Here is a 57671-nt window from a genome sequence, read left to right as displayed (position 1 = left end):
CCGAAGGAAACTCATGAAATTCACCGAACTGAACTTCCCCGAATCGGTCCTCAAGGGGATCGAAAAGGCCGGGTTCGTCGATCTGACCCCCGTCCAGGAGGAATCGATTCCTCTGGCACTCCTGGGGAAGGACGTCGCCGCCCAGGCCCAGACGGGAACGGGCAAGACGGCCGCCTTCCTCCTCTCACTCTTCACCCGGATGCTGGCCAATCCCCGCGAGACCAGCAACAACCCCCGGGCCCTGGTGATGGCGCCGACCCGGGAACTGGTGGTGCAGATTGTCGAGGACGCCAAGATTCTCGGTGCCTTTTGCCCCTTCAAGGTTCAGGCCATTTTCGGCGGCATGGATTATGACAAGCAGCGTCAGGCCCTCAGGTCCGGAGTGGACGTCATCGTCGCCACCCCCGGCCGTCTCATCGATTATGCCCGGCAGAAGGTCTTCTCCTTTGACAGCGTCGAGGCGCTGGTCATCGACGAGGCCGACCGCATGTTCGACATGGGGTTCATCAAGGATCTGCGCTTCATTCTGCGCAAACTTCCGCCGGTGGAGAAGCGCCAGACCATGCTCTTCTCCGCCACCCTCTCCCACCGGGTCATGGAGCTCGCCTACGAGTTCATGAACCTGGCCGAGAAGGTGAGTATCGAACCCCAGCAGGTGACGGCCGAGCGGGTGGAGCAGATCCTCTACCATGCCGGACGCCGGGAAAAGTTCCCCCTGCTGCTCGGGCTCCTCAAGAAAGATCCGGGAGCGGAGCGGGTCCTGGTCTTCGTCAACACCAAGCGGGAAGCCGAGCACCTCGCCGAGCGCCTCCAGGCCAACGATTTCAAGGCGGCGGTGATCTCCGGCGACATCCCCCAGAACAAGCGGATGCGGATCCTCACCGATTTCAAGGAAGGGCACCTGACCTTCCTGGTGGCCACCGACGTCGCCTCCCGGGGGATCCACATCGACGGGGTCACCCATGTCATCAATTACGACCTCCCGCAGGATGCCGAGGATTACGTCCATCGCATCGGCCGCACCGCCCGGGCCGGAGCCCTGGGGAAAGCGATCAGTTTCGCGGACGAGGACCTGGTCTTCCATCTCCCCGACATCGAGGAATACATCGGCCAGAAAATTCCCAGCGCCTTTCCCGAAGACGACGATTTCTGCTGGGACTACAAGCGCAGCCCGCCACGGAAGAGGGCGCCGATCCCCGAGAAGTTCGGTGCCGGCGCCAGGAAGCCTGCTGCGCGGCGCGGTCCCCCCCGGCGCAAGCCCTAGGCGCCTGTCGGACCCTTGGGGCCGAAGGGAAAACCAGGATGTTCGAGGGCCGATTCGAGGTCGCTTGAGATCCGTAAGCCGTTTCAATCGCTCGAAAAGGCGTTCGAACAGGGTGCAAAAAGACGCCCTTGCCGGGGCGCAAAGGAGAGATCTAGGATGCTGGGTGCCGCTCTCGTCGGTCTCAAGGGGTGCCGGAGGTGTGGTCGCCTGGCCGGATATATGGACAGTCTGCCGCCGCGGCGAGGCTCTACCCGTCAGGACTACTGGAACGGGCCGGTTCCGGGTTTCGGCGATGACCGGGCGCGGGTCTGCCTGGTCGGCCTGGCTCCCGGCGCCCACGGCGCCAACCGCACCGGCCGTCCCTTCACCGGGGACGGAGCGGGGGATTTCATGTATCCCCTGCTGCACCGCACCGGATTTGCAAGTCAGGGAGAGGTCACCGGCCTCGACGACGGCCTTCAGCTGCACGATCTTTACCTCAGCAACGCCGTCAAGTGCGTTCCGCCGGAAAACCGCCCCCTCCCCGGAGAATTCGCCAATTGCCGGCCTTTTCTCGAGGAGGAGCTCGCCTCCCTTCCCCGGTTGCAGGTGGTCCTTCTCCTCGGACAGGGGGCCTACACCAGCTATCTGCGACTCCTCCGGGATCGGGGGGTCATCGAGCGCCTCAGCGACTACCCTTTTTCCCACGGTGCGGTCCATCGATTCGCTGTCGGCCCGATTGTGGTCGCCAGTTATCACACCAGCCGCTACAATGTGCAAACCGGCCGCATCAATCCGGAGATGTTTCTCGAGCTCCTCCGGAAGGTCAGGGATTTGGCGGCGGGAGAAAACTGTTGAAAAGGGCTGCGCCTTCGATTAAACTGGCTGAATTTGAGTGAAATAGAGGTAGACCATGGGACGCATTGAGGCGACCTTCGAACGTTTAAAAATTCAGGGGGATGCGGCTCTGATCCCCTTCATCACCGCGGGAGATCCGTCTCTTGCCCTGACCGAGAAGCTCATTCATACCCTGGTCGAGTCCGGCGCCGACATCATCGAGCTCGGGTTCCCCTTCTCCGACCCGATGGCCGACGGACCGACCATTCAGGCCTCCTCGGAAAGGGCCCTGGAGGCGGGAACGACCCTCCCGGCCATCCTTGAGATGCTCTCCCGGGTGCGTCAGCACACCAACGTCCCGGTGGTGCTCATGGGCTACTACAACCCTGTTCTCCACTACGGGCCGCAGCGCTTTGCCCGGGACGCCGCGGCGGCCGGCGTCGACGGAGTGCTGCTGGTCGATCTTCCTCCCGAGGAGGCCGGCGAAATCAGCGGCTTTTTGCAGGAAGCAGGGCTGCGACTGATCACTCTTCTAGCACCGACCACCCCGCCCGAACGGATGGCCCGACTGGCTGAGGCCGGCGAGGGTTATCTGTACTATGTTTCGATGACCGGGGTCACCGGTACGCAGCAGGTCGATGCCGCAGCCATCGAGAAGGCTGTCGGAGCGGTGCGGGAGAAGAGTTCGGTCCCCGTGGCCGTCGGCTTCGGGATTTCCTCTCCCGCCGACGCCGAAGCGGTGGCGCGTTTTTCCGACGCCGTCGTCGTCGGCAGCGCCCTGGTCAGGGTGATCGCAGCCTACGGCGCCTCCCCCGACCTCCTGTCCCAGGTCGGGACCTTTGTCCGGTCCCTCAAGGACGGGATGCGGGCAGGACGGTCGCTTTGTTAGACGGAGCGGCACGGAAATAGCATTTATTTTCCCCGGATGTGACGCGGGCGTACAGGGGATGAGATGGATATTCGCGTTCTGGGAAGCGACGGGTCGACAATCCCCGGCCATCACACCAACAGCCTCCTGGTCAATGGATCGCTCCTTGTTGACGCCGGCACCGTGACTTCGATCCTGACTCTCGAGGAGCAGGCCGGAGTTACCGATGTGGTGATAACCCACGCCCATCTCGATCACGTCGTCGATCTGGCTTTTCTCGTCGACAACGGGTTTGCCCGGCGCCGCACCTCGTTGAGGGTCTGGGCCCCGCCGCAGGTGCTGGACACCTTGCATGCCCATCTCTTCAACGACCGGATCTGGCCAGATTTTACCCGCATCCACTCCGCCGGCGTGCCGGCACTGGATCTGCGGCCGCTGGCTCCGGGGAAGGAGGTGGAGATTTGCGGAATAAGGGTCCGTTCGGCGCAAACCAACCACCCGGTCCATACCGTGGGTTACGCCCTGACGGATCGGTGCGGTACCGTTCTCGTCTGCGGAGACACCGCCACCACCGAGGACATCTGGACCCTGGGGCGCACCTCGGCGCAGCTCAGGATGGTCTTTGTCGAAACCTCTTTTCCCGATCGGTGCGCCGAACTGGCGGTGGCCAGCGGCCATATGACGCCGGCCATGCTGAAAACAGAACTGACCAAGCTGGGTCGGGACGATGTCCCGATTAAAGTATTCCACATGAAGCTGCAGTTTCTCGATGAAATTCTGGAGGAACTGAACAACCTGGAGGTGTCGCACCTCCAGATCCTGCAAGGGGGGGAATTCTTTTCCTTCTGACCCAAGTCACCCCTGAAAATGACGAGGTAGAGACATGGCCTGGTTCACCAAATCGAAGGCGCCGATCGCGGCTCCGGATGAAACAAAAAAGATTCAGATTCCCGAGGGGGTCTGGAGCAAGTGCAAAAACTGCAATGAAATCATCTATACCAAGGAGATCGAGCGCAATCTCAACGTTTGTCCCAAATGCGATTACCATTTTCGCATCAGCGCCCGGGAGAGGATCGATCTGGTCCTCGACTCCGGCTCCTTTGTCGAGATGGACGCCGCCATGGAGTCCGTCGACTTCCTCGATTTCAAGGATTCCAAAAAGTACAAGGACCGCATCAAGGCGGCCGTGAAGAAGAGCGGCGGCGGCGATGCCGTGGTCTGTGGCGAAGGAACCATCGAGGCTCTGCCGGTGGTGGTTTCTGTCTTCGACTTCAGTTTTATGGGCGGAAGCATGGGGTCCGTCGTCGGAGAGAAGATCACCCGGGCCATCGAAAAAGGGTTGGAAAAACGGAGCCCGGTCATTATCTTTTCCTCCTCCGGAGGGGCCCGCATGCAGGAGAGTATCCTTTCTCTGATGCAGATGGCCAAAACCTGCGCGGCTCTGGCCAAGCTCAAGGCGGCCGGGATTCCCTTCATCTCGGTTCTCACCGATCCGACCACCGGCGGCGTGACCGCCAGTTTCGCCATGCTCGGCGACATCAACATGGCCGAACCCCGCGCCCTGATCGGGTTCGCAGGGCCCCGCGTCATCGAGCAGACCATCCGCCAGAAGCTTCCCGACGGCTTTCAGCGCTCCGAGTATCTGCTCGAGCACGGCATGGTCGACATGATCGTGCGACGTCAGGAAATGAAGGCGCGGCTCTCCCAGATCCTGCGGATTTTCACCAAGGCCTGACCCGTGGACTACCAGCAAAGTCTGGATTACCTCTATGGTCTCCAGCGGTTCGGGATCAAACTCGGGCTGGAGAATATCCGGGCGTTGCTGGATCGGCTCGGCCATCCCGAAGCCGGGTACGCCATTGTCCACGTGGGGGGGAGCAACGGCAAGGGATCGGTTTCGGCCTGCCTGGCGGAGATTCTCCGTCAGGGTGGTCACCGGGTCGGACTTTACACCTCGCCCCACCTTCATTCCTTCACCGAACGTATCCGGGTTGACGGTGTCCCGATCAGCGAGCCGGAAATCGCCCGCCTCACCGAGGACCTTTGCGCCCGGAGCGAAGGGATCCCCGCCACCTTCTTTGAATTCGCCACCGCCCTTGCCCTGCAATATTTTTTCGAACAGAAGGTCGATTTCGTCGTTCTCGAAGTCGGCATGGGGGGGCGCCTGGACGCCACCAATGCCGTGACTCCCGTCCTGGCGATCCTTACACCGATCTGTCTCGATCATGGGGAACATCTCGGCCCTGATCTGGCGGCCATCGCCTCCGAGAAGGGCGGGATCATCAAACCGGAGGTTCCCGTGGTCATCGGGCCACAGGATCCCGGCGCTCTCCAGGTTCTCCTCAGCCAGGCCGAGGAGCGTCGAGCCCCCGTTCTCCTCTATGATCGGGATTATCGGGTGGAGTCGTCCCCCGGGGGATTTTCCTTTCGCGCCGCCGGACTGCAGCTTCAGGACGTGGTTCCCGGCCTTCCCGGCGTCCATCAGCACGACAACCTCGCCACGGCCCTTGCCGCTGCCCAGGAGCTGCGGCGGCAGGGGGTCTTCCTGGACGAAGCCGCCCTGCGCAACGGGGTCCGGCAGGTGCGCTGGCCCGGTCGCCTCGAGTGGTGGCAGGGGGAGCGAAGAGTTCTTCTCGATGGGGCCCATAACGCCGGGGGCGCACGGGTTCTGGCCGACTACCTCGACACGGTCCCGACCGATGCCGTGCGCTGGGTGGTGGGTGTCAAGGGGGACAAGCGCTTCGAGGATATCCTTGCCCCCCTTCTCCCGCGGGTCACGGCTCTCTACTGCACCAGTCCGCCGGTGGACGAAGCGGTCCCCCCCGCCGAGCTGGCCGCTTGCGGCGTCGCGGCCGGGCTTCCTGTGCGTATCTTTGACCAAGCCGGGCGTGCCCTGGCGGCCGCCCTGGCCGATTGCCGCCAGGGCGAAATTGTCCTGGTGGCCGGCTCCCTATTTCTGGTGGCGGCAGCCCGGGAGTATCTGATGGGACAGGAGGGAGCCCGGTGGTGAAACGGCGGAGAATAAGCGCCTGGAAGATCGTCGTCGTCGGACTTTTTCTTCCCTGGGGGGGGACGGCCCTGGCCCTCGATGGCGGAGCGGGGCTTGCCGCTGGTGAGCCGGTGAGCCTCGAAGCCGATCAACTCAGCTTCGATCAGGGGAGCGGGACCTACCAGGCCGTCGGCAAGGTCCGGTTGCAAAAGGGCTCCCTGACCCTCCATGCCGACCGTGTGCAGTGGAACGAGGTGGCCGGCGAGGCGCTGGCCAGTGGTGAGGTGGAGGTCACCGAACCGGCGGGGTATCTGACCGGAGAAACCCTCTGGCTCAATGTCAATACCGATGCCGGACGGCTGACGGACGGGCGCGCCTTTATGCGTGAAAAGAACGTCCACCTGGTCGGCAGGGAAATCGAGCGTTTCGACGCCGAGACCTACCGGGTATCGGAGGGGACGTTCACGACCTGCGACGGAGCGACCCCCTCATGGAAATTCGGAGCAAAACGCCTCGATGTCACCCTTGGCGGCTATGCCCGGGCCAGGCACGTTCTCTTCTACGTCTACGACCTCCCCGTTTTCTATCTCCCCTATCTGATCTACCCCGTCTCCGCCGAGCGGGAATCGGGTTTTCTCATGCCGCGCTTCGGTTATTCGGATCGTCGGGGAACCGAACTCTCTCTCGGCTACTATCAGGTTCTCGGGCGCAACATGGATGCCACCTTCTACCTCGATTACCTATCCGACCTCGGGGTCGGCAAGGGGGCCGAGTATCGCTACATCTTCGGTCAGGGAAACGACGGTGTCCTGCACGGCTATCACATCAGCGGGATCAAGGATGCCGGCGATCGCTATGCCCTTGACTGGCAACATCTGGGGGCTCTGGGCGACCGTCTGCGCCTGATCGGCGACGTGGAGTACGTGAGCAGTTCCGACTATTTCGCCGATTTCGGCGAGGAGGCAGGGGAGTACAACCGCGACATGGTGGAATCGGTCGTCGCCCTGAATCGCAATTGGGACCGGGCCAACCTGGGGGGGCAGTTCAAGTACACCCGGAATCTGGTGGGGAGTAACGGTGCTACCCTGCAGCAGCTTCCCGAAGTCCGCTTCGACCTGTTGCGGCGCCGCCTGGCCGAGACCCCCTTCTTTACCGACCTGGAGTCCTCCACCACCAACTTCTGGCGCCATGAAGGGCTCAAAGGCCAACGCCTCAATCTGCGCCCCTCCCTGGGGGCGGTCTTTGAGGCCGGCGGATTTCTCGAGATCGCCCCCGAGTTTGGCTACCGCCAGAGGCTCTACCAGACGTCCAGCGACGGCCCGGGGTACGAGGCGCAGGGACTGGCCGATTTCTCCACCCGCATTTCCACGCGGCTGACACGAATTTTTGCTCCGGGAGGAAAACAACTCCGGAGCATCCGCCACCTTGTCGAGCCGGAAATCTTCTACACCTTCATTCCCAACGTCGACCAGAGCCACCTTCCCCAGTTTGATCGGTTGGATGCCATTGCGCCGCGCAATGTCCTCGGTTACGCGCTGACCAATCGGCTCACGGCCCGCCTCGAAACCGAGGAAGGGGGGACGTCCTTCCATGATTTTCTCTATCTGCGCCTCTCCCAGGAGTACGACATTCGACAGACGCGCCTCGATGCGCCGGAAGAGGACAGTCCCTTTTCGACCTTGCGCACTGAGTTGATCCTCCGCCCGACCCGCTGGAGTTCTTTCGACCTGGATTTGCGGTTGGATCCCGAAGGGGGGGCGTTGACGGCCGTCGGCGCGGCCGGGGAAGTCCGGGACGGGGCGGGAAACGCTCTTGGCATCGATTACCGGTACCGGCGAGGGGAACTGGAATATCTGGCCGCCACCGCCGACATGGCCTGGTTCAATCCCCTCTATTTCAAGTACCAGCACCGCTACGATTTCGCCGGCAGCAAGTCTCTGGAATCCGTCGCCGAAGTGGAGTTCAGGTCCCAGTGCTGGAGCATCTATCTGACCTACAGGGACCGTATTGAGGATCGCTCCTATCTTTTGAGTTTTGCCCTTTCCGGGTTGGGGAAGGTCGATCTGTTCGGAGGGGGGATCGGGGAGCCGGGGGAATGATTCCGGCAAAAAAGAAAAAAGAGTTGCGATTTTTATTTGTGAATGATAATTAGTGACAGCCAATCTTTGGTGGATTGGCGAATCATTGATGCCGGCGAGTCGGAAATCCTTCCGACCGTCCGGCGGTCGTGTCCCCGAGGGACACCGTTCACAGGAGGAGTCGCAATGAAACGTCTTGTCGGTATGGTGTTGGCGGTAGTATGCTTAAGCCTAACTTTTGCGCCCATGGCCCGGGCCGCCGTTGCCCAGGCACCGGTGGTCAGGAAGGTCGAAGCCGCAGTCAATCTCAACACGGCTTCGGTGAAGGAACTCCAGTCTCTCCCCGGGATCGGCAAGGTCACGGCGGAACGAATTGTCGCCTTCCGCACCGAGCAGGGGACCTTCACCTCGCCGGAGGATCTTCTCAAGGTCAAGGGGGTCGGCAAAAAGACCCTGGAGAAGATCCGCGGTCAGATCGCCGTGAAATAAAAATGCAGGGACGTTCCTCGGCTACGGCTTCAAGGGGAGGATGATCAACTCATGACCCGCTCCGAAAACGGGGGGAATCCCCCCCCTCCCCGAACCATTCAGCTCTGGCCGCTCCTTCTGGTGCTGCTGATGCTGGGATTTGCCCTGTTCGGCGAAAAGGGTGTGCTGCGTGTCATCCAGTCCGGCCGGCAGAAGGCGGTCCTGAAGGAGGAAGTGCGGCGGCTCGAGGAGGTCAATTCCGCTCTGCGGCAGGAGATCGAGGCGCTGCGCAGCGACCGGCGTTATATCGAGAATATCGCCCGGCGCGAGTTGGGGATGGTCAAACAGGACGAGCTGATTTATCAGTTCCCCCCCCGGAAACAGACGGCGGCGGAGCGTCCCGCCACCGAGGTCCCCGATCAAAACTTGCCCAGGTAAGCCGGCAGTTCAGGACGTCTGAGAGAAGAGCAGCCCCGCCGATCGGCGGGGCTGCTCTTTTTTGCTGGCGCCGGTCCTTGACAGCGGCCAACGCCAGGGATAACATACGACGTTTCATCATGCTCCCTGTCCCGCGGAAGGCTGACCAGGCTCGGGATCTTCCGGGAGTGTCCCCTGTTACCCGAACCTTTCCGCCGATAGGCCGCCGAGCAGGAAAACCCGAAAACGCCGCCGGACCGGCAGGGTCCCGCCGAGAAAGACTCAATGATCATGAAAGAACGGTTGAAACAGCATCTCCGCACCGCTCTCGAGACCTGTTACCGCGAGGACACTCTCCACTCGGGACTTTACCCCGAGATTTTTCTCGAGGTTCCCGGGCACGCCGAGCACGGCGACTTTGCAACCAACGTCGCCCTGACCCTGGCCCGCGACGAGAAGAAGGCTCCGCGCAAGATCGCCGAGGCCCTGGCCGCCGCCCTCGGCAAGGGGGACGGCCTGTGGAGCCGGATCGAAGTCGCCGGCCCGGGTTTCATTAATTTTTACCTCAACAGGCGCTGCTGGTATGGCGTTCTCGACGAGGTGGTCCGCCATGGCGCAGACTATGGCCGCAGCCGGATCGGCGAGGGGAAACGAGTTCAGCTGGAGTTCGTCAGCGCCAACCCCACCGGTCCCCTCCATATCGGGCACGGCCGCGGCGCCGCCACCGGTGATGCCGTCGCATCGGTCCTGCAGGCCGCAGGGTACGAGGTGCAGCGGGAGTATTACATCAACGACGCCGGCAACCAGATGAACACCCTGGGTCGCTCCCTTTTTCTCCGCTACCGGGAACTCCTCGGCGAGGTCATCGCCTTTCCTGCCGACTGCTACCAGGGGGATTACCTTCGCGATCTGGCAAAGGAGGTTGTGGACGCCGAGGGCGCCCGTTATCTGGATCTCCCCGAGGCGGAAGCGGTCGGCTATTTTGCCAGATACGGCGGCGACAAGATCCTGGCCGGCATCGACGCCGATCTGAAGTCCTTCGGTGTGCATTTTGACGACTGGTACAGCGAGCAGAGTCTCTACGATCGGGGCGCCGTAGACAGGGGGATCGCCGTTCTCAAGGAACGCGGCCTGACCTACGAGGAGGACGGCGCCCTCTGGTTCCGTACCACCGACTTCGGGGACGACAAGGACCGGGTGCTGAAGCGTTCCAACGGCGTGACCACCTATTTCGCCTCCGATGTCGCCTACCACAAGGAAAAATTCGAGCGGGGCTTCGACATGGTGGTCGATGTCTGGGGCGCCGATCATCACGGTTATGTGCCGCGCATGAAGGCGGTTCTGGCCGGTCTGGGTCAGGATCCCGAGTCCCTGCAGGTCATTCTGGTGCAGTTGGTCAACCTCCTGCGCGGGGGCTCCCAGGTCGCCATGAGTACCCGGTCGGGGGAGTTCGTCACTCTGCGCGAAGTGGTCGACGAGGTCGGGCGGGACGCCTGTCGGTTTTTCTTCCTGATGCGCCGTTCCGACAGCCAGCTCGATTTCGATCTTGAGCTGGCCAAGCAGCAAAACGCCGAAAATCCCGTATATTACGTTCAATACGCCCATGCCCGGGTCTGCAGCATCAATCGGAACGCCGCCGAGCAGAAGGTGGCCGTTCCGGGCCTTGGCGAGGTCGATTTCGACCGGCTGGTTCTCGATGAGGAGCTGGATCTGGCGCGATTGCTCTCCCGCTACCCCGAAACCATCGAAGGGGCTGCCGGGAATTTCGAACCGCATCGCGTCACCTTCTACCTCCAGGAACTTGCCGCCCAGTTCCACAGCTACTACAATAGACAACGGGTACTCATCGACGATATGGAGACCAGCCGGGCCCGGCTCTATCTGGTGAACTGTGTCCGCATCGTTCTGGAAAACGCGTTGCGGGTCCTCGGCATTTCGGCTCCGGAGCAGATGTAACAGGGGGAAGGATCATGGTCCGTCAGGTCGTTACGCGCAGCCAGCGGCGTATGGAGAAAAAGCAGGCGCTCATCGTTCTGGTTCTGGTTCTTGCCGTCGCCCTGGCCAGTTTTTCCCTCGGGGTCATGGTCGGTCGCGGCGGATCTCAGCCGGTGGTCACGGTGGAGCCGGTTGCGACCCCGCGGATCGCCGTCCCTGCCGAGCCCCTTATCCCGGCGGCGACCGAGGTGGCCGATCCTCTCCCCTCGCCCCCCGAAGGCGGGGACGGCCTGACCTTTTATGAAGCTCTTCCCCGCGGGGAACAGCCGCCGATGGGGAGCGGCATCAATCTCCCTCCCGAAGAGGCTCCTGTTGCGACCGTGGACACCCCGGCACTTCGGGTCGCGCCGCCGTTACCCGCCCCTCAACCTCTCCCTCAACCCGCCCCGTCCCGCTCGCGCCCGGAGGACGACGGCGAAGGCGCCTATCTGGTCCAGGTCGCCTCCTTTCGCCAGGCCGCCGATGCCGCAAGTCTGGCCGAACGCCTCGCCTTCAAGAAATATCCCGCCTACGCCCAGGAGGTCGACCTCGGAGCCAAAGGGGTCTGGCACCGGGTTTTTGTCGGTCCCTACTCCGGCAACGAGGAAGTGACCAGGATCGTCCAGCGCCTCCAGACCGAGGACAAACTCACAGCCCTGATCAGGAAACGCTGAGAGGATGTCTGCAGCCACCCCCGCTCTCCCGAGGACCGGTGTTGCCGGTCTGATCGATTTCCGAAAAAGATCTTGACATTGTTTTTGTTTGTCTGTAGATTTCGTTTTCCCTGACGCGGGGTGGAGCAGTCTGGTAGCTCGTCGGGCTCATAACCCGAAGGTCGAAGGTTCAAATCCTTCCCCCGCAACCAAAAAACGATGGGCCTCCCGGGAGGGAGGTCGTGTTCATAAGGCTTTGGCGGTGTAGCTCAGCTGGTTAGAGCATGCGGCTCATATCCGCAGTGTCCGGAGTTCGAATCTCTGCACCGCCACCATCCCCAGCGAAACCCTCCCCGGCACCGGGGAGGGTTTCGCTTTTTTGGTTTTAACCCTCCGCGCGGTCTCGAACCCCATGCAGGAAGCCTTCGTCCAGATCCTCGTTGAACACAACCTGGTTTCTCCCGGTGACCGGGTTCTCGTCGCCGTCTCCGGCGGCGCCGACTCCGTCGCCCTCCTTCATCTCCTCCATCGTCTGGCGCCGACCTTTCCCCTGACCCTTTGTGTCGCTCATCTCGATCATGCCCTCCGCCCGGAGAGCGCCGACGATCTGCTTTTTGTGCAGCGCCTCTGTGAGCGGTTCGCCCTTCCCTTTGTCTCCAGTCGGGAGTCCGTGGCGGAAATGGCCGAACAGCGGGGGGTCGGGCTGGAAGAAGCCGGTCGGGACGCCCGTCGTTCTTTTCTTACGCAGACGGCCGCCCGCCACGACTGCCGGTGGATCGCCCTCGGGCATCATCGCGGCGACCAGGCGGAGACCGTGGTTCACCGTCTCCTGCGCGGCAGCGCCCTCAGCGGTCTGGCGGGGATGCGCCTCAAGAACGGGCCGTTTATCCGTCCCCTCCTCTCCTTTTCCCGGCAGCAGCTCCTCGACTACCTGGACCGTCAGGGACTCCCCCATGTCCAGGACAAAAGCAACGACGATTTTGCCTACACCCGCAATCGGATCCGCCATCAGGTTCTCCCCGTCCTGCAGTCCCTCAATCCCGCCGTCGAGGAACATCTGGCGCACCTGGCCCGGCGCATCGAATCAGAAGAGGATTACTGGGCCGGCGAAGAGAGGCGGGTTCTCGAGACGCTGGCGCGCCGCCGAGCCGATGGACTCTGGCTCGACTGCAAGACCCTGGCGGAGGTGCATCCGGCACTGCGCCTTCGCGTCATCCGTCGCGCCCTCGGAGAAGTGCGGGGGAGTCTCGCCGGTCTCGGGCGGCTCCATCTCGAAGCGGTCGCCAGTCTTCTCGGCGGGCTCCGTCCCCAGAGGGAAGTGCATCTCCCCGGCGCCTGGGTCGGCCGTCGCTACCGGCAGCTGTGGCTGCGCCGTTTCCCGCCCGTTATCGGCGAGCCCTATTCCCTGCCGATTCCGGGGCCCGGGAGCTATCCTCTCCCCGGCGGTGCGGAGCTGACGGTCTCCCTGGTCGAGACGGGTGCCGGCGAGGATCGCTGGTCCGTGGAATTCGACGCATCCCTCCTTCGCTTTCCTCTGACCGTTCGCACCTTTGCCAACGGCGACCGCTTTCATCCCGCCGGTGCCGCCGGCGGGAAAAAACTCAAGGATTTCCTTATTGACAGCAAAATTCCCCGGGAGGAGCGCCGCTCGCTCCCCCTGGTGGTCGGAGAGACGATCCTGTGGGTTGCCGGGGTGCGGCGCTGCCACGGTCTGCGCCCTGATTCGGGCGGGGCGGCGGTGGTGCGGATGGTGCTGAAGATGGCCGATTGTCCGACAATTGGCTTGTGAATTCACAGGGGCTATGGTAACTTTCCGTTGGCTCAGGCTGCGGTTTCCTCGTGCTCGACGGCGGGAAGGACCCAGGTAAATACAGCGTTCAGGGGGAATAGTGAATCAATTCTATAAAAACATCGCGCTCTGGCTCGTCATCTCCTTGGTGATGATTCTTCTTTTCAACATGATGACCCAAAGAGAGCCGGAGCAAAAACCGATCAGCTATACCGCTTTTGTCAGTGCCGTCGAAGAGGGGCGCGTGGCCGAAGTCACGGTTCAGGGGCCCAATGTCGAAGGGAAATATCAGGACGGCTCCCTGTTCCGTACCTATGCGCCCGACGATCCGGGGATGATCGCCGAGCTGCGCGACAAGGGGGTGGTGATTCAGGCCAAGCCGTCCGAGGATCACAGCTTCTGGTTCACGCTGCTGGTCTCCTGGGGGCCGATTCTGCTGCTGATCGGCGTCTGGATTTTCTTCATGCGCCAGATGCAGTCCGGCGGCGGCAAGGCCATGAGTTTTGGCAAGAGCAAGGCCAAGCTCCTCAACGAGACCCAGGCCAAGATCACCTTTCAGGACGTGGCCGGCATCGACGAGGCCAAGGACGAGCTGGAGGAGATCGTCGCCTTTCTCAAGGATCCCAAGAAATTCACCCGCCTCGGCGGCCGCATTCCCAAGGGGGTGCTGCTGGTCGGATCCCCGGGAACCGGCAAGACCCTTCTGGCCCGGGCCATCGCCGGCGAGGCCGGGGTCCCCTTCTTCTCCATCTCCGGTTCCGATTTCGTCGAGATGTTCGTCGGTGTCGGCGCCAGCCGCGTCCGCGACCTCTTTGTCCAGGGGAAAAAGAACGCCCCCTGCATCATCTTTATCGATGAGATCGATGCCGTCGGCCGCCATCGCGGCGCCGGGCTCGGAGGGGGGCATGACGAGCGGGAGCAGACCCTCAACCAGCTCCTCGTCGAAATGGACGGCTTCGAATCCAACGAAGGGGTCATTCTCATCGCCGCCACCAACCGCCCCGACGTTCTCGACCCGGCGCTCTTGCGTCCCGGCCGTTTCGATCGCCAGGTCGTCGTTCCCCGGCCGGACATCAAGGGGCGCACCAAGATTCTCACCGTGCATTCCCGCAAGGTTCCCCTCGACGACGACGTCAATCTCGAGGTGGTGGCCAAGGGGACACCGGGATTCTCCGGAGCCGATCTCGCCAACCTGATCAACGAGGCCGCCCTGCTGGCGGCCCGGGTCAACAAGAATCATGTCTCCATGGAGGATCTGGAGGCGGCCAAGGACAAGGTGATGATGGGGACCGAGAGGCGCTCCATGGTGATCACCGAGGAGGAAAAGAAGGTCACGGCCTATCACGAGGCCGGCCACGCCCTGGTGGCCCTCTTCCTTCCCGGCGCCGACCCGGTCCACAAGGTGTCCATCATCCCCCGCGGCCGCGCTATGGGGGTGACCATGTATCTTCCCACGGAGGAGAAGTACAACGAGACCCGGGACGGCCTCCACACCCGCATTTCCACCCTCCTCGGCGGCCGGGTCGCCGAGGAACTCGTCTTCTCCAGCATCACCAGCGGCGCCAGCAACGATATCGAACGGGCGACAGCCATCGCGCGCAAGATGGTTTGCGAGTGGGGGATGAGCGACAAGCTCGGACCCCTCTCCTTCGGGGAAAAGGACGGAGAGGTCTTCCTCGGCCGCGACATGGGGCACATGAAGAACTACAGCGAAGCGACGGCCGTGGAGATCGACACCGAGATCAGCAAAATCGTCCACGACAACTATGAACGAACCCGCCAGATTCTGACGGCTCAGATGGAGGGTCTCGTCAAGGTCGCCGAAGCGCTTCTCGAGCGGGAAAACCTCAACGGCGCCGAAATCAATGATATGATCTTCGGCTCCAGTGCCTCCCCGTCGCCCGGCGGAATCGAAGAGACGATCGCTCCGGGGGACGGCCCCTGTGTCGACGCTGCAGTCCGCCCAGGAGAATAATGTCCTATTCGCCACGCATCCTCTGGGTCGAGGATGAACCGGCCGCCCGCCGGCTCATCCTCGGCCTCGGCAGCGACCCTGCCGGTGCTGCGCGCATGGCCGGAAAGATGGTGCGCCGTCTGGTGCACCTGAAGGATGTCCCCTGCCGGTCGGCCAATATCCTCAAGCAGGAGATGCTGGCCCTCGGCGGCGACGCGGCGGTGGCCCGCGGCACGGTCGGTTGCTCGATTCCCGTCACCGACGTCATCCTCATCGGTTCGTTGAAGAAGCTGCGGCAGCTCTGCGTGCGCCTCGGCGATCAGCCCTTCGGCCTTCCGGCGCTGGCAACCGATCTGGCACGGCTCCTCTCCTCCCTCGATGCTCCGCCTGCCGTCCTTCTGGGGCGCTCCTGCCGTCTCCACCTGGACCGACCCCGGATCATGGGGGTGCTGAACGTCACCCCGGACTCCTTCTCCGACGGCGGCCGTTTTCGTTCTCTGGACTCGGCCCTCCGACAGGGGGCGGCTCTGGCTGCCGAAGGGGCCGATCTGATCGATATCGGCGGCGAAAGTACCCGCCCAGGCGCTGCGGCGGTCTCCGCGGAGGAAGAGCTGGATCGGGTCCTGCCGATCATCGAGGCGCTGCGGCGGGAAGTCGACACCCCTCTGTCCATCGACACCTATAAAAGTTCGGTCGCCCGGGCCGCTGTCGCCGCAGGGGCCGAATTTGTAAACGATATCAGTGGATTGCAGTTTGATTCCGCCATGGCCCGAACCGTAGCCGAATCGGGCGCCGGGCTCTTCGTCATGCACACCCGCGGCTCCCCGGAGACGATGCAGCAGGACACCCGTTACCCCGATCTGGTGGGGGAAGTTTTGGCATCCCTCGAATCGAGCCTGGCTCAGGCACGGGCGGCGGGAATAGGCGAAGAGAAACTGGCCATCGATCCCGGCATCGGCTTCGGCAAGAGCCTCGAGGGGAATCTGGAAATTCTCCGTCGTCTGCGGGAGTTCCACTCCCTGGGGCGCCCGGTCCTTCTGGGGACTTCCCGCAAGGGGTTTATCGGCAAGGTCCTGGGGCAGAGCGCTCCCGGCGAGCGGCTCTTCGGCACACTGGCCACCGTGGCGCTCGGGGTGGAACGGGGAGCACAGATTTTTCGAGTGCACGATGTACGCCCCGCCCGTGAAGCGGCGTTGATGGCGTGGGCCGTCCTCAGCGGAGAACATTCAGAACAAGACTGAAACGACATGGAATCCGGGGCGCTATGGGTGGGATGCTCGACATTTTTAATAATACCAATTTCAGGTGGCTCCTCGACCTCCTCGACATCCTGCTTGTGGCCTTTATCATCTATCGCATCATCCTCCTGATCAAGGGGACCCGTGCCGTCCAGATGCTGGTCGGCTTAGCCGTCATCCTCATCGTCTACGTCGGTTCCCAGGTCGGGGGCCTCTACACCCTGCACTGGCTCCTCGAAAACTTTCTCTCCTCGATCATCCTCGTCATCATCGTCATCTTTCAGAGCGACATCCGTCGCGCCCTGATCCACGTCGGACGGAACCCCTTCTTTGCTGACCTCTCCTACAAGGAAGAAACCGAGGTTATCGAGGAGCTGATCAAGGCCTGCGTCAATATGGCCAATAAACGCATCGGCGCCCTGATCGTCATCGAAAGGGAAACCGGTCTCAATGATTTTCTCGAGGTCGGAGTCGAGATCGACGCCAAGGTCTCCAGCGATCTCATCACCTCCATCTTTCTCCCCTTCTCGCCGATCCATGACGGCGCCCTTGTCATTCAGCAGGGGCGGCTCAAACGCGCCGGCTGCTTCCTCCCCATCTCCCAGAATCCGGATATCAGCAAGACGTTGGGGACCCGGCATCGCGCGGCCATCGGCCTGACGGAACTGGTCGATGCCGTGGCAATCGTCGTCTCCGAGGAAACCGGCAAGATTTCCGTCGTCGTCGGCGGGCGCATCACCCGCGATCTCGATTCAACCTCCCTCAAGCGGGTGCTCAGCCGCCTTCTCGAACCCCGCCTGAACAAAAAGAAGAAACGCTAGCGATGGTAAAGCAATTGACGCATAACTGGCTCCTGAAGCTTCTCTCCCTGGTCTTCGCCGTGATCCTCTGGTCCTTCGTCATGGGGGAACAGAAACTCGAGCAGGGCTATTCGGTGCCGCTGCAGCTGAAGAACGTCCCCGCCGGGCTGATGGTGGCCAACGAGGTCCCGAGTCTAGTGGACGTGCGCATCAGCGGCCCCCGCACCGTCCTCATGAACCTGCGGCCCAACGATATCAGTCTCACCGTCGACCTCGAGGACCTGCAGCCGGGGTTGACCTCCTTCCGCCGCCTCGAGGAGCGTCTCAATATCCCCAGCGCGCTCAAAGTTACCCGGCTCTCCCCGTCCTTTGTCGATGTCAAGCTCGAAAGGATCAAGGAAAAGGAAGTGCCGGTGCGCAACGAGATCGCCGGCCAACCGGCCGCCGGCTTCCGGGTGGGGGAGGTCAGAATTAATCCTCCCCGGGTGACCATTAAGGGGGCCGAAAGCGAACTCAAGGATGTCAGTGAGGTGGGAACCGAAGAGGTCTCGGTGGACGGCGTCCGGGAAAGCTTCACCCTGATGGTTCCCATCGTCTATCGCGGAAAATATGCCGCATTGAAGGACCAGAAGACCGCCGAAATCCTCGTCACCATCGAGCCGCTCCCCGAGTCCGGGGGGAGGACGGAACCGAAAAAAGGAACACAATGAAAAAGAAACTCTTCGGCACCGACGGGGTTCGCGGTGTCGCCAATATCTATCCTATGACCAGTGAAATGGCCATGCAGCTCGGACGGGCCGCCGGATATATTTTCAAACAGGGGAACCGGCGCCATCGCATCGTCATCGGCAAGGACACCCGGCTTTCCGGGTACATGATCGAAAACGCCCTGGCCGCCGGTATCTGCTCCATGGGCGTCGATGTCCTGCTGGTCGGGCCCCTGCCGACACCGGGGATCGCCTTCATCACCTCGTCGATGCGGGCCGACGCCGGGGTGGTGATTTCGGCTTCCCATAATGCCTATCAGGACAACGGCATCAAATTCTTTTCCGCCGACGGCTTCAAACTCCCCGACGAGATGGAGTTGAGGATCGAGGATTTGATCTTTTCCAAAAAAATAGACTCCCTCCGTCCGACGGCCGCCGAAGTCGGCAAGGCCTTCCGCATCGACGATGCCCGGGGACGCTACATCGTTTTTCTCAAGAATGCCTTCCCCCGCGATCTTGATCTCAAGGGGTTGAAAATCGTCCTCGACTGCGCCAACGGCGCCGCCTACAAGGTGGCTCCGGCCGTTCTCGAAGAACTCGGCGCCGAAGTCATCCCCCTGGGGGTCTCCCCCAACGGCACCAACATCAACGCCGGCTGCGGATCGCTCCATCCGGGGATTATCGCCGAGGCGGTCCGCGAGCACCGCGCCCATCTCGGGATGGCGCTGGACGGCGACGCCGACCGGGTGATCTTCGTCGACGAGTTCGGCCATGAGGTCGACGGCGACCACATCATGGCGATCTGCGCCACCGAGATGCTCAAGGAAAAAAAACTGACCAAAAATACCCTGGTGGCGACGGTCATGAGCAACCTGGGGCTCGACATCGCCCTGCGCCAGGCCGGGGGGAAGGTGGTCAAGACCGCCGTTGGCGACCGGTATGTGGTCGAGGAAATGCTGCGCCACGGTTACAACCTCGGCGGTGAGCAGTCCGGCCACATGATCTTCCTCGATCACAATACCACCGGCGACGGCATGATTTCGGCACTGCAGGTCCTGGCCATCATGCAGCGCACCGGCAAGCCTCTCTCGGAACTGGCCGAGGTGATGATCGCCCTCCCCCAGGTGCTGCTCAATGTACGCATGGAGGATCGGCGGGAAATCAATGACGTCCCCGAGGTGCAGAAGATGATTCGGGCGGCCGAGCAAAAACTCGGTGAGACCGGGCGGGTCTTGATCCGCTATTCCGGGACCGAACCGCTTCTGCGCATCATGCTCGAAGGTCAGGACAAGTACCAGATCACCGAGCTGGCCCACGAGATCGGGGCCGCCATCGAAAAGCATCTGGGCGGCAAAAAGGAGGGACGCTGACGTGGCCAAACTGGGAGTCAATGTCGATCATGTCGCCACCGTCCGCCAGGCCCGGGGCGTCGCCGAACCGGACCCGGTCACCGCAGCGGCGCTGGCCGAACTGGCCGGTGCCGACAGCATCACCGTGCACCTGCGGGAAGATCGGCGTCATATCCAGGATCGCGATGTGGAGATCCTCCGCAGGACGGTCAAGACCCGCCTCAACCTCGAAATGGCGGCAACCGACGAGATGGTCGGGATCGCCCTCAAGATCCTCCCCGATTGCGTCACCCTGGTGCCGGAAAAACGCGAGGAGTTGACGACCGAGGGGGGGCTCAACGTCTTCCTGAACCGAAATTTGATCAAGCGCCAGGCCGACCTGCTGCGCCAGGGGGGGGTCATCGTCAGCCTCTTTGTCGATCCGGATCTCGAGCAGATCAAGGCCGCCCACCGGGTCGGCGCCGATTACATCGAGATCCACACCGGCGCCTATTGCGAGGCCCGCACGAACGAGGAGCGGCGGGGCGAACTGGCGAAGATCGAGACCGCCATCCGCGCCGGCCACAAGCTCGGTCTCGGGGTCAATGCCGGCCACGGCCTCAATTACCAGAATGTCGGGGATGTAATCGCGCTCGGGGGGATCGAAGAATTCAACATCGGCCACAGCATCGTCGGTCGCGCCGTCCTGGTCGGCATGGAGCAGGCGGTGCGGGACATGCTGGCCCTCCTCCGGAGAGGATAGCCCTTGGCCATCGCCGGACTCGGGACCGACCTCGCCCGCATCGGGCGCTTCCGCGCCTTTCTCGCCGCCGGCAAGAAGGGGGTCATCCATCGCCTCTTCACCCCGGGCGAGCAGGCCTACTCCCTGGCCAAGAAGGACCCGGCCCCCCACCTGGCGGCGCGTTTTGCCGCCAAGGAAGCCTTTCTCAAGGCCCTCGGTCTGGGGTTGCGGTCGGGGATCTCCTGGCAGGACATGTCCGTGGTGCACGATTCTCTCGGGAAACCGTCCCTCGACCTCGCCGGGCGCGCCGCCGAGATCGTTGCCGAGCGGCGCCTGAGCGGCATCCATCTCTCCTATAGCCATGACGGGGACTACGCCGTCGCAACCGTCATCCTGGAGGCGCCGTGAAACTCCTGACCGCTGCCCAGATGCAGGAACTTGACCGGAGGACCATCGAGGAGGTCGGCCTCCCCGGGGTGGTGCTGATGGAAAATGCCGGTCGGGGCGCGGTCGAGGCTCTCTGCGGCCGTTTCTCATCCGTCTGGCCCGGTCCGGTGGTGGTGGTGGCCGGCAAGGGGAATAACGGCGGCGACGGCTATGTCGTCGCCCGGGATCTTCTGCGCCGCGGATGGACGGTGCGCACGGTCATTCTTGCCGATCGTGCCGCGGTGAAGGGGGATGCCGCCGTTCATCTCGGCGCCCTGCTGCAGAGCGGCGGCGAGGTCGTTTTTGCCCCCGATGCCCAGGCTCTGGCGGCGATCCTTTCCGGAATGGATCTTCCCCGACTGGTGGTCGATGCCCTCTTCGGCACCGGACTGAGTTCGGAGGTGGGAGGTCATTATGCCGAGGCCATCGCCTGGATCAACCGAACGGGGGCGAAGGTGGTGGCCGTCGATATTCCTTCAGGCATCGATGCCGGCAGCGGGCGGATTCTCGGCAGCGCCGTTTGCGCCGACCTGACGGTGACCTTCGCTCTGGCCAAGGTCGGCCATGCCGTCTATCCCGGCGCCGGGTGCGCCGGCGAGCTGGTCGTACTCGACATCGGCATTCCCCGGTCTCTTTCGGACAATGTGGGGGACGATCACCTGCTGGTGGAGGCGCCGGAGGCTGCCCTCCTCTGTCCCCGGCGCCCTGCTGCGGGACACAAGGGGACCTTCGGTCATCTCCTGGTGATTGCCGGCGAGACCGGCAAGTCGGGAGCGGCGGCAATGAGTGCCGAAGCGGGACTCCGTTCCGGGGCCGGTCTGGTCACCGTCGCCTGTCCGGCGCCGGTTCATGCCGTTCTCGAGATCAAACTCACCGAGGCGATGACGGTCCCCCTTCCGGCCATCGACGGCGCCCTCAGCCTCCAGGCTCTTGACCAGGTGCGCACCCTCTGGGTCGGGAAGTCGGCCGTCGCCGCCGGACCGGGCCTCGGCCGTTCCGCCGAGACCGTCGCCCTGGTGCGGCGCCTGGTGGCGGAGTGTCCGCTGCCGCTCCTACTCGACGCCGACGCCCTCAATGCCGTTTCCGAAGTGCCTGACGTTCTTCTCGAGCGCGCTCCGGGGACGACGGTGCTGACTCCCCATCCCGGAGAAATGGCCCGCCTGACCGGGATCGACATCCAGGCCATCGAGGCGGATCGTCTCGGTGTGGCCCGGGACTTCGCCTGCCGTTATGGGGTGGTCCTGGTCCTCAAGGGGGCGCGCACCCTGATCGCTTTACCCGACGGCCGCATCCGGATCAACGGCAGCGGTAATCCCGGCCTGGCCAGCGGCGGGATGGGGGACGTGCTGACCGGCCTGATCGGCGGACTCATGGCTCAGGGACTTTCCCCGGCCAATGCGGCGGTTCTCGGCACTTTTCTCCACGGAAGGGCGGCCGACCGCCTGAGCCGTATCCAGGGGGAGGCCGGCCTGCTGGCGACGGACCTGGTGCGGGAGCTTCCGGCAACCCGACGCGAACTTACCCTCAAAGGAGCACAACATGCTGAAGGCTAAAGATATCATGACAACGGCGGTTCAGTCCGTCACCGAAGAGACGACCGTCGAGGAACTGGCGCGCCTCTTTGCCGAAAAAAACCACAGTGCCATGCCGGTCCTCGGCGAGGACGGTACTTTGAAGGGGATCGTCACCGAAACGGATCTGGTCCAGCAGGACCGCCCCCTCCACCTCCCCAAGGTCATCTCCCTCTTTGACTGGGTCCTGTATCTGGAGAGCGAGAAAAATTTCCGCGAGGAGGTCGAGAGAATCACCGCCCGCAAGGTCGGAGACATCTGCTCCAGAGAGGTCACCACCTGCTCTCCCGAGACTCCGGTGAGCGAAATCGCCGAGCTGATGGTGGCCAAAAAATCCCATCTCATTCCCGTTGTCGACAAGAATAGGGTCGTAGGCGTCGTGGCCCGTCTCGACATCATCCGCGCCATGGGGCGTTGATGTGCGCACCTGGAGCCTGACCACCGCCTGCGCAGCGGAGACCAGGGCTCTCGGTGAGACCCTCGGCGCCCTGCTGACGGAGCATCTGATTGTCGGTCTTTGGGGGGATCTCGGAACCGGCAAGACCTGCCTGACCCAGGGTCTGGCCCGGGGGCTCGGAGTGCCGGTGGAGGAACCGGTCACCAGCCCGTCCTATACCCTGATGAATCATTACTCGGGGCGACTTGAACTCCATCATTTCGATCTCTATCGCCTCGCCGGACCGGAGGACCTGGTTGATCTGGGGTTTGACGAATATCTGCAGGGGGGGGGGGTGGTCGTCGTCGAGTGGGCCGAACGGGCTCCCGGCATCGAAACGGAGGGGCTGTCGATCCGCCTCGCCCATGCCGGGGAAGAGGAGCGTCGCATCGATTTTGTCGCAGAAGGCCGGGTGGCCGAAGCTCTTCTTGCCCGTCTGGCCGCGACCCTGACGACAGAGAGGGGGGGAGGATGAAGGAATTCGATATTGCCGTCATCGGCGGCGGCCCCGGCGGTTATGTGGCGGCGCTGCGCGCCGCCCAGCAGGGAGCCTGCGTCTGCCTGATCGAGGAAGATCAGGTCGGCGGCACCTGTCTCAACAGGGGGTGCATTCCGACCAAGGCCCTCTACGCCACCGCCCATCTCCTGCAGCGCCTGCGGGGAGCGGACAAGCACGGCATCGGTGTCGGCACCATCGATTTCGATTTCGCCGTCGCCGCCCGCCGCAAGGACGAGGTGGTCGCCAAGCTGGTCGGGGGGATCGAGCAGCTCCTCAAGGGCCGGGAAGTGGAAATCTTCCGCGGCAGGGCCTCCATCGAAGGCGCAGGACGGGTCTGTATCCGGAGCCGGGGTGTGGTCGGGCATATCCAGGCCCGCACGATTATCCTCGCCACCGGGTCACTCCCGGCCCGTCCGAAAACCCTCGCGATCGACGGGAAAAAGGTTTTGACCAGCAATGAAATTCTTGCTATTAAAGAGCTTCCCGAAAGCCTCCTGATCGTCGGCGGCGGCTATATCGGCTGCGAGTTCGCCAGTATTTTTTCCGCCCTCGGCACCCGGGTGACCCTGGTCGAGCAACTCCCAGGACTCCTCGTCCAGAGCGATCGCCAGATCGTGCGGGACGTCGAGAAAACCCTCAGGGAGCAGGGGGTGGCAATCCACACCGAAAAGTCGGTGGAAAGTCTCGACACCTCCGGAGACGGTGTGCGCGTCCGCATCGAAGGGGGCGAGGAGGTCCTTGTCGCCAGGGTGCTGGTGGCCGTCGGCCGGGTACCCAACAGCTCGGGGCTGGGGCTGGAGGAGCTCGGCGTCAGGCTCGACAAGGGGGCGGTCGTCGTCGATGCGGCGATGCGCACCTCCGTTGAGGGTCTCTATGCCATCGGCGACGTGACCGGCGGCATCCAGTTGGCCCACGTCGCCTCCTATCAGGCGGGGATCGCCGTCACCAACGCCCTGGGGGGGGAGGCCCGGGCCGATTACCGGACGGTTCCGAGTACCATCTTCACTCTGCCGGAGATCGGCCAGGTGGGGATCACCGAGGAGGAAGCCAGGAAAAAGGGGCTCAACGTATCCGTCGGACGTTTTGCCTACCAGGCCTCCAGCAAGGCTCTTTGCGACGGCGAGGTTCGCGGTTCGGTGAAGATCGTCGCCGACGGCGACAGCGGGAAGATCCTCGGCGCAGCCATCGTCGGCGAGGAGGCTTCGGCGCTCATCGCCGAGGTGGCGGTGGCGATGAACCAGGGGATGACCGCCGGCGAACTGGGGCGGGTCATCCATTCCCACCCCACCCTCCCCGAGATGATCATGGAGGCCGCCGAGGACGTGGAGGGGATGGCGGTGCACAAGATAGGGCGCAGGACAAAAACGGAATAGCTCAGGCGCGGCCTAAAGTCGGCCGCTTTTTCCAACGCAAAGGAGGCAGTGGGAATTATGGCCCTTGTTGTGCAGAAGTATGGTGGGACTTCGGTGGCGAACATCGAGCGGATCCGCAACGTCGCCCGGCGCGTCGCCAAGACCTATGATGATGGCAACGATGTGATCGTGGTCGTTTCCGCCATGTCCGGCGAGACCAACAAACTTGTGGCCCTCGCCAACGAGATGTGTGAATTTCCCAGCGAACGGGAATACGACGTGCTGGTGGCGACCGGCGAGCAGGTCACCATCGCCCTCCTCTCCATGTGTCTGCAGTCCATGGGATACAAGGCCAAGAGCTACATGGGACACCAGATCCCGATCCTGACCGACAGCACCTTTTCCAAGGCGCGCATCGAAAAGATCGACGACAAGAAGGTCCGCGAGGATCTGAAGAACGGTACGATCATTGTCGTCGCCGGATTCCAGGGGGTCGACAGGGAAGGGAACACCACCACTCTCGGCCGCGGCGGCTCGGACACTTCGGCGGTGGCGGTGGCCGCCGGGCTCAAGGCCGACGTCTGCGAAATCTACACCGATGTCGACGGCGTCTATACCACCGACCCGCGGATCGTCCCCGACGCCACCAAAATCGAGAAGATTTCCTACGATGAGATGCTGGAGATGGCGTCCCTCGGCGCCAAGGTTCTGCAGATCCGCAGTGTTGAATTCGCCAAGAAATACGGCGTGGTGGTCCACGTTCGTTCGAGCTTTAACGACAATCCAGGGACACTGGTGATGAAGGAGGATGCCGATATGGAGACCGTTCTGGTTTCGGGAATTACCTACAACAAGGATGAAGCCAAGATTTCCGTGATGCGCGTTCCCGACAAGCCGGGGATCGCCTCCATCCTCTTCACCCCCCTCTCCCATGCCAACATTACCGTCGACATGATCATACAGAACGTGTCCAACGAGGGGTACACCGACATGACCTTCACGGTCCCCAAGACCGACTTCAAAAAGGCCCTGAAGATCGTCGAAGAGTCGGCAAAAGAAATCGCCGCCGGTGCGGTACGGAGCGACGAGAACATCGCCAAGGTCTCCATTGTCGGGGTCGGGATGCGGTCCCACTCCGGGGTGGCCAGCAAAATGTTCCAGACCCTTTCCCAGGAGGGGATCAACATCCAGATGATCTCCACCAGCGAAATCAAGGTCTCCTGCGTCATCGACGCCAAGTACACCGAGCTGGCGGTTCGTGTGCTCCATGATGCCTTCGGTCTGTCTAAGAAGGATGTCAAGGCCGAATAATTCGGCCGGATCCGGGGCACCCAATGCGTGAACTGAGATGTGCAGGGGCGGTTTTCGAGCCGCCCCTGTGGTCAGGAAGAGTGGAATGAATCAGATCAGACTCTACGATACGACCCTGCGGGACGGCTCCCAGGCCGAGGACGTCTCCTTTCTGGTGACCGACAAGATCCGCATCGCCCAGAAGCTCGATGAGTTGGGGATTCACTACATCGAAGGGGGATGGCCGGGATCCAATCCCAAGGACATCGCCTTCTTCAAGGACATTAAAAAAGTCTCCCTCTCCGGGGCAAAGATTGCCGCCTTCGGCTCCACCAGGCGGGCCAAGATCACTCCGGACAAAGACAACAACATCCGCACCCTGATCCAGGCCGAACCGGATGTCGTCACCATCTTCGGCAAGACCTGGGATTTTCATGTTCACGAGGCGCTGCGCATCAGTCTCGAGGAAAATCTCGAACTGATCTACGACTCCCTGGCCTACCTGAAAGAACATATCGGCGAGGTCATCTACGACGCCGAGCATTTCTTCGACGGCTACAAGGCCAATCCCGCCTACGCCCTCAAGACCCTGCAGGCGGCCCAGGAGGCGGGCGCGGACTGCATCGTGTTGTGCGACACCAACGGCGGCACCCTCCCCTATGAGCTGCCGGCCATCATCGCCGCGGTCAAAAAGTCGGTCTCCACACCCCTGGGGATCCATGCCCACAACGACAGCGAGTGTGCCGTGGCCAACTCGCTGGTGGCAGTGGAAAACGGCATCGTCCACGTGCAGGGGACGATCAACGGTTTCGGCGAGCGCTGCGGCAACGCCAACCTCTGCTCGATCATCCCATCCCTGGTTCTGAAGATGGAGAGTCCCTGCGTCGCCGACGAACAACTCAAGAGCCTGCGGGGAGTCTCCCGTTACATTTACGAACTGGCCAACCTGGTGCCGAACAAGCACATGGCCTATGTCGGCAACAGCGCCTTCGCTCACAAGGGGGGGGTGCACGTTTCGGCGATTCAGCGCCATCCCGAAACCTACGAACACGTTCGCCCCGAGCGGGTGGGGAATGTGACCCGGGTGTTGATCTCCGATCTCTCGGGCCGTTCCAATATCCTCGCCAAGGCCGAACAGTTCAATATCAATCTCGACAGCAAGGATCCGGTGACCCTGGAGATTCTTGAAGACATCAAGGAGCTGGAGAACAAGGGGTACCAGTTCGAGGGCGCCGAAGCCTCCTTCGAACTCCTGATGCGCCGCGCCCTCGGCACCATTCGCCCCTACTTTTCGGTCATCGGCTACCGGGTGATCGACACCAAGCGGCACGAGGATGAAAAAACCCTTTCCGAGGCCACGGTCCAGGTCAAGGTGGGCGGCCGGATCGAGCATACCGCCGCCGAAGGAAACGGCCCGGTCAACGCCCTGGATCATGCGTTACGCAAGGCCCTGGAAAATTTCTATCCCCAGCTCAAGGAGATGCGCCTCCTCGACTACAAGGTCCGGGTTCTTCCCGCCGGCAAGGGGACGGCCTCGGTGACCCGGGTGCTCATCGAATCGGGTGACAAGATGGAACGCTGGGGAACGGTCGGGGTCAGTGACAATATCATCGACGCCTCCTACCATGCATTGATCGATGCCCTCCAATACAAGCTTCTCAAGGACCAGGGACGCTAAGTTATGAGCACACCCCCCGGCACGGTCCTTCTCGTCCTGGGGGTGCTGGGATTGCTCCTCGTCACCGACGGCCGCCGGGCGGTTCTCCAGAACGGAGAACCCCCGGCATTTTATTTGGAGCAGGAGAGTCCCGGGTGGGTGATGTTCTCCTCCGGCTTCCCCGATCCGGGGGGCCATCAAATTTATGACGGTGAGACTTGGGGGGACGTCATGAAATTGACGGGACTTGCGCCCACCCCCGAATTGACCCGGAAGATCGCCCTGTCTTCCCCCCTGATCAGCGGCGAACGGTTGGATATCATTGTCACCGAAGGACAAGTATCCGAAATAAAAAGAGACTGGATGTCCTCCGGCCAGAGGATCGCACTCTCCATCCCCCTGCATCCCGACCGCATGACCGCCGAAGACTGGCAGGTTCTTCCCGGTGTGGGTCCCCGTCTGGCGGAAAAAATCTGTGCCGACCGTCAATTAAATGGCGATTTTATCGTTTTGGAGGGGGTCCGGCGGGTTTCGGGGGTGGGTGCGGCGAAGATCGCAGCCTGGCGGAAGTTTTTTTAAGCGGAGATGATCAGGGTAACTGTCCGATTTGCAAAAGAAAAGAAGACAGGACAAAAAGGTTTCTTCCCCCTGTGTGGCGATCTGGCATGCCTCGTGTAATAGTATTTCTTACCGATTGGCTGCTACGAAGTAAACCATACAAAATGATCAAAACAAGGGGGAAGCGATGAAATGTCCTAAGTGCAAGGGAAGAATGTACGCCGAGAAGTTCTATGATTTCGTGCGCACTTTTGATGCCTGGAAGTGCTGCGCCTGCGGAGAGGTCCTCGATCCGACCATCATGGCGAACCGGGCGCGCAATCACAACTTGTTCCTGGGCTAGGGCCACTCGGCCTTTATAGCAAGCACAGCCGGCCGGAAAGTTTCGAAACTTTCCGGCCGGCTCTTTTTTTATCCTGCCCCGCTTCCCCGGTTTGCCTGACGGTCGGCGCCTGCTAAGATTCTTCCGGGAGTGTCGATCCGGCCACAGGAAGAGGAGTCGGTTGCCGTCCTTTTCGGGAGGAGAAAAAGGAGAAACCGGTCATGAAAAAATCTGCCGTTGTTGAGGGACTGTTACTTTTCGGTTTTATGCTTCTTGCCGGCTGCCCGGGGAACCGGGCAGCAGAAATACCCATGGAGAAAGGGTCTGTGGAGCCGGGAACGACGGTCATCCGGGGCGAGAAGACGTTCAAGCTCCTCGGCACCCCGCTGGCCGTCGGAAATCCTCTTCCCGCCACCGGCATGGTCGACGCCATGACCCTGGAGACGGTCGATCTCTCCCGGCTCAAGGGCGACGTCCTGTTGCTCAGCATCGTCCCCTCGATCGACACTAAAGTTTGCGAAGCCCAGACTCATTACCTCGGTGAGGAGGGGGATAAGCTGCCGGCCACCGTCAAGCGCCTGGTCCTCAGCCGCGACACACCCTTTGCCCAGAAGCGCTTCGCCGAGGAGGCCGGTCTGACCGATATCCGCTATCTCTCCGACTACAAGGAGGGGGCGTTCGGGCGCCAAACCGGACTGCTCATCGAGGACCTCATGCTCCTGGCGCGCGCGGTGATCATCGTCGACGCCGGGGGGAAGGTGCGTTATCTCCAGGTCGTTCCCGACATCGCCCATCTCCCTGACATGGAGGCGGCCTTTGCCCGGGCTGCGGAGCTGGCGGCAAAGAGGTCGGACCGGCAGTAATCCCGCGGGGGAGTTTACGCCTCTTCCTTGAGCTCTCCGGAGATCTGGAACTTCTTCATGAAACGCCTGTCGATGTAGTCTTTGGCCAGGAAGGCGAGCCGTCCGTCGACGGTCCACCCCCTCCTGGACAAAATGCCTCGCCCGTCGCCGAGGTTGAGGATCAGCAGGTAAGCCGAGGGGGGAAGATAGGGCCTGAGCGGCCCCCCGTCCAGGGCGGCCAGGAGGTTGTGGAGGAGCACGGGATTCTGCCGCACGGCATGGACTCCGACCTTGTCGAGGGGGGATGGCGCGAAATGGATGCAGTCGCCACCGCCGAAGATCTCGGGGTAATCCGGCGACTGAAGGAAGGCGTTGACGGTCAAGCCGCCATCTTCTCCGGTGGCCAGCCCCGAATCCCGGAAGAGGGGGGCGGGCGAGACGCCGACGGCGACGAGAGCCAGATCGAAGGGGATCGAGGCGCCGTCGCTGAGGAGCGCAACCTTTCCTGCCAGGGATTTCGTTCGGACCCCCTGGTGCAGGACAATGCCGCGATTTTCCAGGGAGCGCCGGGCCAGGGTCCGGACCCGGTCAGGAAAGGCCTTGAGGATTCTGCTCCCCCCCACCAGGGATATGTTCCCTTCCCGGTCGAGCTCTCTCAGGAGTCGCCAGAGGTTCCCCGCCAGTTCCACACCCGCCGGACCGCCGCCGACCACCAGGAGTCGGGGCGGTCGTTTTTCTTTCCACGACAGCAGGGTCTCCCGAACCCGCAACAGATTCTCGATCGGTTTGACGGGGAGAACGTTGGGCGAGCCCCCGTCGAGGGAACCGAGGGGAACGCCGCTCCCCGTATTGAAGGAGACCGCATCGTAGGAGAGATCTCCCCCCGAGGCGAGATGCAGTCGCTTTCCCGCCGCATCGATCCCGCTGACCCGGTCCTCCAGGAAGGAGCCGCCCGGTGCTTCGATCATTTTGCGGATGTGAAAGCGCACCTCCTGCGGGCGGTAGGTTCCCGCCAACAGCCCCGGCCCCATTCCCGAGTAGTACTGATAGGGTGAAGGACTGATGAGCGTCACCCGATGTCCTCGGCCGACGAATTGGTCGAGGCGGGCCAGAACCGTCATGTGCGCATGGCCGCCGCCGGCCAGGACGAGGTGCTTTCCCATGCCTCTCCTTTCAAGGGGTGGCGTTTGTCGCCGTCGGCCCGATTGCTCCGGCGGACATAAAGGGCGGATTACCCGGTTCCTAGAGGCGGTCGATGACCCCCTTGAGCCTCGCCTGAACCTCGCCGGCCACCTGGGCCAGTTCGGGGTTCTTTATTCCCTGCATCGAAACCAGGGGGTCGACCGCCGCCACCTCGATCCTCCCGTCCTCCGTTTCCTGAACGATGACGTTGCAGGGGAGCATGGTGCCGATATGCGCCTCCTTTTGCAGCGCCTGGTAGGCGAAGTTCGGATTGCAGGCACCGAGAATCCGGTACTTGCGGAAATCGACGCCGAGCTTTTTCTTCAAGGTCCCGGTGACGTCGATCTCGGTCAAAATGCCGAATCCGTCCTTTTGGAGTTCTTCGGTGACCCGGAGAACGGCCTGATCGAAGGTGACCGGGAGAATTTTACTGAAGTAGTAGTTCATGGTCGTTTTTCCTTTCATGGTTTGGCGGGCAGCAGAAGCTCACGCCCTTTGAGATAGTTGCAGGGGCTGAAACGGGCGCCAAGGAGGCCGGACAAAGCCTCCAGTTCCGTTACCATCGCCGGCACCCCCTCCGCATCGGCCCAGCGGCAGAGTCCGCCGAGAAAGGGGGGGAACCCGGTGCCGAAAATCATTCCGGTATCGACATCCTCGGGGGAGGCGACGACCCCCTCTTCGAGGCAGCGCCCGGCCTCGTTGACCATCAGCAGCATCAGGCGGCGCCAGTCCTTGGCCGAGGCCGTGCGCTCCTCCCTGAGATCGAGAAGGGGGGCCGCCTTCGGGTTGGGGCGGGTCTTTCCCTTCCTGGGGTGCAGATAGAACCCCCGCCTCCCTTTCCGTCCCTTGAGACCGCGCAGCCGGGCCTTTTCCAGAAGGAGGCTCTCGGGAAGATAGGGGAAGGCCTTGCTCAACGTCTTGCCGACTTCGGCGGCGATATCGATGCCGACCTCGTCCATGAGACGGAAGGGGCCCATGGGGAGTCCGAAGCGACGGGCCGCACTGTCGATGGATTGCCATTTCACCCCCTCTTCGGCGAGGAGGCAGGCCTCGTTGAGGTAGGCGCCGAGGAGGCGGTTGACGAGAAAACCGGGACGGTCGTCGACGAGGATCGGGGTCTTGCCGAGCCTGACGGCCAGATCGAAGAGGGTGGCCGTGGTCTCCGCGGCGCTCTTTTTGCCGCGGATGATCTCCACCAGGGGCATCCGGTCGACGGGATTGAAGAAATGCAGCCCGGCGACATTCTGCGGTCGTTGTCCGGCCCCTTGCAGTTCGCTCACCGAAAGGGCCGAGGTGTTGGTGGCGAAGAGGGCATCGTCGCGCAGGACTTCTTCCACCTCCCGCAGAACCCCCTGTTTGACCACCATCCGTTCCACCACTGCCTCGATGACCAGATCGACCTGGTCGAAGCCGCTGTAGTCGGTGGCCCCGGTCAACAGAGCCATCTTTTTGACGACCTCGGCTTCGCCGCCGCCGGTTTTTTGCGCACGTTTGCCGAAGAGTGTCCTGGCGTGGCCGAGGCCGGCTTCGACCGCCTCGGGGCGCAGGTCCTTGAGGCGGACCGGGATGTCGTTCTCGGCCAGCAGATGGGCGATTCCTCCCCCCATGATTCCGGCACCGAGAACGGCCGCCTGCCGCAGCTTGCGGGGAGTCCCTTCCGGCCGGGACTCCTTCTTCGGACGCTGGGAGAGGCGGAAGACGCGGAGCAGGTTCTTGCACACCGGGGTGACGATCATTTCGCCGAGCCCCTGCGCCTCCAGTTCCAGCCCCTGCTCGAGGGGGAGGGAGAGGCCCTTCCGGAGGACGTCCAGCGCCTTGAAGGGAGCCGGGTAGTGCCCGCCGGTCTTCCGGGCGGTGGTGCGGCGGACGAGGGCAAAAAGAATCGCCCGGCCGAGGGGATTTTTCTCCAGCAGCCAGGTGCGCCAGCCGCCGCAACTCTTCCGGCGCTGCTCGAGAATCGGCCGGCTGTCGGCCACAACCTCCCGCAGCAGGGCGAGAGCCGCGCCCCGCAGATCCTTTCCGGCCACGACACGGTCGACGAGGCCGATTTTCAGGGCTTCGCGGCTGCGCACGGTGCGGCCGGTGAGAATGATGTCGAGAGCCTTGGCCAGGGATATGAGCCGCGGCAGGCGCTGGGTGCCGCCGAAACCGGGAAAGATTCCGAGCTTGATCTCCGGGAGGGCGATGGCGGCATCCTCGGCGGCGATCCGGTAGTGGCAGGCGAGGACGAACTCGGTTCCGCCCCCCATGCAGTGCCCGTGCAGGGCGGCGACCACCGGAAAGGGGAGGGTGCCGAAACGCCCCAGGACCCGCTGCCCCTCCCGGGCCAGGTCGGCCCCCAGATCGGGGTCGTCCACCTCTTCGATGGCCTCGATATCCGCCCCGGCAATGAATCCCCCCTCCTTGGCGCTTAAGATCACGGCTCCGGAAATCACTGCATTCTGCGAGAGTTCATCGGCGGTGCGATCCAGATCCTTGAGAAAATCGCCGCTGAGGATGTTCACCTTCTCCCCCGGCGCATCGAGGACGATATGGGCGATCCCCTCTTCAATGGTGTAATCGACATATGGGCTCATGATGGTCTCTCCCGTCCGGTCCTTTGGTTGCAGTCTCATGATATTAGCGGGTTAACGATCAATAGCAAGGGGTTTGCTCCCCCCGGGGCGGGCTTGCCAACCCCCGGGCGGATGTTAGTATTTTACCGAAGACGCCTCGGACCGGGAACCAGGGGGAGAGAAATGGACGGGAAATCGGATCCTTTGATGCTTGGAACACCGGAGCTCCTCTCCATGTATCGCGACATGGTGCGGATCCGGGAGTTTGAAGAGGCCTGCCCGCAACTCTACAGCCAGGGGAAGATCGGCGGTTTTCTCCACCTCTACAGCGGCCAGGAAGCGGTCGGCGTGGGGGTGGCGCACGCCATCCACCCCGACGACTATCTGATCAGCGCCTACCGTGAGCATGGTCTGGCCATCGCCAAAAAGGTTCCGGTCCAGGCGGTGATGGCCGAGCTCTTCGGCAAGGCGACCGGGGTCAGCAGGGGGAAGGGGGGGTCGATGCACATGTTCGACGCCGAACGGCGTTTCATGGGCGGGTACGGAATCGTCGGCGGGCATCTTCCCCTCGCCGTCGGCCTCGGATACTCCATTCTCTATCGGGGGGGGGACGAGGTGGTCGTCTGCCTCTTCGGCGACGGCGCGACCAATCAGGGGGTCTTTCACGAGGCGATGAACATGGCGGCCCTCTACCGGGTTCCGGTGGTCTTTATCTGCGAAAACAACATGTACGGCATCGGCACCAGCGTGGCCAGGGCCAGCGCCGTCGAAGAACTCTACAAGAAGAGCTGCGCCTATGAGACCCCAGGACTCCGGGTCGACGGCATGGACGTGCTCGCCGTCTACCAGGCGGTCCACCAGGCGGTGCAGAAGGCGCGCAACGGCGAGGGGCCGACCTACATCGAGGCGCGCACCTACCGTTACCGCGGCCACTCCATCTCCGATCCGGGAACCTACCGCAGCGAACAGGAGAAGAAGATCTGGAAGGATCGCGACCCGATTCCCGCCCTGGCCGCCTACCTTCTCCGTGAAGAACACACGAGTCAAAAAGAGCTCACAGCCATCGACGAGGAGGAGAGGAAAATCATCCAGGAAGCGATCGCTTTTGCCGAGGAGAGTCCCGATCCCGATCCCGAGGAGCTGTGGACGGATGTTTACGCGCCATAACCCTGCGAGTTAACCCGGTTCGCTGCTCTGCCCCTGCTGCCAAGGAGTCGGCTGATGCCCGAAATCACCTGCCGAGAGGCACTCAATCAGGCCCTGCACGAGGAGATGGAACGGGACGAAACCGTCTTTGTCCTCGGCGAGGATGTCGGTCTCTACGAAGGGTCCTTCAAGGTCACCAAGGGTCTTCTGGCCAAGTTCGGCGATAAACGGGTGATCGATACCCCCATCTCCGAGGCCGGTATCGTCGGCATGGCCTGCGGCGCGGCGATGACCGGACTGCGCCCCATCGTCGAACTGATGACCATCAACTTCTCCATCGTCGCCCTGGATCAGATCATGAACCATGCGGCGGTCGCCCGCTACATGTTCGGCGGCCAGGTGGCGGTCCCCCTCACCATTCGCACCCCGGGGGGTGCCGGTCACCAGCTCGGCGCCCAGCACAGCCATTCCCTCGAAGCCCTCTTCCTGCACTGTCCCGGCCTGCGGGTGATCGTCCCTTCGGTCCCGGCCGACGCCAAGGGGCTCCTCAAGAGCGCCATCCGCTCTCAGGATCCGGTGATGTTCATCGAACACGAGGGACTCTACGCCGTGAAGGGGGAGGTCCCCGCCGGGGAATACACCATCCCCCTCGGCCGGGCGGACATCAAGCGGGAGGGGCGCGACCTGACCCTGGTCACCCTTTCGCGGATGGTTTATGTCTGTCTGGAGGCGGCCGAAGAGTTGGCCAAAGAGGGGATCGAGGTCGAAGTCCTCGATCTGCGCGCCCTCAACCCACTCGACATGAAGGCCGTCCTCGACTCGGTGCGCAAGACCCGCCGGGCGGTGACGGTGGAAGAATCCTGGCTCACCGGCGGGTGGGGAGGGGAAATCGCCGCCCGCATCATGGAGGAGGCGTTCGACGATCTCGATGCCCCGGTGCTGCGGGTCGGCGGGGCCGATGTCCCCATGCCCTACAACAAGGCGCTGGAAAAGGCGGCCATTCCCGATGCCGCGCAGGTCGCGGCCCGGGTCCGGGAACTGTTTTAGCCGCAAGATTTTACCTCCGGACGCCGGTCCCTGTGCATTGGCGCCGGTGATGAAAACCAAAATTACTGAGGGGATTGCCGCAATGCCGATGGAAATCACCATGCCCAAGCTCAGCGACACCATGGAAGAGGGGACGGTCCTCAAGTGGCACATCAAGGGTGGGGACAGGGTCGCCCGGGGGGACATCATCGCCGAGGTCGAAACGGACAAGGCGGCCATGGAGATGGAGGCCTTTGAAAACGGCGTCGTCAAGGCCCTCAAGGTTGAGGAAGGGGAGACGGTGAAGGTGGGAACGGTCATCGCCCTGCTGGAGGGGGAGGGGGAAACCGAAGGGGAAAGTAAAAAAACCTCTGATAAGGGGGGCGATAAAGGCGGCGAGGGGGAGAGGGGGGAAAAAGAAAACGGGGAGCCGGAGGCGCACGGGAAAAAAGAGGTAAAGGACGCCGGTGCCAAGAAAGCAAAAGAGGAGGAAGAGGTAGGGCAGGAGAAAGAGGAAGAGGAGGACGAAGGGGAAGAGGAGGACGAAGGGGAAAGGGGGGAGGGAGACGAACCGGAAAAAGAGCCGTCGACCCCGACCCCTCGCCGGTCCGTCCGGGCCGCCGCCTCTCCGGCGGCACGCCAGCGGGCCCGGGAACGGGAGCTGGATATCGAAAAGATCCGCGGGACCGGACCCGGCGGCCGCATCGTCCTCTCCGACGTCGAAGGGGTGTCGCGGCGGACACCCGAAGGGGAGGCCGTGCAGACTCCGGCGGCCCGGGAGAAGGGGGGGAAGAAATCGGTGAAGATCCGGCGGATTGTCGCCCGAAAAATGGTGGAGAGCTGGCAGAGCATCCCGCATTTTTTCGTCACCGTCGCCGTCGATATGACCGACGTCATCCGCTTCCGCAAGGATCTGCGCTTCAGCATCAACGACTTTGTCGTTGCCGCCGCCGCTCGCGCTCTCGGGGAGCATCCCTGGGTCAACAGCCACTGGGTCGACGGCGAGGCAGTGGAGCAGCCGGGCATTCACATCGCCCTGGCGGTGGCCACCGACCGCGGGCTCTACAACCCCGTCCTCAGAGACTGCGGAACCCTCTCCCTCAAGGAGATCAGCGGCCGAACCCGGGAACTCGTCGACCGGGCGCATCGGGGTGAACTCAGGGGAGAAGACATGGCCGACGGCACCTTCACCATCTCCAACATGGGGATGCTCGGCGTCGAATCCTTCAGCGCCATCATTACCCCGCCGCAGGCGGCGGTCCTCGCTGTAGGGACCGTCAAGGGAGAAATCATCCTCGACGAGCATGAGGAACCGTCCATCGCTCCGATGCTCCGTCTGACCCTCTCCGCCGATCACCGCATTCTCGACGGCGCCGACGCGGCGGAATTTCTCACCGCCGTAAAGAGCTATCTGGAGGCTCCCATCACCCTGGTCAGTTGCGAATACGGCAACGAAAGGAGCTGACAGTGGAGAAATATCGACTCTCTCCCGACGAGCTGTTCTGGCGCTGCGACCCCAACCAGTTCGAGTTCGCCACCACCGCGGAGCTCTCGAGCCTCGAAGGGGCCATCGGCCAGGATCGCGCCCTGACCGCCATCGAATTCGGCCTGGGAATTGAGGATGACGGATTCAATATCTTTATTCTCGGCGAGCCGGGGACCGGGCGCTCCTCGACCATCAAGAAGATCCTCAGAAAGCGGGCCGCCGACCGGCCGGTCCCCGCCGACTGGTGCTACGTCCTCGACTTCGAAGATGAGACCCGCCCCGGCCTCATCGAGCTCCCGGCGGGAAAAGGGAAGGAGTTTGCCCGGGACGTGGAAACCCTGGTGGGTCGCCTGGCCGAAGATCTTCCCAAGGTCTTCGAGAGCAAGACCTATGAGGAACAAAAAAACCGCATCGAGACCGAGTACCAGGAGAAAAACAAGGCCCTCTTTCAGAAGCTCGAACAGCAGGTCAGCGACGAGGGGTTCATCCTCCAGCGCACCCCGAATGGCCTCGTCCTGGTCCCGAAAAAAAACGAACAACCCCTTTCCCAGCAGGACTATGAGGCCCTCAGCGACGAGGAACGCGCCGCCCTCGACAGGAAGGGGGAGGCGATGCAGGAGCTCCTCAACGAGGTCCTGCGCCAGATCCGGGACCTCGAAGGGGAGATGCGCCGGGAGGTGGCCAGGATGGAGAAGGACGTCCTCCTCTCCGCCGTCGGTCAGCTCTTTGCGGAGCTCGAAGAAAAATACCAGGCTTTCGACAGGATACTGGCCCACTTTGAAAGCTGCAAGAAGGACCTCCTCTCGCGCCTCGAGGAATTCCGCCCTTCCCAGGGGCCGCAGATCACCCTGCCGGGGCTCAAGATGGGGGGGCAGGAGCCGTCCTTCGACCGTTACCGCATCAATTCCTTCGTCGACAACAGCGCCCTCAAGGGGGCGCCGGTGATCTACGAGCCGAATCCGACCTACTTCAACATCTTCGGCCGGATCGAGCACGTCATCCAGATGGGGAACGCCATCACCAACTTCACCATGATCAAGCCCGGCGCCCTGCACCGGGCCAACGGCGGCTATCTGATCCTCGACTGCCGCGAGGTGCTGATCAACGTCTTCACCTACGAGGCCCTCAAGCGCTGCATCCGCAACAAGGAGATCCGCATCGAGGACATGGCCGAGCAGTTCCGGCTCATCGCCACCGTCTCCCTCAAGCCCCGTCCCGTCCCCCTGAACTGCAAGATCATTCTCATCGGGCCGCCGCTCCTCTACTATCTCCTTTACCAGCTCGACACCGATTTCCGCAAGTTCTTCAAGGTCAAGGCCGACTTCGACCGGATGATGAAGAACACCTGGGAGAACGTGCAGCAGTACGCCCAGTTCATCGCCACCCACTGCCGGGAGGAAAAACTCCTCCCCTTCGATCCCACGGGGGTCTCCCGGGTGGTGGAATACGCGGCCCGGCTCATCGAGGACAAAAACCGTCTCTCCTCGCGCTTCCTCGACCTCTGCGACCTGATCCGCGAGTCCGCCTACTATGCCGGGCTTCAGGGGCGGGAGCGGGTCGACACCTCCCATGTCGAGCTGGCCCTTGAAGCGAAGATCTATCGCTCCAACAAGACCGAAGAACGGATCCAGGAATTGATCGACGACGGCACCATCCTCGTCGACACCGAGGGGTCGGTCGTCGGCCAGATCAACGGCCTCTCCGTCTACATGCTCGGGGACTACGCCTTCGGCAAACCTTCGCGGCTTACGGTGCGCACCTACCTCGGCAAAGGGGGTGTCATCAACATCGAGCGGGAGGCCAAGCTCTCCGGGCCGATCCACGATAAGGGGGTCATGATCCTCTCCGGCTTCTTCGGCGAGCGCTTCGCCCAGGACAAGCCCCTGGCCCTGGCCGCCTCCATCTGCTTCGAGCAGTCCTATGCCGGGGTCGAAGGGGACAGCGCCTCCTCCGCCGAGCTCTACGCCCTCCTCTCATCCCTGGCGCGCCTCCCCCTGAAACAGGGGATCGCCGTCACCGGCTCGGTCAATCAGCATGGCCAGATTCAACCCATCGGCGGGGTCAATGAAAAGATCGAGGGGTTTTTCACCGTCTGCAAGGCCAAGGGAATGACCGGCGAGCAGGGGGTCATCATCCCCGCCCAGAACGTGAAAAACCTGATGCTCAAGCCGGAGGTGGTCGAGGCAGTGCGCAACGGTCAGTTCCATGTCTGGGCCGTTGCCACAATTGACCAGGGGATCGAAATCCTCACCGGGACTCCGGCCGGGGAGGCGCAGGAGGACGGGTCCTGGCCGGAGGAAACGGTCAACGGCCGTGTCGACCGGCGTCTGCTGTCCATGGCCGAGGTGCTGCGCAAGTTCGGTCGCGGGGGGGAGAAGAGCGGGGAAAAGGGCGACTGATGGCTAAGGACCCCCGGGTTCCTCCACTTCGCTCCGAGGGGGAGGGGAAAAGTTCGGGGTGACCTGAAGCCGGAAATGGGCTATCCTTCCCGGAGATTTTCTCTGGTGCCCCCTTTTGATTGCGGGGCCCCTGCACACCGACTTCGGAGGTAACATGAAGGGACTTCTCCTTCGCTGGCTGATTCTGACCCTGGCCATCATGGCCGCCGCCTATGTCTTCGACGGGATCGAGGTCAGCGGTTTTTTCTCGGCCTTTTTCGCCGCGGCCATCCTCGGCATTCTCAACGCCTTTTTCCGCCCCATCCTTTTTCTCCTCACCCTCCCCATCAATATCCTCACTCTCGGCCTCTTTACCTTCGTCCTCAACGCCCTGATGCTGATGATGGCCTCGGGGGTCATCAGCGGTTTCCAGGTGCGCGGCTTCTGGACGGCGGTGGTCGGTTCGCTGGTCATCAGCGTGGTGAGCTGGCTCCTCAGCTCCTTCATCAACGACCAGGGGCACGTGGAATACGTGGAGCTGCGCAAAGGGCGGGGCGACCGCTGGGAATGAGTTATTTTCCCCCTGACGATTTTTATCAGATGCCCGTTGGCAAAAGGGTACTGATTTTGCTTCTCCTTCCGCAGGCATTGCCGTAATCGCATCTCCCTGCCCCTCCCCACCAGGGCGCACCGGGGGAACGCCGGAAGGACCTCCTTGAAAAAACTTCTGACATCCACCGGATTTCTCTGCTTTTGCCTGACGCTGGCCGTTCTGGCCGGGGCGCTGCTGCAGGCAGCTCCCCTGCAAATTCTCGACGGACGAATCTACGATCAGGCGGTCAAATTGCGGAGGCGCCCGAGCGCCGCCGGTCCGGTGGCGCTGGTGGCCATTGACGCCGCCAGTCTCCAGGAGCTGGGGAGCTGGCCCTGGCCGCGGACCGAAATCGCCTCCATGGTGGAGCGCCTGGCAACGGGTGGCGCCGCCGCCATCGGCCTCTATCCCCTCTATTCTTCTGCGGAAAACAACCCGGGACTCGCCGAGATCCGTCGTCTGCGCCAGGACTTATCTGCGGCCCCGGCGGCGGGAGGCTCCGCCGGCGAGTTCGCTGCCGCCCTGGCCGAGAGTGCCGGACGCCTGGACGGCGACGCCCGGCTGGCTGCGGCAGCCGACCGCGCCGGCAATCTGGTTCTCCCCCTTCGTTTCTCCCTCGGACTTCCCCCTGCGGGGAGCTCATCGGAACTTCCTCCTCCCCTCAAGAAAAACTCCCTCCTTCCCTGGAACCCCCACCGCGACTGGCTCTCGACCCTGAGCCAGTTCCGCAACCCCCTGGAGGAGGGGCGGGGGGAGGAGCTGGTCGCCCGGGAGGTCTCCCGGCCGGTGGTGGCACTGACAAAAAGTGCTCGCGCCCTCGGTCATATCAATCTGCTGGCCGACCCCGACGGCCGCCTGCGCCGGGTCCCCCTGGGGATCGATTACGCCGGGCGCTGGTTCCCCTCCATGGCCCTGCAGCTGGCCGCCCTCCTGCGCCAGGTCCCCCCGGGGGATCTGGCGCTCGGCGGAACGGACGGCGGTTTTGCCGGGGTGACTCTCGGCAGATTTCTCCTGCCCACCGACCGTCATTTCCGCCAACTCCTCGATGAGGACGATGCCGAGGCGGTGCAGGTCCACTCCTTTGCCGCCGTCGCCTCCGGCGCGGTCCCTGTCGAGACCTTCCGGGGACTCCCGGTCCTGATCGGGGTGACCGCTCCCGGCGAAACCCCCCTCTATCGCCTCCCCTCCGGGAAGGAGGCGGCCGGGGTGGAAGTCGCCGCCCGTTCCCTGGCCGGCCTCCTCTCCCCCAGCCATCTGGCACGCCCCTGGTGGGCCTTTGCCCTCGAAACCCTCGTTCTCCTCTACTTCGGACTCTTTCTCACCCTGGTCGTTCCACGCCTTTCCCTGCGCGGCGGCCTGCTGATTCTCGGGATATTCCTCCTCACCTGGTACGGCGTTGTCGGAGCCCTTCTGGTCTCGCGGGGACTCTGGTTCCAGGTCGGACCGGCGACTCTCCTGGCCCTTCTCGGCCTGGCTCTGATCGCTTCTCTCCGCCGCCGTCGGGGGACAACGGCGGGGTACGAGGATCTCAAGCTCCTCGGGCTCTCCTATCAGGGGCAGGGGCTTCTCGACATGGCCCATGACAAATTCCTGCAATGCCCCGTGGCCGACCCGTCGATCCGGGAGCTTCTCTACAGCCTGGCCCTCGATTTCGAGCGCAAGCGGATGTTCAACAAGGCGGTGGCCGTCTACGCCCATATCCTGAAAGAGGGCCGGTTCAAGGACGTGAAGAAGAGGGTGGCCGGGCTCAAAGCCATGGATCAGACGATGGTCTTCGGCCACAAGGGGGGAAAAGACGCCACCCTGGTCCTCCACGACGCCGCCAGCCGGCCGACCATGGGGCGCTACGAAATCCTCCGCGAACTGGGGCAGGGGGCGATGGGGACCGTCTATCTCGGCCGCGATCCGAAAATCAACCGAGAGGTGGCGATCAAGACGCTGCGCTATGCCGACGTCGAACCGGAGCAGCTCAAGGGGGTCAAGGCCCGTTTTTTCCGCGAGGCCGAAGCCGCAGGGCGCCTCAATCATCCCAATATCGTCACCATCTACGATGCCGGCGAGGAGCACGACATGGCCTACCTGGCCATGGAATTCCTCGACGGGGTCGACCTTTCCCGCCACTGCACCCGGGGTCACCTCCTCCCCTACCGGCAGGTGCTGAAGATCGCCGCGGCGGTGGCCGACGCCCTCGATTACGCCCATCGCCACGATCTGGTCCATCGGGACATCAAGCCCGCCAACATCATGCTCCTTGCCGGCGGGGAGGTGAAGGTGACCGATTTCGGCATCGCCCGGGTGATGAGCTCCTCCCAGACCCAGACCGGCGTCGTGCTCGGCACCCCGAGCTACATGTCCCCCGAGCAGGTGGCGGGGAAGAAGGTCGACGGCCGCTCCGATCTCTTCTCCCTCGGGGCGGTGCTCTACGAGATGCTCAGCGGCGAAAAGCCCTTCAAGGGAGAGAATCTGGCGGTCCTGATGTACAACATCGCCAACGGCTCCTGCCCCCCCCTCTCCGAGGTGGCTCCTTCTCTCCCCCCTTGTTGCGCCCTGATTGTCGACAGGCTCCTGGCCAAGGGAATCACCCGACGTTACCGCAGCGCCGCCCAGGTTGCAGAGAGCCTGCGCGCCTGCCTGGCCGGGGAGAAACGATGATTTTCCGCGCCTTTGGCCAGAGCGACCGGGGACGCTGCCGGGAAAACAACGAGGACAGCTTCAGTCTGGCCTGCGATCTCGGTCTCTTCGTGGTGGCCGACGGCATCGGCGGCCTGGCCGCCGGCGAGGTGGCCAGCCGCATGACCGTTGACGCCGTGGCCGATTATCTGCGCCAGCCGGCGGCGGTCGAGGAGCCCTTTATCGGCTCCGCGGATGACGCCTTCTCCGAGGCAGCCCGCCGCCTCGCCGCCGCAGTCCGCTACGCCAACGGCCGGATACGTCAGGCTGCTGCCGACAACCCCCCCTGGCGGGGGATGGGGACGACCCTGGCCGCTGCCTGGGTGCGGGGGGATCGGGTCTGCATCGCCCATGTGGGGGACAGTCGGGTTTACCTGCTGCGCGGCCCCTCGATCATCCCTCTGACCGAAGACCATTCCCTGCGCGCCGAACAGCTGCGTCAGGGGCTGGAATCGACCGCTCCGGGGAACATTATCACCCGGGCCCTGGGGATCGCCCCGGAGCTCGAAGTCGCCCTCTCCGAGGTCTCTCTGTCCCCCGGTGACCGGCTTCTCCTCTGCACCGACGGCCTGACCGGCGTCGTCCCGGACCCCCTTCTCCTCTCCCTGGTCCGGGGGGCTGCCGGGCCGCGCAGCGCCTGCCGGACCCTGGTCGATCTGGCCAACTGCAGCGGCGGTCCGGACAATATCTCCATCATCGCCGTTTATTTCGATTCGCCCGGACTAACGACCAGAATGAAAAATCTGCTTTTTTATAACAGGAGGTGACCTTATGCCGCGCATACTTTTGAAATTCAACGATTCGATCCTCAAGGTTCTCGAAACCAACAAGGACCAGATCACCATCGGCCGCAACCTGAAGAACGACATCCAGATCGACAATCTGGCCGTCTCCAATTTCCACGCCCGGGTGGAAAAACAGCTCGGGCACTATTTCATCGAGGATCTCAACAGCACCAACGGCACCTTCGTCAACGAGCGCAAGATCAGCAAATGGGGGCTCAACGACAACGATGCCGTAAACATCGGCAAACACACCCTGATCTTCCTCATGGACGAAGCCGGGGAAGGGGAGGGGGAGACCGATCTGCGCGAACTGGACATGGACAGGACCATGGTCCTCGATACCCGGCAGCAGCGCGACCGCCTGGAGAAGGCGACCAAAGGGGGCGGTTCCGGGGAGGCGGGGGGATTCATGGGGATCCTGCAGGTGATCGGGGGATCGCTCGATCACGACGAATACCAGCTCACCGAGCGCCTCACCATGATCGGCAAGGATCAGGGGGCGGCGATCCGCCTCGAAGGGCTCCTGGCTCCCAAGGTCGCCGGTTTCGTCTCCCGGGACAAAAGCGGCTACACCCTGATTCCGCCCGAGAAGCGCAACAAGCTCAGTCTCAACGGGCACCCAGTGGAAGAAGGAACGCTCCTCAAGAACGCCGACCAGATCGAAATCGGCGCCGTCAAGTTGCGCTTTCACCTCAAGGGGTGAAACCCCTTTTCCCCGCCGCTCCTCCCCGTGCAGGGGCGGTGGATATTTCCCGTGTCGTCCTTTTCCCTCCCTTTCTATTCATGCCGGCCCTCCCCTGTGGCGTCGACCCTCTCCCGGGGTCGGCATCCCGGCGCTGAGGGCCTGTTCGGCCTCGACCAGAACCCGCCACAGATCTTCGCTCCCCCCCATTCCAACCTTGATGAGATAGGCGGCGATGCTCAGGTTGGTCCGCGCCCGGAAGAGTTCCACCTGTCCGTGGAAATCGTCTTCCACCGCGGACCTCTCTTCGAGATAGGCGGAGAGGAAAAGCTCCTCCGGATAGTCGACGAGAATCTGCGGATGGCCGAAAAACTGGTTGCGGAACTGGGCGAGAAAGGAGCCGACGTCGTAGGCGGGAGGGAGGGTAAGAGAACTCTCGAAGTCGATGGCGGCGACGAAGAGGGTGGAGGGGTCGTCCTGCCGGTCCTGGCCGAGAAGGATGTTCTTCGGATGGAAGTCGCCGTGCCCCTGAATCAGCAGCTCGGGGCGGCCGGTCAGAAGGCGTCGTTCCCGCTCATCGACGACTTCCATGATCTCGGCGGCCCGCCGGCTGTGGGGGTGACCGATGTCGAGAAAGCGCTGAACATAGCGGGGGAGGCGGCGCTGTTCCTCGGCCAGAAATTCATCAGCGGGGGTGAGGAGGAGGCGGCAGTTGTGGAGCCGGGCCAACCAGCGGGCGGTCAGCTGCAGATAGCGACGCCCCTCGGCTTTCGGAGCGCCGAGGAGCCTGTCATAGAGGGAGCGGCCGCGCACCCCCTCCTCGATGAGGGTCAGCGTAGAGCTGTCTTCGTCGATGGGGAGCGGCACCCGGTAGGGGCCCCGGGCAAAGCCATGATCGGAGAGGCTCTGCAGAATGTGGTGGGCCCGTTCCGCCTTCGACCACTGGCAGGGGGTGTCCAGGGTCTTGATGATGATCCGCTCGCGGATTTCGTCCAACCCCTTGGCGCCGATGGTAACCTCGGTGACCCGGTTTTTGCTCCCGGCCTTGGGGATCTCCTTCAGGAAGGGGCGGCAGCGCCCCTTCTTCAGTTCTCCGGCCAGTTCCGCCAGGTCGGAAAGGGGGTGGTCGAAGAGGGTCGGATAGAGTCCGGCATAGCTGGGGCCATGGGTGTCGGTCCCGGCGATGGCGGTGAAGCGCAGCTGGTGCCATTGCCGCAGTCCCCGGCAGTTTTCCCGCACCGACTGGTTGGAATTGAAGATTTCGATGCCGTCGAGAAGGGGGTGGCGCAGATCCGCCTCCGTCGGGAGGCGCCCGCTGCGGTAGGGGTGGGCCCACACCAGGGCGGCGCCGGGAAAACGTCGGCGGATCTCCGAGAGAGGCGTTCCCGGCGGCAGGGAGACGTCGGCGCCGTAAACCAGCACGTCGCCCAGCTCGGGGGTCTTGACCTCCTGTCCGGAAAAGATAAGGAAATGCTCGGGGACCCCTGCCCGGCGGCGCAACGCTTCGAGCCCCTTTTGCGGCCACAGGTAGTGATGATCGGTGAGAACGATCCCCTGCAGCCCCTTGGCGTGAATGCGGCGGACGAGGTCGGCAGCGGAAACGAAACTGCAGCGGGAGTGCTCCTCGGTGTGACAGTGCATCTCGATGAGCATGAAAGATCCTTTTGGGGTGGATTGGCGCGCACGCAGGCGCTCTCCCTTCATTGTACCCGAAGGTGAGCGCGTCGGGGGGGCAAGGCTTCGCAGTTTGCGCTGGAAAGCTCGGGCCCCATCGGGCATCATGGGGAGGACAGGCCGGGGAGAGCCCCCCCCTTCGACCCCTTTTCAAGCGATAAGAAATTTATGGACCCGACCCCAGCAGCAGCTCTCCCCATCGACGCCGTCCTCCCCGAATTGCAGCGACTTCTGGCCGCACATCCGGCCGCGGTTCTCGAGGCTCCCCCCGGCGCCGGCAAGACCACCCGGGTCCCCCTGGCGCTTCTGTCTGCGCCCTGGCTGCAAGGGCGCTCCATCGTCATGCTCGAACCGCGGCGGCTGGCGGCGAGTAACGCCGCCTGCTTCATGGCCCGGCTCCTCGCCGAGAAGGTCGGCCAAACGGTCGGCTACGCCATCCGCTATGAGCGCAGGGTGTCCCGGGCCACCCGCATCGAGGTGGTCACCGAGGGGATCCTCACCCGTCGCCTCCAGACCGACCCGGAACTCAACGGCGTCGGTCTGATCATCTTCGATGAATTTCACGAACGCAACCTCAACTCCGATCTCGCCCTGGCCCTCTGCCGCGACGCCCAGCTCGGCCTGCGCGACGATCTGAAGATCCTGGTGATGTCGGCGACCCTCGACGCTGGTCCGGTGGCCCGGCTCCTCGGCGATTGCCCGCGGATCAGCAGCCAGGGGCGGGCCTTCCCCGTTTCGGTGCGCTACCTGGGACAGGAGCCGCAGGGGAGGGTCGGCGACTACGTCCCGCCGGCGGTGCGGCGGGCGCTCTCCGAGTCCTCCGGGGATCTCCTGGTCTTTCTCCCCGGCGTCGGCGAGATACGCCGCTGCGCCGCAGCCCTCTCCGATCTCGAAGCCGAGGTCGATCTCCGCCCCCTGTACGGCGATCTCCCCTTTGCCGAGCAGGAGCGGGCGATCCTTCCTGGACCGCGGCGCAAGGTGGTCCTCTCGACCAACATCGCCGAGACCAGCCTGACCATCGACGGGGTGGCGGTGGTTATCGATGCCGGTTTTGAGCGCCGCCCCCGCTTCGACGCCGCCCGCGGCATGACGGCCCTGGAGACCGTGCGCATCTCGGCCGCCAGCGCCGCGCAGCGCGCCGGCCGCGCCGGTCGCCTCGGCCCCGGCGTCTGTTACCGGCTCTGGACGGAAGGGACGCAGGGGACGCTCCTCCCCTTCACTCCGCCGGAGATCCGCGGTGCCGATCTTGCTCCCCTCGCCCTCGAGCTCGCCCGCTGGGGGGTGCAGGACGCCGGTCAGCTCGCCTGGCTCGACCCTCCCCCGGCCGGGCATCTGGCCGGGGCGCAGGCGCTGCTGCGCCTCCTCGGCGCCCTGGACCAAAGCGGAAAACTGACCTCCCTCGGGGAGGAGATGGCCTCCCTTCCCGCCCACCCGCGTCTCGCCCGACTCCTCCTTGCCGCCCGGGAAATCGGGAGGCCCGGCCTCGGCGCCGATCTGGCCGCCCTCCTCGGCGAGCGCGATCCTGGCGGAAGTGACGGCCCCTGTCAAGCCAGCGACAGCGACCTCCTCGACCGGCTCGAGCGGCTGCGACATCGCGGCGGCGAGGCGGCGGCGCGGGCGGCCCGCTACTTCCGGGAAAAACTCGGCGTCACCGGCGCGGAACCGGCACCCGATGCCGCAGGGGTCGGCCGCCTCCTGGCCGTCGCCTACCCCGACCGCATCGGCCGCGAGCGCGAACCCGGCTCCGGACGCTACCTTCTTTCCGCAGGTTTCGGCGCCCGTCTGGCGCCGTCCTCTGCGGTGAAGAACGGGGAGTGGCTGGTGGCGGTGGAGGTTGTCGCCAGGCCGGGGGAGGGGGAGATCCGCCTCGCCAGCCGGATCTGTCGGGAAACGGTGGAAGAGCTCTTCGGCAAAACGCTTGAATGGCAGCGGGAAGTTGACTGGGACGAGCGGATCGGCCGGGTGGTCGCCCGCGAGGTCCGGCGCCTCGGCGCCCTCCTCTTGCAGGAGCGCCCGGCATCGGCAACGGAAACGGACGTCGTCCCCGCTCTTCTGACGGTGATCCGCCGCAAGGGGCTCGATCTCCTCGACTGGAGCCCGGCCGCCCGGCAACTGCGGGCGCGGGGACAACTCCTGGCCGCTCATCGCCCCGGCTGGCCCGATCTCTCCGACGGGGCCCTTCTGGCGACAGTGGACACCTGGCTGGCGCCGCATCTGGCGGGAGTGACGAGTCTAGCCGCCCTGCGCCGGGTCGATTTGTGCTCTGCTCTGCAGGGTCTGCTCGGCTGGCAGCGGCAGCAGGAACTGGCCCGCCTCGCCCCGGAGCGCCTGGAGGTGCCGAGCGGTTCCCACATCCGCCTCGATTACGAGGCCTCCGACGGCCCCGTTCTCGCCTGCAAGCTGCAGGAGCTCTTCGGCCTCGCCGAGACCCCCCGGGTCGCCGGCGGCGCCGTCCCGGTCCTGATCCACCTCCTCTCCCCGGCCGGCCGGCCGCTGGCCGTCACCCGCGACCTGCGCTCCTTCTGGGACAGCGTCTATCCCGAGGTAAAAAAGGAGATGAAGGGGCGCTATCCCCGGCACCCCTGGCCCGACGACCCCTGGAACGCCGTCGCCACCCGCCACATCAAACGCCGGACCTAGGGGACTGGCTCCGGCCGGCGCCTTGCCCCTTGTTGCCGGTCGGTGCCTGTCCCCTTGCGACCGGTCCAGTAGCAATTCTCCCCGCACGGCAACGACAACGGCAGACCCCGAAGGGTCCGCCGTTGCCGTTTTTTAATACTGCACCGGGTTTCCACAGCCGTGACCGTGTTTCTCTTTTGATTCTAAAATATTGGTTAGTTGCATTAGAATGATTGATGGAGATTAATTTAACTAATATTTTTGCCCAGTTGCGTATAACTACTGGAAGCGATGATGCCTACGTGTTGCGGGAGACAGAAGATTATGACCCTGTTTTTGGGGTCGAAAATGAGCCCATAGGGCCAAAAAACGCCCATTTTTGTGATGGTTTCTGTTGAAAAACGGTGATTTGGCTTGGTCCGACCCCGAACACCTTCCTTGAAGATCAGGTTGGGCGGCCGGGCAAAATACTGAAGGCCAATCTGGTCGATACCGATGGAGACAAGGTGCCGGGGTATGCCGACGGTATCGATAGGAATGGTCAGGAAGGCGATGGTGCCAGTGAACCCTTTTATCCGTTGATGTTTGAACTCGGCGGGAGCGTGTTTGATCCGGCCCAGGCAACGGTCCGTTTCAAATACGCCGGCAGTAATCCGGCCGGGGTAGAGAAAGTTGTCTCGGCGGATGAAACAGTCAGTTACACCCTTGCACCCGGGGCGTTGAGGCTTTGGATCAAGGACGGACAGTTCAGTCGCAAGGTGGCCGATATCGCCCAAGGTGGGGATTATGTTGTTCCCGACAAGGCCTATCCCCTGAGCTGGTTCGAACCGGTTGCCGGCGCGGATGCCTGGACCTTGTTTGTTGAAGGGGTCAGGGGGGTCACAAGCGCTGAGGAGAAGCAGATCACCCTCACAGTCGACCCTGACGGCGAAGGGCCGTTGGCCGCACTTGAAGGGGATCTGGTCTTGGTGACTTCGATTTTTGCCGGATTGGTGCCGGATTACAACCACAACCGCCAGATCGATGAGGAGGATCGGGCGCGTGCTGCACAGGGGGATATCTTTTACTTCTGGATCAATGACGATGACGATGAGGGTGAGACGGGGGGGGATGATATTCCGTTGCCGGCGGTGAGCGGCCAGGAAAGTCGACGCGACTGCGATAACTTCAGGATCGACGGCGTGCGCGACCTGATTGACTTCTTCCCGGTGGCGCTCGATGTCAAAACCCTTGCGCAGATCTTCCCGCCAAATGTCTACACCTACCACCTCAAATCGGCGGATGAGAATTTAAAGGTAGCCTTTCCAGATTTGTCGGTGGCGACGGTGAAGAACTATCTGGAGGAAGTCGAAACGGCGCGGCGGCTTGCCGAGGCCCCGACGAAACAGTTACGAGCCAGCGGTGAGTTTCTGGTCACGCTCGGCGAGGTGTTAAGCGGTCGGACGCAAGCGAAGCTCGATGAACTCATCAGCGCTGCGGCAACACAAGACACCTCGCCGGTGATCCTGCTCGAAGGGGGTAAGCCGAGCACCTCGCCGCTGGTACTGGAGATTAAAGACCAAGTCGGAAATCAGGTCTTCTTGACGAGTCTTAACCTCAGTCTCGATGGGGTTGAGCAGATGTTCAGGCATGTGAATCTCTTGCCGACAATAGACAACCCCAAAGCACCGGCGGTCGAAATCGGGCAGATCGGCGAACATGGGGCTGAGGGCGGTGAAAAGAGTCGCTATAACGGTGACGATTTTTCCAACAGAGACCATTTCAACGGATTTGATGGCGAATTGAGCGAACGTTACTTCGCGCTATTGCATGGTGTCAACGTTGACGGACAACAGGCACGAGGTTTCCACAGCGAGATCTTTAAACGACTCTACTGGTCAGGATCAAAAGCAAAGTTAGTTGGCGTGACCTGGTATGGAGCCGAGGGGATTGACGCCAATTATCAGCCGAACGTTGTTAACGCCTTTAAAACCGCCGCGCAATTCGGGCAGGAAGTTGCAAAAGCTACTCAAAATATGCCTGTGTCGATCATGGCTCACAGTCTTGGGAACATGGTCGTGTCCAGCTACTTAAATGATTATTATCAGCAGCATCCACTCAATGTGCGGAATTACATTCTTGTCAACGCCGCCGTGGCGCTGGAAGCTTACCTCGGGGATTATCAGGGCTATGCCGAAGGGCAATTGGACAATCCGGACAAGAAGACCTTCGACAGCGACAACTCGATGGTGCACAGTAACTGGCATGGTTACGACAAACGCCTCGGCTCCAGCGAATGGCATCAGTTATTTGGTGCCGACGATTCCCGGCGGACGCTGACGTGGCGCAGCCGTTTCGCGAATCTGCCGGAGAGCATCAACTATTACAGCTTTTACTCGTCCGGCGACGAGGTTCTGGCGACTTATACCGGTGAGTCGCCCGACATTCAATTCCCCGATGTTTGGAACAGCAATCTGCGGCGCTATGCCTGGGTTTTGCAAGAGAAGTGGAAAGGTCGCGACCTGCCGTTTGCCAGCACCGATCTGATGGGGTGGGGATTCAACCAGAATAATTATCGAACGACCGAGATAGTCGACGGTGGACTACCCGAAACTCACCCATGGTTCCCGACGATTGCCAATAGCTTGGTCCACAATGATCAGCTTCTCACGGAACCGTTCTTCCGTAAGCCCGGCGCCGGGCAGTTGGGTCATCTGCTCTTCGAACCGACATTCGATGAGGAATATGTGAAGGGTGTTCGCGACCAACTTCTCGCTCTTGTTCTCCCGTCGCTGACCTTGGTGACGGGAGGGTGGCTTGGGGAAGACATTCAAAGAGATAGAAGGTTCAGTCTTTTTGTGAATATGAATGATCCGTCGAAGAAAAACGATTGGCCGAGTAATCGGGGCCTTGATAAAGATTGGAAGCATTCAGATATTAAAGATGTTGCCTATGTTTTTTCAAAAGAAATATTTAAACAAATTGTTGAAAATGGAGGCCTGTAATGAGAGTGAATCTAATTCAAGTTTTTTATATATTTATTTTTATTATGCTAATTGGCACAAGTGCTTACGCATTGACAAATTTTTCAAAGGCGACGATTGTCGTGCTCGATGAGAGAAATGATCCCATAGATGGAGCATATACAGGGATAACGTTTGAAACAAATACAGGCCAAGGAACCAAGGTTTCGACGGGTGATGGATCAACCAATTTAGAAGGAAAGTTCACAGCAACAGGCAGTTGCAATGGGCATATTTCTTATGGTGCCAAAAAGGAAGGGTACTACGATAGTTATTATGTTTACGATTTTAAAGAGAAAAATTCATTTGGCTGGGAGCCTTGGAATCCGGAGTTAAAAGTTGTTTTGCGTAAGATCGAAAATCCCGTGCCGATGTATGCAAGGCGTGCAAAAATTGAGATTCCTGTTGCGGGCAAGGAAATTGGATTTGATCTAGTTAAATACGACTGGGTAATTCCATATGGCAAGGGAACAATTGGCGATTTTACTGTTTATCTCGATATGGATGATAAAGGAGGTAACGATTATGAATATAAATTTAAAATCTATTTTCCGGAAAAATATGATGGATTTTACACTTATGACGAGGAAATTGAAAAAGGAAGTTCTTTTAAGCTTCCAAGAATAGCAGATATGGATGGATATTATGATAAAGAAATAAATATATTAATGGTTGGACTTAAGCGCGGTTCAAAGCTTTCCTGGAAAAATAACAGACATTATATATTTCGCGTCAGGTCCGAAGAGAAACATGGCAAGTTCACTAGAGGAATGTACGGGAAAATATTTTCAGACATTAAGTTGCTGACGGCTAGAAAAAAAGGTGGAATACCTAGCCTTTCGTTTACCTATTACCTCAACCCCGACTTCACCCGTAATCTCGAATTCGACCCTAAGCGCAACCTGTTCGGCAATTTGCCGGACTCGGAGCGGGTGACAGAACCGTAACCATAAACGTCCGCTCACAGTTCTTTGATAATCGAATAATCGTGCATCCGCAGACTCAGCCACGGTCGGAGCTTGGTTTCAGGGGGTGACTGTTACTTCCTCTATGGAGTCAAGGTCAACACCATGGGGCGCCGAGGTCGAGGTGCCGGTTGTGGCCGGGGAGATCTTCGCCGGCCCCGGCGACCCGGTGAAAATTGACAAGAGGTTTGGCGAAGGGAATAAAAATATCGTCAATAATCCGGCCGGCAGCCTGATGGCCACAATCGTCGACCAGTACGGCAATCCGGTTTCCAATGTTCCTGTCTCCTTTGCTGTTTTGCCGGCACTTTCCCTGAACCCGGAATGGCCCCTCCCTGCAGGCTATCGAAACATCGAGCTCTACCAGGACGATAACTGTAAGCTGGATTATCCCATATACGGGGATTGCACCACCGAGTCGTCCATGACCGTACTTGCCGGTCATATCGGTGCGATTGTCAACACCATTCTCGGCAACACGGTGAATACCCAATACAAGGTTCAAGTCTCGGTTCCGAACCTTCCCAATGAGGAATTCACCCTTTCCACTTATGGATCCATGGAGCCGGATGCCTATATCCCCCCCCAGGTGTTTTCTTCCCGGCTTGTTACGGTCACTCAAAAGGGTGAAAGCATCAATGCCGCCAAGGCCGGCGAAGCCCTCAATGCCCCCCTTGGCGCCGCCTTGTTCATGCTGTACGCCGACTACACCATGGAGGGGCCATCTCAGTGCACCGAAGAGGGTGCTACCTTCGACTGCTGGACCATAAAGGGGACCGGCCTCAGTCATACTCGCAGGATTGACGATGGCACCAGCACCATGACTTTTACAACCATCCAAGGCGGAGGGGTCGCAGGGGAGACGGAAAACCTCGGCGAAGGGAAATACCAGGCCAGCTTCACGACCGGGGCGCAAGCCGCGCTGAATGTGATCGAAGCGGTCGGGGAGGCGACGATGACCGTCCCCGAGGTCTATTTCGACAGCCTAACTCTGGATTCCATCCGCACCGGTTACAGGTCGGACACCCTGCCGACGCGGACCGTCACCGTCAAGACGGGACAAAAAGCCCTCTTTGACAAGGAGACAGGGGAGATCCTCGGCAATATTCCCCAGAAGATTTCCTACAATGTCTATGGCGTGGAAGTGCCGACGGAGATATCGCCACCTGTGGTCTCTCTCGGTGAGGGGGGGATGGCCCGTGAAAATGTCGTCGTCACCTATACAATTCAGCCGGAGGGAGCCAGTCCCGCCGGGTACATTGCCTCCAGTGCGCATATCGATCTTTTTTCCGTTGATTCCACGGGAGAGGAAAGCTGGGAAGACTTCCTGGTCGGGAATGTCGCCACGGGACGCGGCACCGCCCAATGGACAAAAGGGAAAGTATTTGATCCGAAAAAGAAGTATTTCGTGCAGACGGTGCTCAATCGCGGTTCCGATGCAGAGATTCGAGGGGAGCGCGTCCCCTTGCCCACACTTCTTGCAGATCTCGATATCGACAGCGACAACAACGCAGGGTGGCAGCCTGATGGCATCCACAACCTGCCGAAGCGGGATACCCTGGAGGACCAGGTTGAAGATCAGGTTGGGCGGCCGGGCAAGGTCCTGAAGGCCAATCTGGTCGATACCGATGGCGACAAGGTGCCGGGGTATGCCGACGGTATCGATAGGAATGGTCAGGAAGGCGACGGAGCCAGTGAACCCTTTTGTCCGTTGGTGTTTGAGCTCGGCGGGAGCGTGTTTGATCCGGCCAAGGCAACGGTCAGCTTTCAATACTCCGGCAGTAATCCGGCCGGGGTAGAGAAGGTTGTCTCGGCGGATGAAACGGTCAGTTACACCCTTGCACCCGGGGCGTTCAGGCTCTGGATCAAGGACGGACAGTTCAGTCGCAAGGTGGCCGATATCGCCCAAGGTGGGGATTATGTTGTTCCCGACAAGGCCTATCCCCTGAGCTGGTTTGAACCGGTTGCCGGCGCGGATGCCTGGACCTTGTTTGTTGAAGGGGTCAGGGGAGTCACCGGCGCTGAGGAGAAGAAGATCACCCTCACCGTTGACCCTGACGGCGAAGGGCCGTTGGCCGCAGTTGAAGGGGATCTGGTCTTGGTGACTTCGATTTTTGCCGGATTGGTGCCGGATTACAACCATAACCGAGTTATCGATGAGGAGGATCGGGCGCGCGCTGCACAGGGGGATATTTATTACTTCTGGATCAATGATGATGACGATGAGGGGGAGACAGAGGGGGATGATATTCCTTTGTCGGCCGTGAGCAGCCAGGAAAGTAGGCGCGACTGCGATAACTTCAGGATCGACGGCGTGCGCGACCTGATTGACTTCTTCCCGGTGGCACTCGACATCAAGACATTGCTCGGAATCTTTCAGCCCAATGTATATGAGTATCGCCTCAAGGCAGCTACAGAAAACCTTAACGTGGTCTTTCCCGAACTGACGACGGAGACGGTCGAAAACTACCTGGTCGACGTCGAAACTGCGCGAACTGTGGCGCTCAAGCAGACCTTCCCCGTGCCGCAGGACAAATGGCCAATCAGCGGTGCGTACAACATCGCAGCCCGACAGGGTCTGAGCACCATGCTGGCTACAGCCTCAACGCAAGACACCCCTTCTGTGGTTCTGCTCGAAGGGGTCAAATCAGGGCAGGCATCGCTGGTGCTGGAAGTTTTCGACCCGTCCGGAAATAAGGTCTTTTCGAATAGTCTTAATCTCAGTCTGGATGGGGTTGAACAGATGTTCAGACACAAGAATCTGATCAAACCCCTGGAAGACTACTATTCTAAATCGGAGGCTGGGTTCCCGGGTGAAAACTCATTTCCTAACGATGGTATGGCTGATCGTGTGAACTCAGCGGACGAAGGAGTTACAAATAGAAAGCACTTTGAGGGCTTTGACGCCGAAACAGATGAGAACAATTTCGTTCATGTGCATGGTTACAACGTCAACGGCCAAGCCGCGCGCGGCGAGCAGTCCGAAGCTTTCAAGCGCCTCTACTGGTCCGGTTCCCGGGCCAGATTCTGGGGGGTCAGTTGGTACGGCTGTGAGTCGCAAGTGCCGATCTTAAACTTTTCGCCGAATTACCACGTCAATGTCCGACATGCTCTTAACAGCGGTCGCCTGCTCAAGGATTTTGTAGCCGCAAATAATCTGGGTAGTGCCACCGTTTTTGCCCACAGCCTCGGGAATATGGTGGTGTCCAGCGCCATCGAGGAAGGGATGTCGGTTGCCCGTTACCTGATGGTCAATGCTGCAGTGGCGGAGGAAGCATTCACCCCGCAAGAAGCCTATGACGGTGGAGCGGCCTATGAATCAAGCGCCCCGTGGCGGAGCGCAACCAAGGAGCAAATGTATCATCCGGCCTGGCGCTATCCCGGTGGCGTCGTTGTCCCCTTCGAGAACGCCTACCAGCCGCAGCTCTGGGCCTCGGAATGGTACAAACTTTTCGCACCCGATGATGATCGCTCAACCCTGACCTGGAGAAATCGTTTCGCCAAGGTGCGCGACCTGACGGACACCTTCGTCTACTATGCTCCGACCGATGAAGTCTTTCGGCCCTTCTTGTACACGGTCGAGATGGCGGCAAACGATAGCGCCTATCAGCCGAACGCAGCGGACTGGCCGGGTTGGGAGGAGATTGCCAAGAACGCCTTAAATAGAAGCAACACCGTCGGCGCCTATGCGTGGTCTTTACAGGAACTGGTCAAGGGGCGTATGGGGCTCGGCGACGAGGACAGCGATAGTGGCGGGTGGGGATTCAATCTGATGGATGACGACTATTGGCGGTATTCTGATCCGGTTAACCAAAAAAAGTTGCCGATTTCCAGTTCTGCTGCGAACGCTATCCAGAAGGATCAGTTGAAGGCACGGCCATTCTTTTTGATGAACCCGGATTTTGATTATCTCTATAAAGACCCGCCCGTACTCGTTTCCGCGCCCCTGCGGGAGGAGTTGCTCGCTAACGAGATTCCGGCATTGACCTTTGCGGCGGGGCACCGGGGGGTGGAGAAAATTAAAGTAAAGGGTTCTGATCGAGACATCGACATTCGGCAGACGTTTGCGGTCGGCAAACCGTGGCTCGTAGATAGACCTCGAAATGAGTGGCGACACAGCGATATTTATGTCATCGCTTACACTTATCTGTCCGGTCTTTATGATGAATGGGTTAAAAAAATTCAAGGAGCGCCATGATTATGAAATACGGATATCTGACAGTCATAATTGTTTTTTTGTTCGTAGTGTTTTATGCCCCGGCGGCTCAGGCACTTAGCGTCGCAAAAATTGTTGTCAAGGTCATGGATGAGGCGGGTGCTCCAGTTAATAATGCTCATCTTAATATTCGATTTTCAAGTGATTCAGGCACAGTAATAGGTTTCACGGATGATAATGGCATTTTTGAAGTAAAGGCCATCTCTAATGATGGCGTGATTCTTGGGGATATAACGAAGGATGGTTACTACGAAAGTGGGCTTGCCCATTCGTTTTATGTTACCCGCTTCGGTATGTGGCAACCGTGGGGGAAAGAACTCACCGTCGTCATGCGCCCCATCGTCAACCCGGTGCCGATGTATGTTCGTAACCACTCCTTTAAGGTTCCAGTAAAAGGCGAGGAGGTTGGTTTCGATCTGGAGAAGGCCGATTGGGTCATTCCCTATGGACAGGGCACGAAAGCCGATTTCGTTTTTAGGATTGATCAACGTTACGACGATGGCAACAACTTCGATTGCCGGTTAACCCTGACTTTTTCCAATCCGTTGGATGGCATTCAGGTCATTAATGACGACGGCGGCGGTGACTTTAACGTCGGCAGTCGTTACCATTTACCGCGAACTGCTCCTGAAATCGGGTATTTATCAAAACTGCAAAAACGCAATTCAACAGGCACCCCTGGCTATGTCCTCGATATGAAGGATGACAATAATTACATTTTTCGCGTCCGTTCCGAAGTTGACGAAAATGGCAAGTTGAAGCGCGCCATGTACGGCAAGATTCGCGGTGACTTGTGGTATACCCCAGGAGATGGGGGCAAAATCAGTTTGCATTACTTCTTAAATCCAGATTACACCCGTAACCTCGAATTCGACCCGAAACGGAATCTCTTTATCATCCTGTCGGGCAGCGAGAACGTGAGACAACCGTAGAAAACTCGTTTAGTTAGAAATATCCAAGAACAGCTCTTTGACAACCAATGTGGCTGGCAATGTGACCGTCTTTGCCCACAGCCTCGGGAATATGGTGGTGTCCAGCGCCATCGAGGAGGGGTCGTCGGTTGCCCATTACCTGAGGGTCAATGCCCCAGTGGCGGAGGAAGCCTATACCCCACAAGAAGCCTATGACGGCGAAGCGGCTTATGAATCCCGTCCCCGACGTCTATTTCGACAGCCGAACTCTGGATTCCTTCCGCACCGGTTACAAGTCGGACACCCTGCCGACGCGGACCGTCACCGTCAAGACGGGACAAAAAGCACTCTTTGACAAGGAGACAGGGGAAATCCTCGGCAATATTCCCTCGAAGATTTTCTACGACGTCTATGGCGTGGACGTGCCGACGGAGATATCGCCTACCTTGGTCTCTCTCGGTGAGGGGGGGATGGCCCGCCAAAATGTCGTCGTCATCTATACCATACAGCCGGAGGGAGCCAGTCCCGCCGGGTATGTTGCCGCCAGTGCGCATATCGATCTTTTTTCCGTTGATTCCACGGGAGAGGACAATTGGGAAGACTTCCTGGTCGGTCAGGCCACCACGGGACGCGGCACCGCCCAATGGACAAAAGGGAAAGTATTTGATCCGAACAGGAAGTATTTCGTGCAGACGGTGCTCAATCGTGGTTCCGATGCAGAGATTCGGGGGGAGCGCGTCCCCT

The 57671-nt window shown here is 61.5% G+C and carries 46 protein-coding genes and 2 tRNA genes (1 of these 48 cut by a window edge); 44 read left to right on the top strand and 4 right to left on the bottom strand.

Annotation, left to right across the window (positions count from 1 at the left end):
* Positions 1-13 precede the first annotated feature (13 nt).
* The 30 genes from DSOUD_RS13770 (at position 14) to tpx (ending at position 29059) form a co-directional block, all read left to right on the top strand.
* A complete protein-coding gene (locus tag DSOUD_RS13770) occupies positions 14-1264 on the top strand; it encodes a DEAD/DEAH box helicase (RefSeq protein WP_053551548.1) in 1251 nt (416 codons plus the stop codon).
* 156 nt (positions 1265-1420) lie between these two features.
* Positions 1421-2101 (top strand): uracil-DNA glycosylase, encoded by a 681-nt coding sequence (locus DSOUD_RS13765; RefSeq protein ID WP_053551547.1) that lies wholly within the window; start codon positions 1421-1423, stop codon positions 2099-2101.
* A gap of 55 nt (positions 2102-2156) precedes the next feature.
* Positions 2157-2969 carry a tryptophan synthase subunit alpha gene (gene trpA, locus DSOUD_RS13760; protein WP_053551546.1) on the top strand — a complete coding sequence of 271 codons (813 nt, stop codon included), beginning with the start codon at positions 2157-2159 and terminating at the stop codon, positions 2967-2969.
* A 63-nt stretch (positions 2970-3032) separates the two neighbouring features.
* Positions 3033-3797 (top strand): MBL fold metallo-hydrolase, encoded by a 765-nt coding sequence (locus tag DSOUD_RS13755; RefSeq protein ID WP_053551545.1) that lies wholly within the window; start codon positions 3033-3035, stop codon positions 3795-3797.
* Positions 3798-3831: 34 nt separating this feature from the next.
* On the top strand, positions 3832-4683 hold the full coding sequence (accD, locus tag DSOUD_RS13750) for an acetyl-CoA carboxylase, carboxyltransferase subunit beta (protein ID WP_053551544.1): 852 nt from the start codon (positions 3832-3834) through the stop codon (positions 4681-4683).
* 3 nt (positions 4684-4686) lie between these two features.
* On the top strand, positions 4687-5958 hold the full coding sequence (locus DSOUD_RS13745; protein WP_053551543.1) for a bifunctional folylpolyglutamate synthase/dihydrofolate synthase: 1272 nt from the start codon (positions 4687-4689) through the stop codon (positions 5956-5958).
* Positions 5955-8036 (top strand): LPS-assembly protein LptD, encoded by a 2082-nt coding sequence (locus tag DSOUD_RS13740; RefSeq protein ID WP_198300321.1) that lies wholly within the window; start codon positions 5955-5957, stop codon positions 8034-8036. The genes DSOUD_RS13745 and DSOUD_RS13740 overlap by 4 nt, the downstream gene beginning before the upstream one ends.
* A gap of 225 nt (positions 8037-8261) precedes the next feature.
* Positions 8262-8504, top strand: coding sequence for a ComEA family DNA-binding protein (locus DSOUD_RS18735; protein ID WP_053551541.1), 243 nt, complete (start codon positions 8262-8264; stop codon positions 8502-8504).
* Between the two features lie 51 nt (positions 8505-8555).
* Positions 8556-8921 carry an FtsB family cell division protein gene (locus tag DSOUD_RS13730; RefSeq protein WP_053551540.1) on the top strand — a complete coding sequence of 122 codons (366 nt, stop codon included), beginning with the start codon at positions 8556-8558 and terminating at the stop codon, positions 8919-8921.
* A gap of 270 nt (positions 8922-9191) precedes the next feature.
* A complete protein-coding gene (argS, locus tag DSOUD_RS13725) occupies positions 9192-10856 on the top strand; it encodes an arginine--tRNA ligase (RefSeq protein ID WP_053552397.1) in 1665 nt (554 codons plus the stop codon).
* A 14-nt stretch (positions 10857-10870) separates the two neighbouring features.
* Entirely contained in the window at positions 10871-11548 is a 678-nt protein-coding gene (locus DSOUD_RS13720; protein ID WP_053551539.1) for an SPOR domain-containing protein, read from the top strand.
* 114 nt (positions 11549-11662) lie between these two features.
* Positions 11663-11739 (top strand) — tRNA-Met (locus DSOUD_RS13715).
* A gap of 46 nt (positions 11740-11785) precedes the next feature.
* A tRNA-Met gene (locus tag DSOUD_RS13710) sits at positions 11786-11862 on the top strand.
* Between the two features lie 44 nt (positions 11863-11906).
* Positions 11907-13316 carry a tRNA lysidine(34) synthetase TilS gene (tilS, locus tag DSOUD_RS18010; RefSeq protein ID WP_082351285.1) on the top strand — a complete coding sequence of 470 codons (1410 nt, stop codon included), beginning with the start codon at positions 11907-11909 and terminating at the stop codon, positions 13314-13316.
* A 100-nt stretch (positions 13317-13416) separates the two neighbouring features.
* The gene (gene ftsH, locus DSOUD_RS13705) at positions 13417-15291 is read left to right on the top strand and encodes an ATP-dependent zinc metalloprotease FtsH (RefSeq protein ID WP_053551538.1); all 1875 of its coding nucleotides are present in this window, start codon (positions 13417-13419) and stop codon (positions 15289-15291) included.
* Positions 15291-16511 carry a dihydropteroate synthase gene (gene folP, locus DSOUD_RS13700; protein ID WP_053551537.1) on the top strand — a complete coding sequence of 407 codons (1221 nt, stop codon included), beginning with the start codon at positions 15291-15293 and terminating at the stop codon, positions 16509-16511. Before ftsH ends, folP begins: the two co-directional genes overlap by 1 nt.
* Before the next feature lie 32 nt (positions 16512-16543).
* Positions 16544-17329, top strand: a complete 786-nt coding sequence (cdaA, locus tag DSOUD_RS13695) for a diadenylate cyclase CdaA (protein WP_053552396.1) — start codon at positions 16544-16546, stop codon at positions 17327-17329.
* 2 nt (positions 17330-17331) lie between these two features.
* Entirely contained in the window at positions 17332-18018 is a 687-nt protein-coding gene (locus DSOUD_RS13690; RefSeq protein ID WP_053551536.1) for a CdaR family protein, read from the top strand.
* Complete coding sequence (gene glmM, locus DSOUD_RS13685; protein ID WP_053551535.1) at positions 18015-19385, top strand: phosphoglucosamine mutase; 1371 nt, start codon at positions 18015-18017, stop codon at positions 19383-19385. The genes DSOUD_RS13690 and glmM overlap by 4 nt, the downstream gene beginning before the upstream one ends.
* A gap of 1 nt (position 19386) precedes the next feature.
* The gene (locus DSOUD_RS13680) at positions 19387-20106 is read left to right on the top strand and encodes a pyridoxine 5'-phosphate synthase (protein WP_053551534.1); all 720 of its coding nucleotides are present in this window, start codon (positions 19387-19389) and stop codon (positions 20104-20106) included.
* Between the two features lie 3 nt (positions 20107-20109).
* The gene (gene acpS, locus DSOUD_RS13675) at positions 20110-20493 is read left to right on the top strand and encodes a holo-ACP synthase (protein ID WP_053551533.1); all 384 of its coding nucleotides are present in this window, start codon (positions 20110-20112) and stop codon (positions 20491-20493) included.
* A complete protein-coding gene (locus DSOUD_RS13670; RefSeq protein ID WP_053551532.1) occupies positions 20490-22064 on the top strand; it encodes a bifunctional ADP-dependent NAD(P)H-hydrate dehydratase/NAD(P)H-hydrate epimerase in 1575 nt (524 codons plus the stop codon). The genes acpS and DSOUD_RS13670 overlap by 4 nt, the downstream gene beginning before the upstream one ends.
* On the top strand, positions 22051-22500 hold the full coding sequence (locus DSOUD_RS13665) for a CBS domain-containing protein (RefSeq protein ID WP_053551531.1): 450 nt from the start codon (positions 22051-22053) through the stop codon (positions 22498-22500). The genes DSOUD_RS13670 and DSOUD_RS13665 overlap by 14 nt, the downstream gene beginning before the upstream one ends.
* Position 22501: 1 nt before the next feature.
* Positions 22502-22993 (top strand): tRNA (adenosine(37)-N6)-threonylcarbamoyltransferase complex ATPase subunit type 1 TsaE, encoded by a 492-nt coding sequence (gene tsaE / locus DSOUD_RS13660; RefSeq protein WP_053551530.1) that lies wholly within the window; start codon positions 22502-22504, stop codon positions 22991-22993.
* Positions 22990-24390 (top strand): dihydrolipoyl dehydrogenase, encoded by a 1401-nt coding sequence (gene lpdA, locus DSOUD_RS13655; RefSeq protein ID WP_053551529.1) that lies wholly within the window; start codon positions 22990-22992, stop codon positions 24388-24390. The genes tsaE and lpdA overlap by 4 nt, the downstream gene beginning before the upstream one ends.
* A gap of 57 nt (positions 24391-24447) precedes the next feature.
* The gene (locus tag DSOUD_RS13650) at positions 24448-25680 is read left to right on the top strand and encodes an aspartate kinase (RefSeq protein WP_053551528.1); all 1233 of its coding nucleotides are present in this window, start codon (positions 24448-24450) and stop codon (positions 25678-25680) included.
* Between the two features lie 85 nt (positions 25681-25765).
* Positions 25766-27337: a citramalate synthase gene (cimA, locus tag DSOUD_RS13645; RefSeq protein ID WP_053551527.1), complete on the top strand. Its 1572-nt coding sequence runs from the start codon at positions 25766-25768 to the stop codon at positions 27335-27337.
* A 3-nt stretch (positions 27338-27340) separates the two neighbouring features.
* Positions 27341-27895 carry a ComEA family DNA-binding protein gene (locus DSOUD_RS13640; RefSeq protein WP_053551526.1) on the top strand — a complete coding sequence of 185 codons (555 nt, stop codon included), beginning with the start codon at positions 27341-27343 and terminating at the stop codon, positions 27893-27895.
* Positions 27896-28061: 166 nt separating this feature from the next.
* Positions 28062-28217: a hypothetical protein gene (locus tag DSOUD_RS18195; RefSeq protein WP_096335443.1), complete on the top strand. Its 156-nt coding sequence runs from the start codon at positions 28062-28064 to the stop codon at positions 28215-28217.
* A 290-nt stretch (positions 28218-28507) separates the two neighbouring features.
* A complete protein-coding gene (tpx, locus tag DSOUD_RS13635) occupies positions 28508-29059 on the top strand; it encodes a thiol peroxidase (RefSeq protein WP_157671881.1) in 552 nt (183 codons plus the stop codon).
* Positions 29060-29073: 14 nt separating this feature from the next.
* Here the strand turns inward: tpx and DSOUD_RS13630 are convergent, their stop codons facing one another.
* The 3 genes from DSOUD_RS13630 to DSOUD_RS13620 all read right to left on the bottom strand — a co-directional run bounded on the left by DSOUD_RS13630 (position 29074) and on the right by DSOUD_RS13620 (position 32796).
* Entirely contained in the window at positions 29074-30201 is a 1128-nt protein-coding gene (locus tag DSOUD_RS13630; RefSeq protein ID WP_053551524.1) for an NAD(P)/FAD-dependent oxidoreductase, read from the bottom strand.
* A gap of 79 nt (positions 30202-30280) precedes the next feature.
* Entirely contained in the window at positions 30281-30667 is a 387-nt protein-coding gene (locus DSOUD_RS13625; protein ID WP_053551523.1) for a DUF302 domain-containing protein, read from the bottom strand.
* A 14-nt stretch (positions 30668-30681) separates the two neighbouring features.
* A complete protein-coding gene (locus DSOUD_RS13620; protein ID WP_053551522.1) occupies positions 30682-32796 on the bottom strand; it encodes a 3-hydroxyacyl-CoA dehydrogenase NAD-binding domain-containing protein in 2115 nt (704 codons plus the stop codon).
* Positions 32797-32958: 162 nt separating this feature from the next.
* Between DSOUD_RS13620 and pdhA the strand changes: the two genes are divergently transcribed.
* The 8 genes from pdhA to DSOUD_RS13580 all read left to right on the top strand — a co-directional run bounded on the left by pdhA (position 32959) and on the right by DSOUD_RS13580 (position 43561).
* Positions 32959-33942 carry a pyruvate dehydrogenase (acetyl-transferring) E1 component subunit alpha gene (gene pdhA, locus DSOUD_RS13615; protein WP_053551521.1) on the top strand — a complete coding sequence of 328 codons (984 nt, stop codon included), beginning with the start codon at positions 32959-32961 and terminating at the stop codon, positions 33940-33942.
* A 54-nt stretch (positions 33943-33996) separates the two neighbouring features.
* Positions 33997-34968 carry an alpha-ketoacid dehydrogenase subunit beta gene (locus tag DSOUD_RS13610; protein WP_053551520.1) on the top strand — a complete coding sequence of 324 codons (972 nt, stop codon included), beginning with the start codon at positions 33997-33999 and terminating at the stop codon, positions 34966-34968.
* Positions 34969-35017: 49 nt separating this feature from the next.
* Complete coding sequence (locus DSOUD_RS13605) at positions 35018-36412, top strand: dihydrolipoamide acetyltransferase family protein (RefSeq protein WP_198300320.1); 1395 nt, start codon at positions 35018-35020, stop codon at positions 36410-36412.
* A gap of 2 nt (positions 36413-36414) precedes the next feature.
* The gene (locus DSOUD_RS13600) at positions 36415-38832 is read left to right on the top strand and encodes a Lon protease family protein (protein ID WP_279330560.1); all 2418 of its coding nucleotides are present in this window, start codon (positions 36415-36417) and stop codon (positions 38830-38832) included.
* A 154-nt stretch (positions 38833-38986) separates the two neighbouring features.
* The gene (locus DSOUD_RS13595) at positions 38987-39382 is read left to right on the top strand and encodes a phage holin family protein (protein ID WP_053551518.1); all 396 of its coding nucleotides are present in this window, start codon (positions 38987-38989) and stop codon (positions 39380-39382) included.
* Positions 39383-39526: 144 nt separating this feature from the next.
* Positions 39527-42055 carry a CHASE2 domain-containing serine/threonine-protein kinase gene (locus DSOUD_RS13590; RefSeq protein WP_053551517.1) on the top strand — a complete coding sequence of 843 codons (2529 nt, stop codon included), beginning with the start codon at positions 39527-39529 and terminating at the stop codon, positions 42053-42055.
* Complete coding sequence (locus DSOUD_RS13585) at positions 42052-42840, top strand: PP2C family protein-serine/threonine phosphatase (protein WP_053551516.1); 789 nt, start codon at positions 42052-42054, stop codon at positions 42838-42840. The genes DSOUD_RS13590 and DSOUD_RS13585 overlap by 4 nt, the downstream gene beginning before the upstream one ends.
* Before the next feature lie 4 nt (positions 42841-42844).
* Positions 42845-43561 (top strand): FHA domain-containing protein, encoded by a 717-nt coding sequence (locus DSOUD_RS13580; RefSeq protein WP_053551515.1) that lies wholly within the window; start codon positions 42845-42847, stop codon positions 43559-43561.
* A gap of 78 nt (positions 43562-43639) precedes the next feature.
* On the opposite strand, the gene DSOUD_RS13575 is transcribed toward DSOUD_RS13580, so the two are convergent.
* On the bottom strand, positions 43640-45193 hold the full coding sequence (locus tag DSOUD_RS13575) for a phosphotransferase (RefSeq protein WP_053551514.1): 1554 nt from the start codon (positions 45191-45193) through the stop codon (positions 43640-43642).
* Between the two features lie 189 nt (positions 45194-45382).
* Here DSOUD_RS13575 and hrpB point away from each other — a divergent pair, with 189 nt between their 5' ends.
* The 6 genes from hrpB to DSOUD_RS13545 form a co-directional block, all read left to right on the top strand.
* Entirely contained in the window at positions 45383-47854 is a 2472-nt protein-coding gene (hrpB, locus tag DSOUD_RS13570) for an ATP-dependent helicase HrpB (protein WP_053551513.1), read from the top strand.
* Positions 47855-48237: 383 nt separating this feature from the next.
* Positions 48238-50817, top strand: a complete 2580-nt coding sequence (locus DSOUD_RS13565; RefSeq protein ID WP_157671880.1) for an alpha/beta hydrolase family protein — start codon at positions 48238-48240, stop codon at positions 50815-50817.
* The gene (locus DSOUD_RS13560; RefSeq protein ID WP_053551511.1) at positions 50817-51782 is read left to right on the top strand and encodes a hypothetical protein; all 966 of its coding nucleotides are present in this window, start codon (positions 50817-50819) and stop codon (positions 51780-51782) included. Before DSOUD_RS13565 ends, DSOUD_RS13560 begins: the two co-directional genes overlap by 1 nt.
* A gap of 151 nt (positions 51783-51933) precedes the next feature.
* Positions 51934-55998 carry a hypothetical protein gene (locus tag DSOUD_RS13555; protein ID WP_157671879.1) on the top strand — a complete coding sequence of 1355 codons (4065 nt, stop codon included), beginning with the start codon at positions 51934-51936 and terminating at the stop codon, positions 55996-55998.
* Complete coding sequence (locus DSOUD_RS13550) at positions 55995-56948, top strand: Ig-like domain-containing protein (RefSeq protein WP_053551509.1); 954 nt, start codon at positions 55995-55997, stop codon at positions 56946-56948. Before DSOUD_RS13555 ends, DSOUD_RS13550 begins: the two co-directional genes overlap by 4 nt.
* A 209-nt stretch (positions 56949-57157) precedes the next feature.
* Positions 57158-57671, top strand: partial view of a hypothetical protein gene (locus tag DSOUD_RS13545; protein WP_198300319.1) — the 5' end (the start) only. 2684 nt of this gene lie beyond the right edge of the window; the window shows 514 of its 3198 coding nt (coding positions 1-514); the start codon lies at positions 57158-57160; its stop codon lies off the right edge, out of view.

Source organism: Desulfuromonas soudanensis (assembly GCF_001278055.1).
Taxonomy (GTDB): Bacteria; Desulfobacterota; Desulfuromonadia; order Desulfuromonadales; family WTL; genus Deferrimonas; species Deferrimonas soudanensis.
Note: the sequence above shows the minus strand (reverse complement) of the source record. Positions and strands in the feature narration are given on the sequence as shown.

Excerpts from the sequence above, each read along its gene's own strand:
- DSOUD_RS13770 (WP_053551548.1), top strand. The coding sequence starts at position 14 with ATGAAATTCACCGAACTGAACTTCCCCGAATCGGTCCTCAAGGGGATC.
- DSOUD_RS13765 (WP_053551547.1), top strand. The coding sequence starts at position 1,421 with ATGCTGGGTGCCGCTCTCGTCGGTCTCAAGGGGTGCCGGAGGTGTGGT.
- trpA (WP_053551546.1), top strand. The coding sequence starts at position 2,157 with ATGGGACGCATTGAGGCGACCTTCGAACGTTTAAAAATTCAGGGGGAT.
- DSOUD_RS13755 (WP_053551545.1), top strand. The coding sequence starts at position 3,033 with ATGGATATTCGCGTTCTGGGAAGCGACGGGTCGACAATCCCCGGCCAT.
- accD (WP_053551544.1), top strand. The coding sequence starts at position 3,832 with ATGGCCTGGTTCACCAAATCGAAGGCGCCGATCGCGGCTCCGGATGAA.
- DSOUD_RS18735 (WP_053551541.1), top strand. The coding sequence starts at position 8,262 with ATGGCCCGGGCCGCCGTTGCCCAGGCACCGGTGGTCAGGAAGGTCGAA.
- DSOUD_RS13730 (WP_053551540.1), top strand. The coding sequence starts at position 8,556 with ATGACCCGCTCCGAAAACGGGGGGAATCCCCCCCCTCCCCGAACCATT.
- argS (WP_053552397.1), top strand. The coding sequence starts at position 9,192 with ATGAAAGAACGGTTGAAACAGCATCTCCGCACCGCTCTCGAGACCTGT.
- DSOUD_RS13720 (WP_053551539.1), top strand. The coding sequence starts at position 10,871 with ATGGTCCGTCAGGTCGTTACGCGCAGCCAGCGGCGTATGGAGAAAAAG.
- folP (WP_053551537.1), top strand. The coding sequence starts at position 15,291 with ATGTCCTATTCGCCACGCATCCTCTGGGTCGAGGATGAACCGGCCGCC.
- cdaA (WP_053552396.1), top strand. The coding sequence starts at position 16,544 with ATGCTCGACATTTTTAATAATACCAATTTCAGGTGGCTCCTCGACCTC.
- DSOUD_RS13690 (WP_053551536.1), top strand. The coding sequence starts at position 17,332 with ATGGTAAAGCAATTGACGCATAACTGGCTCCTGAAGCTTCTCTCCCTG.
- glmM (WP_053551535.1), top strand. The coding sequence starts at position 18,015 with ATGAAAAAGAAACTCTTCGGCACCGACGGGGTTCGCGGTGTCGCCAAT.
- DSOUD_RS13665 (WP_053551531.1), top strand. The coding sequence starts at position 22,051 with ATGCTGAAGGCTAAAGATATCATGACAACGGCGGTTCAGTCCGTCACC.
- lpdA (WP_053551529.1), top strand. The coding sequence starts at position 22,990 with ATGAAGGAATTCGATATTGCCGTCATCGGCGGCGGCCCCGGCGGTTAT.
- DSOUD_RS13650 (WP_053551528.1), top strand. The coding sequence starts at position 24,448 with ATGGCCCTTGTTGTGCAGAAGTATGGTGGGACTTCGGTGGCGAACATC.
- cimA (WP_053551527.1), top strand. The coding sequence starts at position 25,766 with ATGAATCAGATCAGACTCTACGATACGACCCTGCGGGACGGCTCCCAG.
- DSOUD_RS13640 (WP_053551526.1), top strand. The coding sequence starts at position 27,341 with ATGAGCACACCCCCCGGCACGGTCCTTCTCGTCCTGGGGGTGCTGGGA.
- DSOUD_RS18195 (WP_096335443.1), top strand. The coding sequence starts at position 28,062 with ATGAAATGTCCTAAGTGCAAGGGAAGAATGTACGCCGAGAAGTTCTAT.
- tpx (WP_157671881.1), top strand. The coding sequence starts at position 28,508 with ATGGAGAAAGGGTCTGTGGAGCCGGGAACGACGGTCATCCGGGGCGAG.
- DSOUD_RS13630 (WP_053551524.1), bottom strand. The coding sequence starts at position 30,201 with ATGGGAAAGCACCTCGTCCTGGCCGGCGGCGGCCATGCGCACATGACG.
- DSOUD_RS13625 (WP_053551523.1), bottom strand. The coding sequence starts at position 30,667 with ATGAACTACTACTTCAGTAAAATTCTCCCGGTCACCTTCGATCAGGCC.
- DSOUD_RS13620 (WP_053551522.1), bottom strand. The coding sequence starts at position 32,796 with ATGAGCCCATATGTCGATTACACCATTGAAGAGGGGATCGCCCATATC.
- pdhA (WP_053551521.1), top strand. The coding sequence starts at position 32,959 with ATGGACGGGAAATCGGATCCTTTGATGCTTGGAACACCGGAGCTCCTC.
- DSOUD_RS13610 (WP_053551520.1), top strand. The coding sequence starts at position 33,997 with ATGCCCGAAATCACCTGCCGAGAGGCACTCAATCAGGCCCTGCACGAG.
- DSOUD_RS13605 (WP_198300320.1), top strand. The coding sequence starts at position 35,018 with ATGAAAACCAAAATTACTGAGGGGATTGCCGCAATGCCGATGGAAATC.
- DSOUD_RS13595 (WP_053551518.1), top strand. The coding sequence starts at position 38,987 with ATGAAGGGACTTCTCCTTCGCTGGCTGATTCTGACCCTGGCCATCATG.
- DSOUD_RS13585 (WP_053551516.1), top strand. The coding sequence starts at position 42,052 with ATGATTTTCCGCGCCTTTGGCCAGAGCGACCGGGGACGCTGCCGGGAA.
- DSOUD_RS13580 (WP_053551515.1), top strand. The coding sequence starts at position 42,845 with ATGCCGCGCATACTTTTGAAATTCAACGATTCGATCCTCAAGGTTCTC.
- DSOUD_RS13575 (WP_053551514.1), bottom strand. The coding sequence starts at position 45,193 with ATGCTCATCGAGATGCACTGTCACACCGAGGAGCACTCCCGCTGCAGT.
- hrpB (WP_053551513.1), top strand. The coding sequence starts at position 45,383 with ATGGACCCGACCCCAGCAGCAGCTCTCCCCATCGACGCCGTCCTCCCC.
- DSOUD_RS13560 (WP_053551511.1), top strand. The coding sequence starts at position 50,817 with ATGAGAGTGAATCTAATTCAAGTTTTTTATATATTTATTTTTATTATG.
- DSOUD_RS13550 (WP_053551509.1), top strand. The coding sequence starts at position 55,995 with ATGATTATGAAATACGGATATCTGACAGTCATAATTGTTTTTTTGTTC.